Consider the following 56,506-nt stretch of genomic DNA (forward strand, 5'->3'; position numbering starts at 1 on the left):
CGGGCTGCGGGCTGCGGGCTGCGGGCTGCGGGCTGCGGGCTGCGGGCTGCGGGCTGCGGGCTGCGGGCTGCGGGCTGCGGGCTGCGGGCTGCGGGGCCAACGAGCGTGGAGGTGGTGGAGGTGGGTGGGTGGGCCGGGGGCCCGGGGGGGGAAGAAGGGAGAATCCCCCAGTCAGCCGCGAACCCCCCGCAGCGCCATCGCCACCGCCGCCTCCGTGATCTCGCCCGGGTCCTCTGCGGCACCCAGTTCGATACGGCGGACCGCGGCATCGACGACTCCCTGGAGGAGCATGGCCGCGAGCCGGGGCTGTTCGTGGCCGAGGGCGGCGAGCGCCTCGACGATCATGGCGATGAGTCCGCCGTGGGCCGCACGGATCTTCTCGCGCGCCCCCGCGTCCAGCTCGCCGGCCGAGATCGCCACGACGGCACGGTGGCGCCGGTCGCCTACCAGGGCGAGTTGCCGGCGCACATACGCCTCGATCTTGTCCTCGGGCGTGTCGACACGCTGCATCGCCGCTTCGACCTCGGCGGCCCAGACCGGGAAATCGACGGCGCACAACTCTTCGACGACAGCGGCCCGCGACCGGAAGTACTCATAGACGGAGGAGCGCGCGAGGCCCGTGCGCTCGGCGAGGGCGGGGAAGGTCAGCGCTTCCGTTCCGCCTTCGGACAGCAGGGTGCGGGCGGCGTCCAGGAGGGCGCCGCGCTGCATCGTCCGGTGCTCGGCCACGGAGGCCGCTCGAATCCTTGGCACGTCACCACTCTACGGATGGCGCGCCCACCGTGGCACTCCGCCCGGCGAGATGGCGTGGGAAGACCTCGCGCCCGAGGCCCGTGACTCACCGTCCGACGTCGGCGAGTTTCGCCCTGAGCTGGAGTACGGATTTGGTGTGGATCTGGCTAACCCGGCTTTCCGTGACGCCGAGGACATTGCCGATCTCGGCGAGCGTGAGGCCCTCGTAGTAGTAGAGCGTGACCACGGTCTTCTCACGTTCGGGGAGGGTGTTGATGGCACGCGCAAGCAGGCGCCGCAGCTCACGGTCCTCGGCGATCTCCACGGGGTTCTCGGCGGCCGTGTCCTCGAGGGTGTCCATGAGGCTCAGCCGTTCGCCCCCCTCTCCGCCGACGTGCAGAAGGTCCTCCAGCGCCACAACGTTCGCCAGGGACAGCTGGCTGAAAACGCCGTGGAGTTCCTCCAGCGCGATGCCCATCTCCTCGGCGACCTCCGCCTCGGAGGGGGTACGGCGCAGTTGCGCTTCGAGGGTGGCGTAGGCGCGTTCGACGGCGCGGGCCTTCTGCCGTACGGAGCGCGGAATCCAGTCGAGCGCGCGCAGCTCGTCGATCATCGCGCCGCGGATACGGGTGATGGCGTACGTCTCGAACTTGATGGAGCGTTCGGGCTCGAACTTCTCGATGGCGTCGATCAGTCCGAAGACCCCGGAGGAGACGAAGTCGGCCTGTTCGACGTTGGGGGGCAGGCCGACGCTGACGCGGCCCGCGACGTACTTGACCAGCGGCGAGTAGTGCAGGATCAACTGCTCCCGCAGCCGGCCGTCGCCGGACGCCTTGTAGGCGCGCCACAGCTCGTCCAGCGAGGTGGGCGGAGCGGGGCGCACGCTGCCGCGTGCGGCCGGTGGTACAGCCGCACGGTCAGACCCGGAGGTGTGCTGGGGCATTCGTCGCCTTGAGCCGTTCTGCCGAGACGCGGGTGGGTGGATGAGGCTGAAGTGCCTGTGAGCGTAGCGTGACCACAGGGTCGCAGTGCGCGAGGATGGCAGGTTCGGCGGTGCGCAGATACGTTCCGCTGCCCGCACCCCAGGGTTACCTCGTACGCCGTGGCGACATCCGGACGTGGTGGCGGGCGCGGACGGGAGGGCCGTGCGGGCGGACACGGCGACATGACGGGCGAGGCTTCGTGTGTCCCCTGCGCCTCATTGCCGCCTCCCTACGAGTCGGGCCCGCGCCGCGAAGCACAGCAAACCTGGATTCTGCGGTCATTCCCCTCACCCTTTCACCCGTTCGCCCCAGGTCAAGTACCGCCTCGCCGGGAACCTCCGGTCCTCTCGGCGCGTCGCGCCAACTCCCAGCGATCACCGCACCTTTGCACGAATCCGAGGGACAGCAGCTCGAAGAGTTTGGCGCGGGTGACATCGCCGGGCGTGCCGGCTTCCTGGGCCAGACGGCCGGTGTCCGCGCTGCCGCGCGCGGGCAGCGCCTCCAGTACGAGGGTCGCGACGGGGTCGAGAAGGTCGCGGATACGGGACTGTCCTTGCCTTTCGGGGGCGAGTTCGCCGATGCTGCCGACGAGTTCGATGACCTCGTCGGCGTCGGTGACCACCACGGCTTCACCGCGCAGGAGTTGGTGCACACCGGCGGACAGGGCGCTGGTGACCGGGCCCGGCATGCCCATCGTGAAGCGTCCGAGGGCCTGTGCGCGCCGGGCGGTGACGAGTGAGCCGCTGCGGAGCTCGGCCTCCACGACGACGGTGCCTCTGGTGAGTGCGGCGATCACTCGGTTGCGCTGGATGAAGCGGCTGCGGGTGGGGTGGTCGCCGGGAGGTAACTCCGCTACCACCAGGCCTTGTTCGGCGATCCGGCCGATCAGCTCGGTGTGGCCACGCGGGTAGGGGTGGTCGACTCCGGAGGCCATGACGGCGACGGTCGCACCGTCCCCGGCGAGCGCGCCGCGGTGGGCCGCGCCGTCGACGCCGTAGGCCGCTCCGGAGACGACGGTCCAGCCGCGGTCGGCGAGTCCGGAGCCGAGGGTGGTGGCGAGGTGGGCGCCGTATTCGGTGCAGGCGCGGGCGCCGACGACGGCGACCGAGCGCAGCGCCCAGAGTCTGAGGTTGGCCGTCCCGCGCACCCACAGGCCGATGGGGCGGGCGTCGCCGAGGTCGTCGAGCTGGCCGGGCCATTCCTGGTCCCCGGGGCAGAGGAACCTGCCGCCGAGCGCAGCGACGGCATCGAGGTCGGCGGTGGGGCGTGCACGGGCGGCGCGGAGCCGCAGGCCGGCAATCTTGGTGGGCTTCGCGCCTGCGGGCGGGGTCGCATCCTCGTGGGACAGGGTGTGCCAGAGGGCTTCCGGGCCCATCTCGCGCAGCCAGCGGCCGGCGGTTTCGTCGCCTGGTTCGAGGATGCGGGTGAGGGCCGCGCGGGCGGTGCGCTGGGGTTCGGGGGCCTCGCCCACTGCGGGCCGTGGGCCGGCGGTCGCGGGGCTGGTACCGGTCTCCCTGGGCGGGGCAGGGCCTGGTCCGGCCGTCGGGTCGGGGGCGCGGTCCCGGTGCTGCCCGGCCGGCTCCGGCCCCTCGGTGGCGAAGCCCCAGGCGTCGATCCCGTTCATGTCACCTCCGCTCGCGCGACGCACCTGCGGTCGCGGTCTCGGAGATCTTGTCGCCGCCGGTGGCCGCCTTGAGGGCGCCGCGGCGTACGCCGGTGCGGAGTTCCAGCGCCCAGTTGACGTCCTCCTTGGTAGGGCGGTCGCGGCCGGCCAGGTCGGCGGCGGTCCAGGCGACGCGGAGCACACGGTCGAGGCCGCGGGCGGTGAGGAGGCCGCATTCGAGGTCGCGTTCCGCTTGGGCCAGTGCACCGGGGTGGACCTGCCAGCGGGTGCGCAGCTCGTGCCCGGGTACCTCGCTGTTGGTGTGCCAGGGGGTGCCGGCGAAGCGGGCCACGGCGCGTTCACGGGCGGCCTGTACGCGTTCGGCCACGGCCGCGGTGGTTTCCGCGCCACGGCCGAGTGCGATCAGCTCGGCGCGGGCGACCGGTTCCACGACGATCCGCAGGTCGACCCGGTCCATGAGGGGGCCGGAGAGCCGGGCCCGGTAGCGGCGGACGGACGACGGGCGGCATTCGCAGCCACCGCCCGTGGTGCCGTGCCGTCCGCAGGGGCAGGGGTTGGCGGCGAGGGCGAGGAGGATACGGGCGGGCATACGCATCATGCCCGCGACGCGGGCGACGACGACATGACCGGACTCCAGTGGCTGGCGCAGTGCGTCCAGGACACGTGGGCTGCACTCCGCGGCCTCGTCCACGAACAGCACGCCGTGATGGGCGAGGGACACGGCGCCGGGGCGGGGCAGTCCGGTGCCGCCGCCGACGAGGGACGCCATCGTCGCGGAGTGGTGCGGGGCGCAGTAGGGCGGCCGGTGGACGAGCGGCTGGCCCGGCGGGAGGGTACCGGCTACCGAGTGGACGGCGGTGACCTCCAGGGATTCCTTGGGCGACAGGGGTGGCAGCAGCCCGGGGAGGCGTTCGGCGAGCATGGTTTTTCCGGCGCCGGGTGGGCCTTTGAAGAAGATGTGGTGGCGGCCGGCGGCGGCCACTTCCAGGGCGCGTCGGGCGCCGTGCTGGCCGGCGACGTCCGCGAGATCAGGGGTGTGGTCCCCGGGCGGCAGGCCCGCGCCTGCGCCGGTTCCGGGGACGATCAGCCCGGCGAGCGAGGCGTCGGGGCGCCCTTCCTCCCGGGGGTCTTCCTCCTCGGGCACCGGTTCGTCGGCCAGGACGGCGATGAGCTGGCGCAGGCTGCGTACCCCGAGGACGGAGACACCCGGGACGAGCGAGGCCTCGGGAACGGTCTGTTCCGGGACGACGACCTGGCGGTATCCGGCATCGGCTGCGGCGAGTACGGCGGGCAGCACTCCGCGTACGGGGCGGACGCGGCCGTCGAGGCCCAGTTCGCCGATCATCATCAGGTCGGTGAGTTCGCGGGGGTCCAGGCGCTCGGCGGCACTGAGCACGGCGCAGGCGACGGCCAGGTCGAAGCCGCTGCCCCCTTTGGGGACGGAGGCCGGGCTGAGGCCGACGGTGAGCTTCTTCTGTGGCCACTCGGCGCCGGAATTCACCACGGCGGCACGTACGCGTTCTCTGGATTCGATGAGGCTCTTGTCGGGGAGTCCGACCAGGGTGAAGGCGGCGACGCCTGGTTCCAGGTCGGCCTGGACCTCGACGACGACTCCTTCGACGCCCACCAGGGCGACGGAGCAGGTGCGGGCGAATCCCATCAGGCCACCCCTCGTGCGTGCTGGACGACGGGGGCGCCGCGGGCCGGTAGTAGGACGCCGATGACATCGATCCGTACGCCGCCGGGCGGCGGGCCGCCATGTCGCTCCAGCCAGCGTTCCGCCAGCAGCCGCAGCCGGGCGGTCTTCTCGGGGCGTACGGCAGCCATGGGGTGCTCGTACCAGCCGGCGCGACGGGTCTTGACCTCGCAGACCACCAGGGCGTCTCCGTCGGCCGCGACGATGTCGATCTCTCCGTCGCGGCAGCGCCAGTTCCGGTCCAGGATGCGCATCCCGGCCTCGATGAGGCGCCGGGCGGCCAGGTCTTCGCCATAGCGGCCGAGGGCGCGCCGCCGGTTGTCGGCCGGTTCGGGCACTGCCGGGCCGGCGCCGCTCGGGTCGCCGCCCGGTGGCCCGGCGGCAGCCCTCGCCGCCGCAGGGGGCTTACGTCCCGGAGGTGCCGGGGTTCCCGGAGGCGGCGCTCCGCCCTTGCCGCAGTCGGCAGGCGCGGTCCGCGCGGCCTGCCCCACCCCCGTATCGCGCGCCCCTGCGCCGACCGGCCCAGAGCCGGGCCCCGGGCCGATGCGGACCTCGTCCGGACCATCCGCCGAGCGCGCTCCACGCGTCACGTCCCGCCCGCTCGCCCTGCTCGCCGCGCTCGCTCCCCGCGCCGCGTTCCGGTCCCTCGCGGAGCGCGTCCTCTGCGGCGTCTCCGTGCTCGGTGCGTTCTTTCCGGCCCGCGGGCCGGCCTGCATGGCGTTCATGCGGTACCACCTCCGGCACCGACTGTGACGCCCCCGAACCGATCTTTTGGATCTTGGTGGACAACGCCCCGGTTGTGGATAACTCGCTCACCCACACGGGGCACGGCGGGCCGCAGGGCCAGGCCGCTCCGCAGCTCCCGGCCGCCTCGGTCCCGGCCGCCTCAGCTCCCGGGAAGATCCAGATCGCTCTTGTTGAGCTCCTCGATATTCACGTCCTTGAACGTGAGTACCCTCACCTGCTTGACGAAGCGGGCCGGGCGGTACATGTCCCAGACCCAGGCGTCAGCCATCGACACCTCGAAAAAGACCTCGCCCTGGACCGAGTGCACCTGCATCTCGTAATCGTTGGTGAGGTAGAAGCGACGCTCGGTCTCGATCACGTATTTGAACAGCCCGACGACGTCGCGGTACTCCCGGTAGAGCTTCAGCTCCATCTCGGTCTCGTACTTCTCGAGGTCCTCGGCGCTCATGGCAGTCCCCTTCAGCCGTGCGTCCCCCCATTGTGCGTCAGGCCTGCTCGGTCTCCAGGAGCACCGGCGCATCGGGGGGCCCATCGTCGAGCAGTGTGCGCAGCAGCTCGGCGAGTCTGGTCGGGTACACCGTCTCATGGGAGGCGGACAGTTCCTCCGAAGTCCACCACCTCAGTCCCGAGACACTGCGTCGTTCCAGGTCCGTCTGCCCGCCCATGTGCGTGGCAGTCCGTTCCGTTCTCCCCAGGTAGTACCACTCGTCCTGCTCCCAGCGCCGCCCGTCGAAGGGGAAGGCGCAGCGGCGCTTCCACAGCACGGGCCCGAGGACGGCATCGGTGATTCCGGTCTCCTCGGCGAGTTCACGGCGGGCCGCCGCCTCGTGGCTCTCCGTGCCTTCGAGGCCGCCGCCCGGGGTGAACCACCAGGTGTCGGCGGGGCGGTCCGGCTCGAAGCCGTGGAGCAAGAGGATGCGGTCGTCGGGGTCGAGCAGCACGATGCGGGAGACCTGGCGTACCAGGGGCGCCTCCGGTGCCTCGGCAGCCGGCTCCCAGCCCCCGGCCCGCTGCTCGTCGACCGCGGCCCTGCGCCCGTTGGTCTCTTCGGCGACCGTGTGGCCCTCGCCGGCCCCGGCATCGTTCGCCGTCCCGCGCCCCATGGGCTCCTCGGCGCCCCTCCCCCGCTCGTCAGCCACGCTTGCGCGCCGCACGCCGGGCGAGGGGCCCGTAGGCCGCCCCACCGAGGATGAGGACCGCGCCGGCGACCACCGCGAGGGCGATGGGCTGCACCGGGCCGGGCTGCGAGACACCGCCGGGCAGGGCGGCGAAGGCGGCCGGACGCTGCGTCACCCCGACGCTGCCGAGCGGCCAGGCGCGCGCGTCGACCCGGGCGTTGACGGCGCTGCGCGGCACCGAGCCGTGGTCGCTGTCGGTGAGGTGGACGCGGGAATCCAGGGAGTCGTTGCGGTGGTCGCCGAGCAGGAAGAGCTGGCCGGCGGGGACCTTGGCCTTGAATCCGACAGGGGAGGCGGGCCCGTTGCCCTGCAGATACGGTTCCTCGACGGGGGTGCCGTTGACGGTCAGCCGGCCCTGCTTGGTGCAGCAGGAGACCTTGTCGCCGCCGACACCGACGACGCGCTTGACCATCGGAAGGTCTCCCCAGACGTCGTCCTTGAAGACGACGATGTCGCCGCGGCGTATCTCGGAGCCGTCCACCCGCTCGGCGAGCACCCGGGCACCGGGCGCGATCGTCGGCGACATCGAATCGGTCGGCACCGTATAGGGGCGGTAGAGCACCGCCCCCCACACGAAGCCGCCCAGGAACAGCACACAGCCGACGGCCACGGCCAGACCGGACAGCACGCTGCCCGTCGTCCGCCCGCGGCCGTCGGTCCTGAGTTCGGTACTGCTGCTCATCCCAGCGCTCCCACCCCGCGGACCCGGCCCGCGTCGAAGATCCGGGACGGCACCTTACCTGGGGTTACGCTCTCCGGTCAGCCTCCGGCGACGCCACATCACGATCGGCACCGCACCGGCCAGGCCCAGAGCGGCCGGAGCCGCACCGATTGCCTTGTTGAGCCCGGGCTGGTCGAAGGTGTCCGGTACCGGCAGGGTCGACCAGCGGTTGATCGGCCAGGCGATGGTGAACGCCCGGCCGACGACCTCTTCTTCCGAGACCGTGCCGTTGCCCGGGAGGTTCTGGTGGTAGCGGGAGTCGAGGGAGTCGTCGCGGTGGTCGCCCATGACCCAGATCCGGCCCTTGGGGACGTGGATCGGGCCGAACGCGCGGTCACCGCAGGGGGTGACGCCGGGGAAGATGTACGAGTCTTCCTTGAGGGCCTTGCCGTTGACCTTCACCGGGCCGGTGCCGTGGCACTCGACGGTGTCGCCGCCGACCGCGATGACCCGCTTGATCAGGTCCTTCTCCTCCGCCGACGGCATCAGCCCGATGAAGCTGAGGACCTTCTGGACGGGGTTGGGCTCGGGGGTCGGCGTCTCGTTCAGCCAGCCGCCCGGGTCGTGGAAGACCACGACCTCGCCGCGCTGCGGCTTGGAGCCGAACCACGGCGTCAGCTTGTCGACCAGAACCCGGTCCCCGCGCTGCAGGGTGTCCTGCATCGAGTCGGACGGGATCGAGAACGCCTGCACCAGGAACGTCTTGATCAGCAGCGCCAGCAGCAGAGCGATGCCGATGAGGATCGGCAGCTCCTTCCAGAAGGCGCGCGGCTTCTTGGCCTTCTTCATGCCGCCGCTCACCTCCTCGCCTGCCGACCTGTCGAACGTATCGGACGCGCCGGATTCACCGGCCGGGGCAGAACGCTGCGCCTGTGCCCCTGACTCTGCTGGTGACGCAGACACGGAACCCGTCGCCGGTCCCGCGGTCTCACCTCGCCCTGCCGGCTCTTCGGGCTCTTCGGTTCCGGACCGCGCGCCGACCGCCAAGTCCCCCACATCTGCTCCTCACTCCACGCACTCGCCCGCCCGTCAACCGGTGCAGGCCCACCACTCCCATAACGAGCGGGAGTTCCGCAGGGGTCGGGAGTACGGACAAACTCTCGGATGACAGCTTATGCGGCACACCTGCCGAGGACGCCTTGGCGCCCGGCGCGTCGCGCACAGTGGTGAAGGTGTCCGGCTCCTCGAGGCGCCGCCAGTGGCTGAACGGCCAGGCGATCACCACGGCCCGGCCCACGACGTTGCCCTCCGAGACGGTGCCACGGTACGGCTCGTCCAGGTGGAAGCGCGAATCCGCGGAGTCGGAGCGGTGGTCGCCCATCACGAAGATCCTTCCGGTGGGGACGGCCACCGAGAACTTCAGCGTGGAGGGCGGGTTGCCCGGGTGGACATACGGTTCGGTCAGCGGCTTGCCGTTGACGGTGACCCGGCCCTGCTTGTCGCAGCACTTGACGGTGTCGCCGCCGACCGCCACGACCCGCTTGATCAGGTCCTGCTCGTCGGCCGACGGCAGCAGCCCGATGAAGGTCATGGCGTCCTTGACCGGCTGGAAGGCGCCCCCGTCGGAGGGCGGCTTGGTCTGCTCGCCCTTGAGCCAGCCTCCGGGGTCCTTGAAGACGACGACGTCGCCGCGCTCCGGTTTGGAGCCGAACCACGGCGTCAGCTTGTCGACCAGAACCCGGTCACCGATCTTGATCGTCTGCTCCATGGAGCCGGACGGGATGACGAACGCCTGGACCAGGAAGGTCTTCAGAACGAGGGCGATGGCCAGCGCCACGCCGACGAGGATCGGGATTTCCTTGAGGTAGGAGCGCTGTCTGCGGCGCTTGATGCGCTTCGCCTGGCGTCGCCGCTCGGCACGGCCCCCGGCGGCGACACGGCCGGACCGCCGGCCCCCGTGCCCGCCCGTCGGCTGCGGGCCGCCGCGCGCACCGGAGTCGCCGCGCCCACCGGAGCCGACGTACGCACCGGAGTCGACGTACGCGCCGGTGTCGTACGTCTCCGTGCCGCCCGGCTCCGGCCGGTCGGTGCCCCGTGCCCGGCCATGCTTCACCGGGCGCCCGTGGCGGGGGCGTCCGCGGTTACCCATGGCGGCCTGCCGCGGCGGGTATCCGGTCGAAGGACCCCGGGGCGTCGAAGGTGCGCCAGCGGCTCACCGGCCAGCTGATCAGGTCCGCCCGGCCGATGACCTTGTCGACCGGGACGGTGCCACCGCCCGGCTGGCCGAGGTGGTCACGGGAATCACTGGATCTGGCGCGGTGGTCGCCCATGACCCACAGCCGGCCCTGTGGCACCACGATGTCGAAATCCACCGAGGACGGCACGTCCCCGGGGTGGAGATACGTCTCGCTCACGGGCTCACCGTTCACCTTGATCCGCCCCCGTTTGTCGCAGCAGGTCACACGGTCACCGCCGGTGCCGATCACGCGCTTGACGTAGTCGGTCTCGTCGGGCCGCGCCAGTCCCAGCGCCGCGCCGGCGCCGCGCAGCAGTCCCGTGACGGGATTCTCCCCCTGTTCCCTGTGAACGAAGGAGCCGGTGCCGTCGAACACCACCACATCGCCCCGCGCCGGCTCGCTGCCGAAACGGTACGCCAGCTTGTTGACCAGCACCCGGTCCCCGATCCGCAGGGTGTTCTCCATGGAGGAGCTGGGGATCAGAAAGGGCTGTGCGACGAACGTGCTCAGCAGCAGCACAAAGGTCAGGCAGAGCGCGAGCAGGGTGACCGGCCGGTGGCGCAGAACAGCCACTGCACGGGTGCGGAAACGCGCGGAGCGCGACCCCTGCTCCGGCCCCTGGTCGGGGGTGGGAGAGGGGTCGCGCTCCGTGAGCTGTGCGTCGGTGTCCATCGGGCCCTGAGCCTATCCGGCCAGATCCGGACGCCGTACGTGAGCGTCGGTTTGCGTTGCCCCGGCGCAAAAAATCGTGCTCCGGGGCGGCCCGGCTCAGTTGTCGCGCTTCTCCTTGATCTTCGCGGCCTTGCCGCGGAGCTCACGGAGGAAGTACAGCTTGGCGCGACGGACGTCACCGCGGGTCACGACCTCGATCTTCTCAACGATCGGGGTGTGCACCGGGAAGGTGCGCTCGACGCCGACGGAGAAGCTGACCTTGCGGACCGTGAAGGTCTCGCGCACGCCGGCGCCCTGACGGCGGATGACAACGCCCTTGAACTGCTGCACACGGGAGCGGTTGCCCTCGATGACGCGGACGTGGACGTTGACGGTGTCACCCGGGCGGAAGGCCGGGATGTCGTCGCGCTTCGACGCGGCGTCGACGGAGTCGAGAAGGTGCATGACCTACTGCTTTCTTCGTTGATGCCACAGGTCATCAACGGAATGTCGGAGAGATGTTTCGGATGCCGTTCCATCGGGCGGGCGTCGTTCCCCCTGTGGCAGGGGCGCGCGCCGGACGCACACAGCAGCGGCCTATTCTTCCACGGCCTCACGCGTCCGCCCAAATCGGCCGTCGTCACCCTCCGACCAGCCCAGGGCGTCGAGTATCGCGCGGTCGTGTTTGTCGAACGCGGCGGGGTCGGCGCGCTCGATCAGATCGGGGCGGTTGCGGTCGGTGCGGCGGAAGGCCTGGTCCCGGCGCCAGCGGGCGATCTTGCCGTGGTGGCCGCTGAGCAGGACCTCGGGGATGCCGCGGCCGCGCCACTCGGGAGGCTTGGTGTAGACGGGGCCTTCCAGGAGGTCGGCCATCGCGCCGGGGGCGAACGAGTCGTCCTGGTGGGAGGCGGCGTTGCCGAGGACACCGGGCAGCAGCCGGGCCACCGCCTCGACCATGACCAGCACCGGGGCCTCGCCGCCGGCCAGGACGTAGTCGCCGATGGAGACCTCGCGGACGTCGACGCGGTCGCCGTACTCCTCGATGACGCGGCGGTCGATGCCCTCGTAGCGGGCCGGGGTGAACACCAGCCAGGGCTTGGCGGAGAGTTCGACGGCGAGCTGCTGGGTGAAGGGGGCACCGCTGGGCGTCGGGACAACGATCACCGGCTCCCCGTCACCGGACGCGAGGATCTCGTCGAGCGCCTCGCCCCATGGGTCGGGCTTCATGACCATGCCGGGCCCGCCGCCGTAGGGGGTGTCGTCGACGGTGTTGTGCTTGTCGTGGGCCCATTCGCGCAGGTCGTGGATGCGCACATCGAGCTGTCCGCGGGCGCGGGCCTTGCCGACCAGGGAGACGTTCAGCGGCTCGAGGTACTCGGGGAAGATCGTGACGACATCGAGCCGCATCAGCTGTCCTCGCGGCTGCTGGCGATCTCGGCCTGGCTGTCGTCGAGGAGGCCGGGCGGCGGGTCGATGACCGCGCGCTGCTCCTCGAGGTCGATCTCCGGGACGATCTCGGAGACGAACGGGATCATGACCTCGCTGTCGTCGGGCCGACGGACGATCAACAGGTCCTGGTAGGGCAGGTGGGAGACCTCGGAGATCCGGCCGACGACGGTGCCGTCGCGGGTGACGACATCGAGATCGATCAGCTGGTGGTCGTAGAACTCCTCGGGGTCCTCGGGGACCTCCTCGGGGTCGACTTCCGCGATCAGCAGGGTGTTGCGCAGCGCCTCGGCGGCCGTGCGGTCCGCGACGCCCTCGAAACGCAGCAGCAGCCGGCCGCTGTGCACCCGGCCGGTCGCGATGGTCAGCGGTCCGACGGAGGACGGTTCGGTGGCGAGGACGGCGCCCGGGCCGAGCCGCAGTTCGGGCTCGTCGGTGCGTACCTCTACCGTGACCTCGCCCTTGATGCCGTGGGCGCGGCCGATCCGCGCCACTACCAACTGCACGCTGTTCTCTCCCGTTGTCGCGGCCGGCCCGCCGCCGCTCTCGCGGAGGGGGCCGTGGGCCGTCGTGGTTTCTCAGACGAGGGTGACGAGGAGGAATCCGCGGCCCTCAACGAACTCAGGCCGGGGACGGCCCGAGAGCCCTCCCCGGCCCGAGCCGGTGTTCAACTTGTCAGCGGACCTGGTCCACGTCGACGAGATCGACGCGGATGCCACGGCCGCCGATGGCGCCCACGACGGTCCGCAGGGCGCGGGCGGTCCGGCCGTTACGGCCGATCACCTTGCCGAGGTCGTCGGGGTGAACCCGGACCTCGAGAACGCGCCCACGGCGCAGGGTGCGCGAGGCAACCTGCACGTCGTCGGGGTTGTCGACGATGCCCTTGACGAGGTGCTCGAGGGCTTCCTCGAGCATGCTCAGGCCTCGGTCGACTCAGAGGTGGACTCGGCCGCAGCCTCGTCCGCCTTCTTGTCAGCCTTCTTCGCCTTCTGGGTGATGGCCTCACCCTTGGGCTCGTCGCCGGAAGCCTTGGCGGCGGCCTCGAAGAGGGCACGCTTGTCGGCCTTCGGCTCGGCGACCTTCATCGGCGCCGGGGCGGGCAGGCCCTTGAACTTCTGCCAGTCGCCGGTGACCTTGAGGATGGCCATGACGGGCTCGGTCGGCTGCGCGCCGACACCCAGCCAGTACTGGACACGCTCGGAGTCGACCTCGATGCGCGAGGGGTTCTGCACCGGGTGGTACAGACCGATCTCCTCGATGGCCCGGCCGTCACGGCGGGTACGGGAGTCGGCGATGACGATGCGGTAGTGAGGCGAACGGATCTTGCCCAGACGCTTCAGCTTGATCTTGACTGCCACGGGAGTGGTGTCTCCTGGTCTTGACGTGGTGGGGCACAACGGGATGCCACGTGGGGTTGCGGTACTCGGGGTGCCCGATGGACGCGTCAGCCGGAGGAGAGAGGGGTCCTATGCGACTGTCGAGTACAGCTAGCCATTGTGCCACATGCCCTCGGGTCAGCCGACCGCGGCCACCTCAGGAATCCGGAAGGGCTTTCCGCAGCCGCCGCAGACGATCGGCGCCTGGGCGAGCACGGACGGCACCACGCGGACATTGCGCCCGCAGTCGCACACGGCCTTGACGCGGACACCGCCTCCGGAGGAGCCGTGCCGGGCGGCCGGGCCCCGGAAGCTGCGGGTGGTGTCGGTGGCGGTGGCGGCGGTGTGCGCCTTGAGTGCTCTGGTGAGGCGCTCGATGGTGGAGCGGTAGCGCCTCCTGGCCTCGGGGTTGAGCGTGACCAGGGAGAAGCCGCTGCTGGGGTGCGGCTCGTCGAGATGGTCCAGGCCCAACTCCTCGGCGATCGCCAGGAATCGGCGGTTGTGGTAGCGGCCTGCGCGGGAGGTGTCGCGGACGCCGCGGGCGGCGGCGATGCCATGGACAGCCTCATGGAGCAGCCGTTCGAAGGAGAGCTCCGCGCCACAGGCGGACGAGGACTCTCCGATCAGGGACTCGGGCGCGGCCAGATCCGGTAGCTCGGGGTGGTGCCGTTGAATATCGGCCCAGGCGAGTGCCAGCTCGGCGGCGAGGACAGGCGGTGTCGTGCTCACGTCGTGACAACGAGCCGGGGTCGCCGAGTGTTCCGATTCCGGGGCATCCCAAATAATTTGCACGTACCAGTCAGTTTCCGGTCATGAGTCGTGCCGAGGGCGGGGTGCGCAGATCTGCGCAGAAGGCGCCCAGCGGCCCGCAAGCCGGTACGTATCCCCGCGTACGCCGCATGGCGTAGCCGGTCGTATGCCGGGGCAACGATCATCGCGGCGATGGTACGGGGTGGGTCCGTGCCCCGCCGCACCGGCTCGAACCCCACCGTAGGCCCTGCGGACGGGAGCGGCCGGACCTCCCGGACGGCGGGCGCTGCCGTGGCGGAACGCCGTCGGCCGGGGCACGCTGGAACGGCGCTCCAGGGAGCGGGCCCGGCGCACACGGGGGCGCGCGGGAGACAACCCCGGCGCACCCCCTGGACGCCTGGATGAATGCGCAGTTGTCTGGATTGCGGGGGCGCACAACGCGCGAACACGGGGGCGATCGGTACGGAACAGCTTCGGGTTCTCGGCGAATAGGGGCGCTATCGATGTCACCGACGCTCGTGCGGCACCAGTTGCCGCACTCCGGATTCACGCGCTGCGACGACCCGCCCGCTCCGGCCGGGTCGCGGGCGCGCACCCGCGACTGGGCCGAGATCCAGGAGCGGATGCTGGTGCCGCTGTACGAGGCCGCGTACGACCGTCTGGGGATCGGTTCCGGCACCCGACTGCTGGGGCTCGGCTGTGGGTCCGGGCTGGCGCTGCTGCTCGCGGCGGCGCGGGGCGCGCAGGTCAGCGGGGTGGATGCGGACGAGTCCCGGCTGGAGCTGGCGCGTGAGCGGCTCACGCCGGACGGCATGCCGGAGCAGACCCGGGTGGTGAGCGGCGGTCTGGAGGCCGCGGCGCCCGGGGACGCCGCGTTCAATGTGGTCACGGCGTTCCACCCGGTGGGCTGTGTGAGCACGATCGAGGGGCTGACGGCGTCGCTCACGGCGGCGGCCGGGCTGGCCGAGCGGGGCAGCGCCGTGGTGCTGGGCGGCTGGGGCCCGGTGGAGCGGTGTGCCACGGCCGGGGTGCTGCGGGTGGCCGAGCGGCTGGCCGACCCCGGGGGCGAGTACGCCGTCGGCTCCGGCGGGTGGCGGCCCAGCGGGCGGGACGATCTGGAGGACCTGGCGGACCGGGCCGGGCTGCGGCCGGACGGTTCGGGGCGGGTGGCCTGCCCGTTCGGGTACGCGGATGCGGCGAGCGCGGTGCGGGGGCTGTTGTCGACCGGGCTGTTCGACGCGGCGCTGGCGGTGGCCGAGCAGCGGCAGGTGGAGAAGGAACTCGCGGAGGCGCTGCATCCGTATCAGCGGGCGGACGGGACGGTGTGGATGCCGAATGTGTTCCGCTATCTGATCGCGCGGACGAGGTAGCGGGAGCGGGGCGAGCGGCGCGCTCGGGAGACGGGAGCGGCGCCGGGCCGGCGGCAGGCCCGGAGGGCGGGGGCGGGGGCGGCGTTGCCCCGGAGGGCGTGGGCGGACGTCGGCCGGGCAGGAAGCCCGGGAAGGCGGCCGGGGACCGGACCCGGGAAGGGCGGCAAGCCCGGGAAAGCGGCCGGGCGTTCGGCGGTGTCCGGTGGCCGGAGGCGCTCGCGGCGCGGCGGTCCTGTTTTTTCCCCGCCGCCCACCCCCCTTCGGGGGGTGGGCGGGTGTAGAGGCTCGGTTTCGGCAAGAGCCCGACGCCGTGCGAGCGCAGACGCCCGGTCCGCGGCCCGCCCCAACCCCGTAACCGCGCGAAGCAGCCGCACGAAGTAACCAACGAAGTAACCGCGCCAAGTAACCGACGAAGTAACCGCGCGAGCCCCCGGCCCACCATGGGGCCGGGGGCTCGCGAAGCGGAGTTGGGGACCGCGGCGGGGGTCAGCCCATGAACTTCTTGAACTCCTCGGGGAGTTCGAAGTTCTGCGGGTCCTGGCCGCCCTGCGGCAGGCCCAGCGGGTTGCCGGACTGGGCGGCCTCGCGGCGGGCGGCCGCGGCCTCCTCCTCGGCCTTCCGCTTCATCGGGTTGCCGCTCTTGCGCTTGCCCTTGGCCTGCTTGACCTGCTTCTTCTTGCGCGCACCACCGCCCATGCCAGGCATCCCCGGCATGCCGGGCATCCCGGGCATGCCGCCGCCCTGGGCCATCTTCGACATCATCTTGCGGGCTTCGAAGAACCGCTCCACGAGGCCCTTGACCGCGCTGACGTCGACACCGGAACCCCGGGCGATACGGGCCCGCCGCGAGCCGTTGATGATCGTCGGCTCCTGGCGCTCGGCCGGGGTCATGGACTTGATGATGGCGGCGGTGCGGTCGACCTCGCGCTCGTCGAGGTTGTTGATCTGGTCCTTCATCTGGCCCATGCCGGGCAGCATGCCGAGCAGCTTGGAGATGGAGCCCATCTTGCGGACCTGCTCCATCTGGGCCAGGAAGTCGTCGAGGGTGAACTCCTTCGGGCCCTTCGCCAGCTTGGCCGCCATCTTCTCGGCCTCGGCCTGGCTGAAGGTCTGCTCGGCCTTCTCGATCAGGCTGAGCATGTCGCCCATGCCGAGGATGCGGGACGCCATGCGGTCCGGGTGGAACGCGTCGAAGTCGTCCAGCTTCTCGCCGTTGGAGGCGAACATGATCTGCTTGCCGGTGACGTGCGCGATGGACAGCGCGGCGCCACCGCGGGCGTCACCGTCGAGCTTGGAGAGCACCACGCCGTCGAAGCCGACGCCGTCGCGGAACGCCTCGGCGGTGTTGACCGCGTCCTGACCGATCATCGCGTCGACGACGAAGAGGACCTCGTCGGGGCTGACCGCGTCGCGGATGTCCGCGGCCTGCTGCATCAGCTCCTGGTCGATGCCCAGGCGGCCGGCGGTGTCGACGATGACGACGTCGTGCTGCTTGGTGCGCGCGTACTCGATGGAGTCCTTGGCCACCTGGACCGGGTCGCCGACGCCGTTGCCCGGCTGGGGGCCGTAGAAGGCGACCTCCGCGCGCTCCGAGACGACCTGGAGCTGGTTGACGGCGTTGGGGCGCTGGAGGTCACAGGCGACCAGCAGCGGGGCGTGGCCCTGGCCCTTGAGCCAGCGGCCGAGCTTTCCGGCGAGGGTGGTCTTACCGGCGCCCTGGAGACCGGCCAGCATGATCACGGTGGGGGCGGTCTTGGCGAACCGCAGCCGGCGGGTCTCGCCGCCGAGGATGCCGATGAGCTCCTCGTTGACGATCTTGATGACCTGCTGGGCGGGGTTCAGCGCCTGGGAGACCTCGGCGCCGGAGGCGCGCTCCTTGACCTGCTTGATGAAGGCACGGACGACGGGGAGGGCCACGTCGGCTTCGAGCAGCGCGATGCGGATCTCGCGCGCCGTGGCGTCGATGTCCGCCTCGCTCAGGCGGCCCTTGCCCCGGAGGTTTTTGAAAGTACTCGCCAGGCGGTCGGAAAGCGTATCGAACACGGCGGTCGTCGATCCTCGGGGTCGGGGGCGGGGTGCGGTCGGCTTCTAGGGTATCGGCCTCCGCAAGCAAACCGTTCCTGCCTTGTTATTCCCGCGGCTGCTGCAGGGCGCGCTCCACGGCCGCCGCCACGTCATGGGCCGCGGCATCCGTGAGGGGCGCCCCGTCCTCCCCCGTCACATAGAAAGCGTCCACCGCATTGGCACCCAGGGTGCTGATGTGGGCACTGCGGACGGCGACACCGGCCGCCTCCAGGGCACGGCCGATGCGGTGCAGCAGGCCGTGGGCATCCTGGGCCCGGACCTCGATGACGGTCGCGGTGTCGGAGCTGCCGGTGGCGACGGAGACCCGGGGCGGCGGGGCGAGCACGGCCCGGGAGCGGCGGGCGTAGGCGCGCTCGCGCTCGGCGAGGCGGGCGGGGATGTCGAGGGTGCCGTCCAGGGTGCGGAGCAGGTCGGCACGCAGCCGGTCGGCCTGGGGCAGCGAGCCGTATTCGGCGGCGACCCGCCAGCTGAGTACCAGGGCCGGGCCCTCGTCGGCGGGGTCGAGGAGGCGCAGGTCGGCGGCGCGGACGGTGAGCCGGTGCAGGGCCAGCACCCCGGCTGCTGCGGGCAGGACGCCCGGCTGGTCGGGGACGGCGATCAGGAGTTCCACCCCGACCGGCTGCTGGGCGGGCGCCGATGTCTCCGGTCCGGTGTCGGCCTCGGTGGGGGGCTCGGCGCGCGCGTGCAGGGCCAGGACCGGGCCACCGGTGCGGCGGGCTTCGAGCGCCAGCCGCTCCTGCTCCGCGGTCGGCTCGCCGGTGCCGAGCGGCTCCGTCTCGGGCTCCCCCGCGAGCCGCGCGGCGACCCGTTTGACGAGGTCGGCGACGAGTCCGCCGCGCCAGGCGCTCCAGGCGGCGGGCCCGGTGGCCAGCGCGTCGGCCTCGGTCAGGGCGTGCAGCAGCTCCAGGGTGCGGGTGCTGCCGACGGCCTCGGCGACCGCGCCGACGGTCGCCGGATCGTCCAGATCGCGCCGGGTGGCGGTCTCGATGAGCAGCAGGTGGTGCCGTACGAGGGTGGCGATCACGGTGGTGTCCCGGGCGTCGAAACCGAGCCGGGCCGCCACGTCGCGGGCGATGGTCTCGCCGGCCACCGAGTGGTCGCCGGGCCAGCCCTTGCCGATGTCGTGCAGCAGGGCGGCGATCAGCAGCAGGTCGGGGCGGTGCACCCGGCGGGTCAGGGCGGAGGCCCGTACCGCGGTCTCGACCAGGTGGCGGTCGACGGTCCAGGTGTGGACGGGGTTGCGCTGGGGGCGGCAGCGGACGCGCTCCCAGTCGGGCAGCAGCCGGGTGATGAGGCCCTCGGCTTCCAGCGCCTCCCATACGGGCACGGTGTGCGTGCCCGCGCCCAGGAGCGTCACCAGCTGTTCGCGGGCCTCGGCGGGCCAGGGCACCGGCAGCGGCCGGCCGGCGGTGGCGCAGCGGCGGATCGCGTGGGTGGCCAGCGGCAGCCCGGCCTGGGCGGCGGCGGCCGCGGCGCGCAGCGCCAGTACCGGGTCCCGCTCGGGCCGTGCGGTGCGGGCCAGCACCGCCTCGCCGTCGAGTTCGACGACGCCCTCGGCGAGCGGGGAGCGTTCGCCCTTGCCGGCGGTCCGGCCGTGCAGCAGCCCGCGCAGCATCGGCTTGACGGAGCGGGCGCGCAGCACCCGGCCGACCTCGCGCCAGGTGACATCGGCCGCGTAGGAGATGGTGCGGGCGGATTCGTAGGTCTGCCGGAGCAGGGCGTCCGCGTCGAGCATGCCGAGGGTGCCGGCGACCTGGTCCTGTTCCTGGAGGGAGAGGCGGTCGGTGGCGCGGCCGGTCGTGAGGTGGAGCGCGTCGCGGGCGTCGAGCAGACGGGTGCGGGCGGCTTCCAGGCCGCCGCGCGGGGCGTCGGCGAGCCAGGAGGCGGCGACGGCGCGGAGGGCGGTGGCGTCCCGCAGCCCGCCCCTGGCCTCCTTGAGGTCGGGTTCCAGGAGGTACTGGAGCTCGCCCTGCCGCTCGGCGCGCTCCTGGCACAGGTCGTGGAGTTCCGGGAGCCGCTTGGGGGCGCCGGCGCGCCAGTCGGCGTAGGCGGTGGTGCGCACGGCGGCGGTCAGGTCGGGGTCGCCGGCCAGGTGGCGGGCGTCGAGCAGGCCCAGCTGCACCTTCAGGTCCTCGCGGGCCGCCTTGCGGGCCTGGGCCGGGGTGCGTACGGAGTGGTCGAGGTCGAGGCCGAGATCCCAGACGGGGTACCAGAGGTGGTCGGCGAGGGCGGCGAGGGCGCCGGCGTCGGCGCGGCCGTCGTGCAGCAGGAGCAGGTCGAGGTCGCTGCGCGGGGAGAGTTCGCCGCGGCCGTAGCCGCCGACGGCGACCAGGGCGGTGCCGGTCAGGCCGGTGGCGGTGGCGTGCCGGGCCAGCAGGGCGGCGAGCCAGTCGTCGGTGAGCCGGGCGAGGGCGGCGCGGCGGTCGGGGCCGGCGGCGTTCCCGTCCTGGAGGAGCCGCAGCCGGGCCGCGGGGTAGCCCCCTTCCGGGGCGGGCGCGGGCTCGTGCCCCGGGGGCCGCGCTCCGGCGGGTCCTGCCGTTTCCTCGACGCTGTCGGTCACCTCGCGCGCTCCTTGGTCGTGGTCGTCCCCCGCCGTCGTCCGGTGCGGCTCCCGCACCTCAGTCTGTGCCGCCGCGGGGCGGGCGGCCATTCGCCGCCCGGGCGGCCCGGCTCCGGCTCCCGGCGGCGGACGGCCGCCCCGGGGCCGGAGCCCGGCCGTGGCACCTCACAGGGCGTCCGGCCCCCGCTCGCCGGTCCGTACCCGTACCGCGTCGTCGACGGGGATGCTCCAGACCTTCCCGTCGCCGATCTTGCCGGTGCGGGCCGCCTTGACGATGACGTCGGTCAGTTCCTCGGCGTCGGCGTCCTCGGCCAGCACCTCGATACGGATCTTCGGGACCAGGTCGACGGTGTACTCGGCGCCCCGGTACACCTCCGTGTGCCCGCGCTGCCTGCCGTATCCGCTGGCCTCGGTGATCGTCAGGCCGTGCACCCCGAAGGCCTGCAGGGCGTCCTTCACCTCGTCCAGCCGGTGCGGCTTGATTACTGCCGTGATGAGCTTCACGCGTCCACCTTCTTTGTCAGGGCCTCGCCGAGTCCCGGTCCCTTGCGGCCGATCGAGCCGCCGCCCGCGCCGGTGAAGTCGTATGCGGTCTCCGCGTGCGCGGCCTGGTCGATGCCGGCGACTTCCTCGTCCTCGTCGACCCGGAAGCCCATCACCAGGTCGATCGCCTTGGCAAGGACATACGAGACGACCAGGGAGTACAGCAGCACACAGACCACACCGACGGCCTGCCGCCCGAGCTGGTCGAAGCCGCCGCCGTAGAACAGCCCCTTGGCCTTGCTCTGCACCCCGCCGGTGGCGAACAGCCCGACCAGCAGCGAGCCGGCGACACCGCCGACGAGGTGAACGCCGATCACGTCGAGGGAGTCGTCGTAGCCGAACTTGTACTTCAGGTTGACCGCCATGGCGCACAGCACACCGGCGATCGCACCGACCGCGATGGCGCCCAGCGGGCTGACCGCGCCGCAGGCCGGGGTGATCGCGACGAGTCCGGCGACCGCGCCGGAGGCCGCGCCGAGCGTGGTGAACGAGCCGTGCCGGAGCTTCTCGTACACCAGCCAGCCGAGCATCGCGGCGGCGGTGGCGACCTGGGTGTTGACGAAGGCGACGGCGCCGATGCCGTCGTCGTTGCCGAGCCAGGAGCCGGCGTTGAAGCCGAACCAGCCGAACCACAGCAGACCGGCGCCGAGCATCACCAGGGGGAGGCTGTGCGGCCGCATCGGGTCCTTCTTGAAGCCGATGCGCTTGCCGACGACGAGGAGCGCGGCGAGGGCCGCGGCGCCGGCGTTGATGTGCACGGCCGTACCGCCGGCGAAGTCGATGACCTGCAGCTCGAACAGCCAGCCGCCCTCGCCCCACACCCAGTGGGCGACGGGGAAGTAGACGACGGTGACCCACAGCGCGATGAACAGCGCCCAGGCGGTGAACTTCACCCGGTCGGCGAGCGCACCGCTGATCAGCGCCGGGGTGATGACCGCGAACATCAGCTGGAAGACCGCGAACACGTAGACCGGGATGGTGGAGCTGCCCCACAGCTCCGTCAGGCCGATGCCGCTGAGCCCGGCGAAGTTCCCGTCCCAGCCGATGAAGCCGCCCTGGTCCGTACCGAAGGCGAGCCCGAAGCCGTACAGGACCCACAGGATCGTGACGATGCCCAGGCTGATGAAGCTCATCATCAGCATGTTGAGCACGCTCTTGACCCGGACCATGCCGCCGTAGAAGAAGGCGAGACCGGGTGTCATGACCATCACCAATGCGGAGCAGATCAGCATGAACCCGGTGTTGGCCGGGCTCAGTGTCGCCTTGTCTGCTGCGAGCGTCAGGATGCCTGGGGGCATCGGCGTCTCCTCGTCGTCGATGCGGCCCGTGCGGGCGTGGTTCTGGTGGGCCGACTTCGCGATGAGGTTGTCGCAGCACGGTTTCGGCCAAACCTTGCGGGTGTTTCACCGCAGTGACGAAGACGGCCCCCGTGTTACGCCCCAGTGAACTGCCAGATCAGCACCACATCACCCGTTCAACCCACAGAAACCATGAATTGAGCAACCCCCACGGCGAGCAACCACCTCCGCGAGAGCGGCGCCGGTTTAGGCGCAAAGAGGGTCGCAAAAACAGCCCGGCCGCGGCTGCCGCCCGCGTGACCTGGCATGGGGGAGCCGAGTCGGGCTGTACGGGGCGGTGGCCGCGGCCGGTGTACTGGGGGCGGAGTCCGTCAGACGGCCTCCGCGCTCTCGGGCAGCTGGCGGGTGAGCTCGTCGCCGAGCCGGACCACCTCGGCCACGCCGCCGAACTCCCGGGCGGCGTTGTCCACGGTCTTGCGCAGCCGGGTGTTGACCCGCTCGGAGCGGACCTGCCGGGCGAACGGGATCGCCTGCTGCGCCATCGCCGCGCAGGCCTCCGGCTCCTTCTGCAGCAGATGCACGGTGGCCATCCCGATCAGGTTGAGCGCGTACGAACGCTGGTGCTCGGGGTCCTTGCCGAAGAGCTCCACGGCGCGCCGCATGACGGGCTCGGCGAGCGAGGCGTAGGTGGGGCTGCGGCCGGCGACATAGGCGAGATCGCGGTAGGAGTGGGCGTTCTCGGCGTTCAGTTCGGCCTCGGAGAAGAAGCGAATCCAGTCCGGTTCGGGCTCGCCGGGCGTGACGTCGGAGAAGGTGTCCTCGGCCATCCGGACGGCCCGCTTGACCTTGCTGGGCTGGCCCATGCCGGCGTAGGAGCGGGCCTCCATCGCATACAACATGGCCTGGGTGCGCGGGGTGGCGGTCTCCCGGCTGCCGTACTGGGCGAGGTGGATCAGCTCCAGTGCGTCGTCGGGGCGGCCGAGGTGGATCATCTGCCGGCTCATGCTGGAGAGGATGTACGCGCCCAGGGAGCGGTCGCCGGCCTCCTTGGAGGCGTGCAGCGCGAGCACGAAGTACTTCTGCGCGGTGGGCTGCAGGCCGATGTCGTAGCTCATCCAGCCGGCGAGTTCGGCGAGTTCGGCGGCGACCTTGAACAGCCGCTTGGCGACCGGGGCGGGCTGCGGCTCCTGGAGGAGGTCGGTGACCTCGTGCAGCTGGCCGACCACCGCCTTGCGCCGCAGCCCCCCGCCGCACTGCGCGTCCCACTGGCGGAACATCGCGGTCGTCGACTCCAGCAGGTCCAGCTCCGGCTTGGACAGCCGCGCGGGGCGGCGGCGGTCGGGTTCCTCCGCGTCGCCCTGGCCCGCGGGCACCGGGACCAGCCAGCGCTGCATCGGTTCGATCAGGCTGGGTCCGGCGGCGAGCGCGAGGGAGGTGCCGAGGAAGCCGCGGCGCGCCAGCATCAGGTCACTGCGCGAGAACTCGCTGATGAGACCGACCGTTTGGGCGCCGGCCCAGGGCAGGTCCACACCGGAGACGGACGGGGACTGGTGCGCGGAGCGCAGGCCCAGTTCCTCGATGCCGACCACACAGCCGAAGCGTTCGGAGAACAGCTCGGACAGGATGCGCGGGATCGGCTCACGCGGCTGCTCGCCGTCGAGCCAGCGGCGCACCCGCGAGGTGTCGGTGCTGATGTGGTGGGCGCCCATCTGGCGGGCCCGGCGGTTGACCTGGCGGGCCAGTTCGCCCTTGGACCAGCCGCTGCGCATGAACCACGAACCCAACTGCGCGTTGGGTTGCTTGACGGCGTCGGTGCCGCCCGTGCCGCCGTTGCCGCCCACTGGAAGCCCCCATCCCGATAGCTGGCTTGATGCCTGGTGCCTGGTGCGAACCGCCCACAGGCCACCGTCCGTTACGACGCCTGTCCGGGGTACATCTACCCGATCACGGTTTCCGGCCACACCTTTTGGCCTGTGCTCGACCTGTGCGTTGCCACCGGCATACCCGTGCGAAGGGTGCCTCTCCGGGGTTCGCGCACCGAAAGTAATCCTACGATCACGCCCGCCGCGAGGGCGATCGGGGAAACGCCACCATTCGCCACCCCTTCGAATGAACTCCCCACCCAGCTCTCGCGATTGACTTGACACAGGCCGAAGAACGCCGGGCGGAAGGAAGCACACCAGGGCTCACGCGGCGCACCGCACCACCCGGATCACCACCGCACCACGTACCGCCGCCGGAGCGTGAACGGCACCGGACCGTCAACCCGCCGACTCGTAACCACTGGCACGCACCACCCGTTGGAGGGGGCATGGGCTTCACGATCGGCGGCATCCGAGAGATGCGCTCCAGCTCCCGGCGCCGCGCCCGCTCGACCGAGATCTCGGCGGTGGCGGAGTACTCCGGGCTGTGGGGCTGGGACGTCGCCCCCGGCGCCCGGGCGGTCCGCGCGGGCAGCGGCCGTACGGACTGTTCGTGCGGCGACGCCGGCTGCCCCTCCCCCGGTGCCCATCCGCTGGCCTTCGGTGAGGAGCTGGCGGCCGGCGCCGGCTGGGAGAAGGCCGCGGCGGCCTGGGCCGAGACGCCGGGTGCCGCGATCCTCCTGCCGGTGGGCCGGTCGTTCGACATCCTGGACGTGCCGGAGGCCGCGGGCCGCAACGCGCTGGCGCGGCTGGAGCGGATGGCGCTGCCGCTGGGGCCGGTCGCGGTGGCGCCGACCGGCCGTGCGCTGTTCTTCGTCGCCCCCGGCGCGGCCGGGCGGCTCCCCGACCTGCTCTACCGGATGGGCTGGGACGACGCCTCGCTCGACCTGCGCTCGCTGGGCCCCGGCGACCATCTCACCGCGCCGCCCTCCGACCTCGGCGGCCACGGCCCGATGCGCTGGCTGCGCCCGCCCACCCTGGACACCGCCGGGCGGCCGCCGCAGGCGCGGCTGGTGCTGGGCACCCTGGCGTACGCCTGCAACCGCTCGGCGGTCTGAGTTCCCGGCCTGTAGTGGGGCCGGGGAGAGCGCGGGGCCCTCATGGACATGGCGCGGCCCCCGGTACCCGTCGGTGCGGGTCCGGGGGCCGGAGCGGTCCGGGCGGGGCGCCCGGGGCGGTGGCGTCAGTCGATCAGGGCGTCGACGAAGGCCTCCGGCTCGAAGGGAGCCAGGTCGTCCGCTCCCTCGCCCAGGCCGACGAGCTTGACGGGGACGCCGAGTTCGCGCTGGACGGCGACGATGATGCCGCCCTTGGCGGTGCCGTCGAGCTTGGTGAGCACCACGCCGGTGATGTCCACGACCTCGGCGAACACCCGGGCCTGGACCAGGCCGTTCTGGCCGGTGGTGGCGTCCAGGACGAGCAGCACCTCGCCGACCGGGCCGTGCTTCTCGACCACCCGCTTGACCTTGCCGAGCTCGTCCATCAGGCCGGTCTTGGTGTGCAGCCGGCCCGCGGTGTCGATCAGCACGACATCGGCGGTCTCGGCGATGCCCTCCTTCACCGCGTCGAAGGCGATGGAGGCGGGGTCGCCGCCCTCGGGTCCGCGGACCGTACGGGCACCGACCCGCTCGCCCCAGGTCTGGAGCTGGTCGGCTGCGGCGGCGCGGAAGGTGTCGGCGGCGCCGAGGACCACGGACTTGCCGTCGGCGACCAGCACCCGGGCGAGCTTGCCGGTGGTGGTGGTCTTGCCGGTGCCGTTGACGCCGACGACCATCACGACGCCGGGGATCTCGTCCCCGCCGTTGCCGATGCCGTTGGCGGTGTGCACGGTGCGGTCGGCGTCGGTGCCGATGAGGGTGAGCAGTTCCTCGCGCAGCAGCGCCCGCAGACCCTCGGGGGTACGGGTGCCGAGCACCTTGACCCGCTCACGCAGCCGCTCGACCAGCTCCTGGGTGGGGGCGACGCCGACGTCGGCGGTCAGCAGGGTGTCCTCGATCTCCTCCCAGGTCTCCTCGTCGAGGTGTTCGCGGGAGAGGAGGGTCAGCAGGCCCTTGCCCAGGGTGTTCTGGGAGCGGGAGAGCCGGGCGCGCAGCCGGACCAGCCGGCCCGCGGTGGGCTCGGGGACCTCGATCTCGGGGGCGGCGGGCGCCTCGGGCTCGGCGGCCGGTGCCTCGGCCGCGGGGGCCTCGGCGGTGGGCAGCGTGACTTCTTCGATGGTGCGACGCTCTTCGTCGCGGGGGGTCTCGGCCTCCTCGCCGACCTGCGGTTCGGCGGGGGGCGCGGTAACGGAGGGCTTCGGGGCAGCCGGCGGGGACGGCGGCAGCCGCTTCTTCTTGCGGCCGCTGACGACGAGCCCGCTGATCGCGCCGAGCACGACCACGGCGATGACTACAGCAAGGATGACGATGTCCATAACCCCTCCAGTATCAGCCACGCTCCGGCCGTGGGGACTGCACGCGCCGAACCTGGAGGGGCGGTGTCCGGAAAGCGCCGCCCCGGTATCACGGGCATCCGGCCGGCCGCGCGTGCGGCCGCTCCCGCGGACGGCGGCCCCGGGCGGGCCTGGCGTCCGCGCGGCGTCTTCGCCCTGCTCGGAGCGGTGTCCCCGGCCTGGCCGGAGGGCCCGACTGGACCCTTCGACGAGGTTGGGCGACACTCGTTCTCGTCGTGGGGTCCAACGGTGCGAATCGGCAGAAGTTGGATCAAAGTACGATGGTCGACGGCCGCGCAACGCGCGTAGAGTCCTGGCAACCAATTCTGGCCAGGCATCACAGCCGCTGCCTGCACCTCCTCCCCCGTGGGGGTGCGTCCAGATCCCCGCACGGAGATACCTGCACCAATGGGCACCACGTCCGCATCCGCTCCCGCAACCGAAGGCGCCGTCGAGGTCCGCGGCATCGAGCCCGTCCCCGACAACGAACGCCAGGGCCGCGTCCGCGAACTCTTCCCGACCTGGGTCGCCGCCAACATCAGCGTGTTGTTGCTCACCATGGGCGCCTCGCTCGTGGTCAACAACGGACTGAACTTCTGGCAGGTCCTGCTGGTGGCCGCGATCGCCGCGGCCGTCGCCTTCGGGATGGTCGGGGTGCTGTCGGTCTCGGGCAAGTGGGGCGGCGCGCCCGGCGCGATGCTCTCCCGCGCCGCCTTCGGCGTCCGCGGCAACTACTTCCCCGGCGCGATCCTGTGGGTCGCCCGCTTCGGCTGGGAAACGATCAACGCGGTCACCGGTGCCTACGCGGTGCTGACCGTGCTGCACCTGCTGCTGGGCGTCGAGAGCAACAACGTCCTCGTCGTCGTCACCCTGCTCGCCTTCGTGGCCGTCACCTACGTGGTGAGCGGCCTGGGCCGCAAGGCGCTCAACGTCTGCAACAAGTACTCGACGTACCTGTTCGGCCTGTTCAGCGTCATGGTGCTGGCCTACCTGGTCGCCACGATGGACTGGGACGCCATCTTCGCCAAGAAGGCCGGCACCACCGCCATGGTGATCGCCGGTGTCGGCACCATCGCGGCCGGCGGTATCAGCTGGGTGCCCACCGGCCCCGACTTCGCGCGCTACCTCCCGCACTCCGCGTCCGGCAGGAAGATCGTCGGCACCACCGTCTCCGGCGCGGCCCTGGTGCTGCTGCCGATGGTGCTGATGGGCGGCGTGATGGCCGTCTCCAGCCCGAAGCTGGCCGGCCAGAACACCGACCCGATGTCGTTCCTCGGCAGCATCCTGCCGCCCTGGCTCGCGGTGCCGTACCTGGTCACCGCGCTGGTGGGCATGGTGCTGATCAACAGCCTGTCGATGTACTCCGCGGGCTTCACCGCCCAGACCATGGGCGTCAAGCTGCCGCGCGCCCTCGCGGTCAGCATCAACGCCGTCATCAGCCTGGTCGGCGGCCTGTTCATGATGCTGGTGGCCAAGGACTTCATCGGCCAGTTCATCACCTTCCTGACGCTGCTCGCGGTCTCCTTCTCGGCCTGGATCGGCGTCTACGGCATCGACATGGCCCGGCGGCGCAAGCTGGCGGTGCGCTATGACGCCGAGAGCCTGATGAACACCGGCCGCACCAGCCGCTACTGGTACACCGGCGGCTTCTGCTGGCAGGCCATGACCGCCTGGGGCGTGGCGCTCGTCGCGGGCCTGTGCTTCACCAAGGTCCAGTGGTTCACCGGCCCGCTGGCCACCACCTGGATCGGCGAGAACGGCCTGGGCTGGGCGGCCACCATCGCGATCGCCGCGCTGGTCTTCGCCGTACTGCCGTCGCCGAAGGAGTCCGTCCCTGCGGACGAGGCGGCCGCGGCCGAGGCCCGGCAGCCCGTCGAGGTGGGCTGATCCCCCACCCCCGGCCCGCCGGGTTCCTCCCCTAGTGATCTGACGCAACGTCAGCTAACGTCCCCTTCGCCAACCGCCTGGGCGAAGGGGACGTTGCGATGTCGTGGATATCGGTCCTGCGGATCAATCTCGTCGACCCCGCCCCCACGCCCGCCACCCTGTCCGCGCGCTACCGGGCCGCCGTCGAGATGGCGGCGTTCGCCGACGACCGGGGCTTCACCATGGTCCAGACCGAGGAGCACCACGCCACCACCAACGGCTGGATGCCCTCCCCGCTCACCTTCGCGGGCGCCGTCTTCGGCGCCACCCGCCGGATCGGCGTCACCGTCTCCGCGCTGATCACCCCGCTGCACGATCCGCTGCGGCTGGCCGAGGACCTCACCTCGCTCGACCTGCTCAGCGGCGGCCGGCTGATGACCGTCGCCGGTCTCGGCTACCGGCCCGAGGAGTACGCGGCGCACGGCAGGGACTGGGCGGCCCGCGGCCGCCTCCAGGACGAGGTGCTGGCGGCCCTGCTGTCCGCCTGGACCGGTGAACCGTTCACCTACCAGGGGCGCACCGTCCGGGTCACCCCGCGCCCGTACACCCGGCCGCACCCGCTGCTGCTGATCGGCGGCAGCTCCCGCGCCGCCGCCCGGCGCGCGGCCCGTCTGGGCCTCCCCTTCTTCCCCAGTGCCCACCTCCCCGAGCTGGAGGCCTACTACGACGCGCAGCGCGCCGCCTTCGGCACCGACGGGTGGGTGATGCAGCCGCCCGAGCGGACCGCGCTCCTCCACCTCTCCGAGGACCCGGACCGCACCTGGGCGGAGTACGGGGCCCATCTGCTGCACGAGGCCCGGATGTACGCCTCCTGGCAGTCCACCGGTGTCCGCTCCGCGGTCCGCTCGTCCGCGCAGGACGCCGGGGCCCTGCGCGAGGAGGGGATCTACCGCGTCGTCACCCCCGACGACTGCCTCCGGCTCGCCCGGGAGCCCGGCGGCCGGGGCTCGCTCATCCTCCATCCGCTGTGCGGCGGGATGCCCGTCGACGAGGGCTGGCGCTCCCTCCATCTCTTCGCCGAGCAGGTGCTGCCGCGCCTCAGGGACTGACGGGGCTCAGCCTTCCGGGTAGAAGACGAAGAGACGACAGCCCGTCACCGACTGCGGCACGTGCCAGGAACCGGCCGGGGCGTGCAGGAACGTCCCGGCAGGGTGGTCGCGGTCGCCGTCGTTGAAGACGCCCGAGACCACGAAGACCTCCTCGGGGCCCGGGGCGTGCACATCGACGCCCTCCCAGTGGCTGCCGGGGTCCATCTCCAGCACCAGGGCCTTCGCCCCGTCGGCGCCGGTCCACAACGGCCTGACCCGGATTCCGGGGAACACCTCCCTGACCGGGGCGTCCACCACCGCGGCCGAAACGTAGCCCGCGGTACCGCCCACACCTGCGGCGCCCGGCGCCGGACGTCCCTCCTCCGGCCGGCCCGTGATGGCGGGCGCGGGTGCCGTGGCGGCTTCCGTGGTGACCGTGCTCGTATCCCTGTCGCTCATGACTCCACTCTGGCCGGGCGTACGGCGTCTCCCCAGTGTCAGAAATGACGCGCTGGGGTACTTTCCTGCCATGGCCGGACCCCCGCGGCGGACACCGCCGCACGACGTTCCGCACCGCGTGGTGGCGCTGGTGCGCCCGCCCCAGTCGACCTTCGAACTCAGCTGCGCCGCCGAGGTCTTCGGCACCCGGCGCCCCGGGCTGCCCGCCCGCTACGACTTCCGGGTGTGTACGCCGCACCCCGGCCCGGTGGGGACGACGGCGGGCTACGACATGCTGGTGACCGACGGCCTGGCGGCGCTGGCGGATGCGGACACCGTCGTCGTCCCGGGCTGGACACCGGCCGAGGAGCCGCTGCCGCCCGCCGTCCGCCGGGCACTGCGGCGGGCACATGCGCGGGGCGCCCGGCTGGTCAGCATCTGTTCCGGTGCGTTCGCCCTGGCCCAGACCGGGCTGCTGGACGGCCGCCGGGCCACCACCCACTGGAGTCTGGCCGGCGCCCTGACGGCCCGTTTCCCCCGTGTCGAGGTGGACCCGGACGTGCTGTACATCGACCACGGTGACCTCGCGACCAGCGCCGGAGCGGCCGCGGGGGTGGACCTCTGTCTGCATCTCGTACGCAGCGACCACGGTGCGGCACACGCCGCCCGGATCGCCCGCCACATGGTCATGCCGCCGCACCGCGAAGGGGGCCAGACCCAGTACGCGGCTCCGCCCCCGGCGCACCGGCTCGCCCCCGCGTCGGCCATGAAGCACTCGCTGGCCCCGCTGCTGGAGTGGGTGGGCGGCCGGCTGTCCGAGCCGGTCTCCGTCGAGGACATGGCCGGACGGCTGCGGATCTCCTCGCGCACCCTGGCCCGCCGCTTCGCCGACCAGCTCGGCACCAGCCCCGGCCAGTGGCTGCTGGGCCGCCGTATCACCGCCGCCCGGACCCTGCTGGAGGAGACCGATCTGCCCGTCGAGGCGATCGCACTGCGCGTCGGCCTGTCCTCGGCGACCAACTTCCGCCGCCGCTTCCAGCAGGCCCTGCACACCACGCCCGCAGCGTACCGGCGGGCGTTCCGCATCCGCCGCACGGGAGAGCCCGCCGGCCGCCCCTGAAACCCGCCCGGCCCCGGCCCCGCCCGGCACCGGCACCGGCACCGGCCCAACCGCGGCCACGAAAAAGGGGTACTGCCCGGGGTCCCTGTTGACCCGGGGCAGTACCCAGTGCTGAGGAGACGGACTGGCGGGGGGTTAGCCCATCTCCTCCAACGCCTTGCCCTTGGTCTCCTTCACGAACTTGAGCACGAAGGGGATCGAGAGCAGGGCGAAGACCGCGTAGATGACGTACGTACCCGAGAGGTTCCAGTCGGACAGGCTCGGGAAGCTGGCCGTGATGGCCCAGTTGGCGATCCACTGCGCGGAGGCGGCGACGCCCAGCGCGGCGGCGCGGATCTTGTTCGGGAACATCTCACCGAGGAAGACCCAGACCACGACGCCCCAGGAAAGGGCGAAGAAGAGCACGAAGACGTGGGCGGCGATCAGCGCCACGGTGCCTTCGGCGTGCGGCAGGGTGCCGGCCGCGGTCTTGGCCGAGAAGGCCCAGGCCTCCAGGGCGAGCGAGACGGCCATACCGGCCGAGCCGATCAGCGCCAGCGGGCGGCGGCCGATCCTGTCCACGAAGACCATCGCGATCACGGTGCCGATGATGTTGATGATCGACGTCGTGAAGCTGTAGAAGAACGAGGCGCTCGGGTCGATGCCGACGGACTGCCACAGCGCGGAGGAGTAGTAGAACGCCACGTTGATGCCGACCAGCTGCTGGAAGACCGACAGGCCGATACCGACCCAGACGATCGGCAGGAAGCCCATCCTGCTGCCGAGCAGGTCCTTGAAGGAGGACTTGTGCTCGCGGCGCATCGCGTCCTGGATCTCGGCGACCCGGGTGTCGAGGTTCACGGACTTGCCCTCGACCTCGGACAGCACCTCCTTGGCACGGGAGATCTTGCCGGCGGAGATCAGGTAGCGCGGCGACTCGGGGATCGCGAAGGAGAGCAGACCGTAGAGGACGGCCGGGACGACCATCACGCCGAGCATCCACTGCCAGGCCTCCAGGCCGGCGAGGGTGCCGCGCTGGTTGCCGTCGGCGAGGTTGAGGATGCCCCAGTTGACGAGCTGGGAGACGGCGATGCCGATGACGATCGCGGCCTGCTGGAACGAGCCGAGCCGGCCACGGTAGGCGGACGGCGAGACCTCGGCGATGTAGGCCGGGCCGATGACCGAGGCCATACCGATGGCGAAGCCGCCGATGATCCGCCAGAAGGCGAGGTCCCAGAGGGAGAACGGCAGAGCCGAGCCGACGGCGCTGATGGTGAACAGCACCGAGGCGATCTGCATCACCCGGATACGGCCGATACGGTCCGCGATCCGGCCCGCGGTGGCGGCACCGACGGCGCAGCCGATCAGGGCGATCGCGATCACCTGGGCCAGAACGGCGGACCCGACGTCATAGCGGCTGCGGATCGCTTCGACGGCACCATTGATGACGGAACTGTCATAGCCGAAGAGAAAGCCGCCCATCGCGGCAGCCGCGGTGATGAAGATGACATGGCCGAGATGGTCGGGATGGGCCTTGCGGCCTTCCGGGACCGTCGGCTGCGCGGTGCTGGTCAACGTGAACTCCAGTGGCCCGGCTGCGCTGCCGGGCGTAGGGGGCTGGCCCTACAAGTGGTGCATAGGTTGGGGGTACCCACCACTTGAAGGTAAAAGCAACGTTGCAGAGACTATGCCTTCAAGTTTCGAAGTCAATAGGGCGTGATGAATTTGTTTCTCGGACGCCTTCGGGGCCATTCGTTCAAGTTCTGAACTGATGGGGTGTCGGACACTCCGGGCGATCATCAAGGGGGCCGAGCGCCGCCGTCACACCCCTTGCCGCACCCCTCGGCACCGGCCCGCGGCCCCCGTACGAGCCGCCCGCGCGGGCGCGCTCAGTGCAGCCGCTGGCTGATGACCTTCGAGACGCCGTCCCCTTGCATCGATACCCCGTAGAGCGCGTCCGCGACCTCCATCGTCCGCTTCTGATGCGTGATCACAATCAGCTGAGAACTCTCCTGGAGTTCCTCCATGATCCGGATCAGCCGCTGCAGATTGGTGTCGTCCAGCGCGGCCTCCACCTCGTCCATCACATAGAACGGGCTGGGCCGCGCCTTGAAGATCGACACCAGCATCGCCACCGCGGTCAGCGACCGCTCCCCGCCCGACAGCAGCGACAGCCGCTTGACCTTCTTCCCCGGCGGACGCGCCTCCACGTCCACCCCGGTCGACAGCATGTCGTGCGGATCGGTGAGCACCAGCCGTCCCTCGCCGCCCGGGAAGAGCCGGGCGAAGACGCCCTCGAACTCCCGCGCGGTGTCGTGGAACGCCTCGGTGAAGACCTGCTCCACCCGCTCGTCGACCTCCTTGACCACCTGCATCAGGTCGGCCCGGGTCTTCTTCAAGTCTTCAAGCTGTTCGCTGAGGAACTTGTGGCGCTCCTCCAGCGCCGCGAACTCCTCCAGCGCCAGCGGGTTCACCTTCCCGAGCTGCTGGTACGCCCGCTCGGCGGCCTTGAGCCGCTTCTCCTGCTCGCCCCGTACATAGGGCACCGGCTGGTTGCGCGGATGCTCCGGATCGTCCGGGAGCACCTCGCCCTCGGCGGGCGGCGACGGCGGTACGAGCTGCTCGGGGCCGTACTCGGCCATCAGCCCGGCCGGCTCCACCCCCAGCTCCTCCAGCGCCCGGGTCTCCAGCTGCTCGATCCGCAGCCGCTTCTCCGCGCCCAGCACCTCACCGCGGTGCATCGAGTCCGTCAGCTTGTCCAGCTCGGACTTCAGCTCCCGGCCCTGGTTGCGCTCGGCCACCAGCGCCTGTTCCCGCTCGGCCTTGGCCCGCTCCGCGGCGCTCCGCTCCTCCTCCGCCCGTACGGCCGACACCTCGATGTGCGCCAGCAGCTGGCGGGCACCGGCGGCGACCGCACCGGCCACCGTCGCCTCGTGCCGCAGCCGGGCGCGCCGCCGCTCGGCCCGCGCCCGCGCCTCGCGCTCGGCCCGCGCGCCCCGGTCGAGCGCGTCCGCCCGCCCGGCGAGCCCCTTCACCCGCTCCTCGTGGGTACGCGCCTGGAGCCGGGCCTCCATCTCGGTCTGCCGCGCGTTGGCCCCGTCGGCGGCCAGCCGGTCCCGTACGGAGGTGTCCGGCTCCTCCTCGCCGACGCCCGGCTCCTCCTCGGCCACCGCGAGCCGCTCGGCCAGCTCCTCGGCCTCCTCGGTGGCCCGCAGCAGCGCCTCCTCGGCCTTGGCCGCCGCCGCGTCGCAGCGCTCGGCCTCGCCCGCGGCCGCCCGCGCCTGCCCGCCGAGCCGGCCCAGGTCCCCGGCGACCTTCGACTTCTCCCGGTCCGCTGCCCGCCACCGCTCGGCCAGCTCCTCGACCAGCGCGGCCCCCGCGGTACGGCGTTCCGCCGCGGCCCGCTGCGCCTCCGCCAGCTCCGCACAGCGCGCCGCCAGTTCCTCCAGCTCGGCCGCCGCCTCGTCGACCGACGCCTGCACCTCCAGCAGGCTCGGCGCCCCGGCGGAACCCCCCTGCGCGAAATGCGCCCCGAGCAGATCGCCCGCACCGGTCACGGCCGTCAGCTCCGGCCGCGCGGCCACCAGGTCCTCGGCGTCCTCCAGGGTCCCGACCACGACCACGTCCCGCAGCAACCGGCGCACGGCGGCGGTCAGTTCCCCGGGCCCCCGGACCAGCTCCGCCGCCGGTACGGGCGACGAGCGGGGCCCGGGGACCCGGTGCCCGCCCGCCTCGGACACACCCGTCGCCCCGGCCGCCCCCTCACACACGTCCACCATGGCCCCCTCGGCCACACCGGCGGAACCGTCACCCCCACCGCTCCCGCGAACCCCACCGGCCCCCGGACCACTGGCAGTCCCGGCAGCCCCTGAGATCTCACTGCTCCCGGCAGCCCCAGCGGCCTCCGCGGCTCCCTCACCCCCCACGGCCTCCACCGCCCGTGCGGGCGCAGGCACCCTTCCCGCCCCGCCATGTCCCCCTGGTCCGCCCAGCACCATCGCCGCCCGCCCCGCGTCCTCCTTGCGCAGCAGCCGGATGGCCTCGGCCGCGGTGGCCGCATCGGTGACGGCGACGGCGTCGGCGGCCGCGCCCAGGGCCGCCGCCACCGGGATCTCGAAGCCGGGGGTGACGGTCAGCAGTTCCGCCGCCGGCCCGAGCAGGCCGGTGAGGCGGTCCGCCGCGGCCAGCAGCGCGCCGGTGCCGTCCTTGCGGCGCAGCCCGAGCGCCAGCGCGTCGTGCCGGGCGGCGGTCGCGGCCCGCTCGCGCTCGGCCGCGGTCAGCGCCTCGCGCGCGGCGGTCAGCGCGTGCTCCGTCTCCGCCAGCTCCCGGCGGGCCGCCTCGTGCCGCTCCGCGATCTCCTCGTCGTCCGCGTCCAGCCCGTCGACCTCGGCCCTGAGCTGGTCGTACTCCTTCTGGGCTGCGTCCGCCCGCTGCCGGGCGGCGTCCCTGGCCTCGGCGAGCCGGCCGATCTCCGCCTGCGCGGAGGCGGCCCGGCCGCGGGCGGCGGTGACCTGTCCGCTCAGCCGGGCCAGGCCCTCACGGCGGTCGGCGATGGCGCGGGCCACGTCCCGCAGCCGCCGCTCCTCGTCCGCCAACTGCCGCTCCAGCCCGGCACGGTGTTCGACGGTGTCCTCCAGCGCCCGGCTCGCCGCCTCCAGCGCGGCCGTCAACTCCGCCTCCTGCTCACGGATACGGGCCGCCTCCCGCTCCATGTCCTCGGGGTCGCGGCCGTGCCGCTCCTCCGGCGGGGCCGCCGTGGCGCTCTTGACCCGCGCCTCGGCCAGCGAGATCGTGCCGCGCACCCGCTCCGCGAGCTGCGACAGCTCGTACCAGGTCTGCTGAGCCCGCTGCACCCGCGGCGTCAGCGTACGGACCTCCTCCTCCAGCGCCGCCTCCCGCTGCTGGGCGGTGCGCAGCCGCTCCTCGGCGGCCTGCCTGCGTTCCTTGAGGGCCGCCTCGTCCGCGATCTCGGCCTGGAGTGCCCGGCGCAGGGTGACGAGGTCGTCGGCGAGCAGCCGCAGCCGGGCGTCGCGCAGGTCCGCCTGGATGACGGCGGCGCGCCGGGCGACCGCGGCCTGCCGCCCCAGCGGCTTGAGCTGGCGCCGCAGCTCGTCGGTCAGGTCCTGGACGCGGGCGAGATTGGCCTTCATCGCCTCCAGCTTCCGCAGCGCCTTCTCCTTGCGCTTGCGGTGCTTGAGGACGCCGGCCGCCTCCTCGATGAAGGCCCGGCGCCCCATCGGGTCGGCGTGCAGCACGGAGTCGAGCTGGCCCTGCCCGACGATGACGTGCATCTCCCGGCCGATTCCGGAATCGGAGAGCAATTCCTGGATATCCAGCAGCCGGCAGGTGTCACCGTTGATCTGGTACTCACTGCCGCCATTGCGGAACATGATCCGGGTGAGGGTGACTTCGGCGTACTCGATCGGCAGTGCGCCGTCGGAATTGTCGATGGTGAGCGAGACCTCGGCACGCCCGAGCGGCGGACGCCCGGTCGTCCCGGCGAAGATGACGTCCTCCATCTTCCCGCCGCGCAGGGACTTGGCGCCCTGCTCGCCCATGACCCAGGACAGCGCGTCCACGACGTTGGACTTGCCGGAGCCGTTGGGACCCACGACGCAGGTGATGCCCGGCTCGAAGCGCAGCGTCGTGGCGGAGGCGAAGGACTTGAAACCTCGCAGGGTCAGACTCTTGAGATGCACGCCGTGGGACTCTACCGGCCGCTCCTCGGCGGGTGACCCCAACATTCCGGGGCGCTGCCCGGCCCGTACGGCCCCCCGGTATACCGCGCCGTTCATTTTCGGTTTCACTGCCGAAAGCGCAGGGCACATCATGCGGTAAGGGAGGGCCGTCAGGGCTGAGCGGCAACGTGGTCCGCGAAAAGCCGCAGCAAGAAAAGGCGGAAACGACGAAGGGACGCCGAAGCGTCCCTTGCAGATCTTGAAGAGAGCGGTGCCTCAAGCGGCTGGCGAGCAGCTCTACCGGCCCTGAGGTCGGGGTCAGGTGAGCGCGGGCTCCGCCTGGGGTACGTCGATGTCGAGCATCGAGTCGTCGCGACGTGCGGCAGCCGACAGCATGTCGTTTTCGGCCTGCATCCGAATCAGCTCGGATTCCAGGTCTTGGACGCGCTGCTGAAGCCGTCGCATCTCGGAGAGGACTCGGGGGTCGGAGCCGCCGACGTAACCGAGAAGCGCCTTTGCCATGATGGATGGTCCTCCACAATGAGTGACCGACCGAAGCGGTGTGGGTCGTGAGGGATTCGCACCCGCGGTGCTTGTCATTCTCTGGTGTACTCAATGCCAAACAGCTAAGGTGCGCGGGGATTCCAGAGTCTCACCAAACGGTTTGACGGTCAACACGATCACACCCCGTATCCTCGGGCACCTGAGAGTGCGCGGCCATGAAGGCACTGCGCCGACTCTCCAGAAAGGTCCCGCCGGGGCGTGGAGATCATCCGTACAGCGGCAGCCTTGCACGGGTCGGCCGAGTTGGCAACCACCAGGCCTTATCTCCCGTAAGCAGCTGACAAGGACGCGTCCGCAAGATCGCCCCCGGCGCCCGTACGGGCGGTTCCGGCGGGCCGGATCAGCGGATCTCGAAGCCGTCGTAACCCCCGCGGGGCGTGTCCCATATCTCAGTGACTCCGTCGACCCGCCCGGGCGTGTCTCCGGTGCGGAGCCAGTCGAGCAACTGGTCGCAGTGATCCTTCGGGCCCTCGGCGACCACCTGGACGCGGCCGTCCCCCAGATTGACGGCGAATCCGGCGAGTTCGCCGATGCGAAGGGCGTTCGCCCGGGTGAACCAGCGGAAACCGACACCCTGGACCCGGCCGCGGACCCACGCGGTCACTCGGACAGCTTCATTCATGTGTGCACGCTAACTGTCCGATTGCGCAGAGGTCACTTCTGCCCCTCCCGCCATGGCGTACAGTCCCCCGACAGCGAGGCTCACCCTTATGGGTGAGCCATCTTGACGCCAGGAAAGCTGTGCGGCGTAGCCGCTCCAGTCGAGCCGGTGCTTTCGCCGGTGGAAGGAAGACAGCGGATGGGCCGCCATCGACGCTCTGCCCCCCTTGCCCCGCAAGCCCCCGGTACGGGGCCGGTTGACGCTCCGACGGCCGGCGCGCCGGACGCGACCCGGCACCGTGACCCCCGCGCCGCGCGCGGCCGCGGCATGACGCCCGTCCGGACCGGACTGCTCGGCGTCTCCGCGGTGGTGGCGATGGGGGCCGTGGCGGTCGCCTCCGGACTGGTTCCCGGCCACGGCCAGTTCGACGGGGGTGTGGACGGCGAGCAGGGTGAGCGGGTGCGGGCCGGCGCACTGCCGGAGGCCACCGAGCCGCTGGGCGGTGTCTCGGCGTCGCCGTCCGACCGCGCCGGCGAGGAGGCGAGCCGCGGCGGGGCCCGTGCCAAGGCCCCCGGCAGCGGGCGCCCCTCGGCCAGGGCCACCCGCCCGGTGTCCCCCGCCCCGCACCAGCCGTCCACGTCCCCCACCGGGTCGGCCGGTTCGCAGCGGTCGGCCGAGCCCGCGAAGCGGACCGCCTCCGCGGCGCCCGAGCGCACCGTGGCGGCGTCGAAGGCCCCCGACAGCCAGTCGTCCGCGGAGACGCGGGTGCTGTCGCTGGTCAATGAGGAGCGCGCCCAGGCCGGCTGCTCCCCGGTGACGGCGGACAGGGAACTGGCCGGTCTCGCTCAGGACTTCAGTGACGACATGGCCCGGCGCGGCTTCTTCGACCACACCGACCCGGACGGCGACACGCCCTGGGACCGTGCCCGTGACGCGGGCGTCGACGACCTCGGCGGCGAGAACATAGCCCGCGGCCAGGCCGACGCGGAGGCCGTCATGGACTCCTGGATGAACAGCCCCGGCCATCGCGCCAACATCCTCAACTGCGAGTACAAGACCCTCGGCGTCGGTGCCCACTTCGGGTCCGGCGGCCCGTGGTGGACGCAGGACTTCGGCTTCTGAGAGAGGCAGCCGGGTAGCCACGCACCGCGCCCGTGCCGCCCCGTGATCTTTCACGGGGCGGCACGGGCGCGGTGCGTGGCAGGTCCGGAGGAACGCGCCGGTCAGGCGGCGAGGGCGGCGCGGCCGGCGACGACGATGCGGGCCTGTTCGGCGATCCGGCGTCCGAGGTGCTCGGCGGTGGCGATATCGGCTTTGTGGACGCCCTCGGCGCCCTGGTCGTTGGGGGACTGGGCGGCGGCGCCGAGGAAGAAGCCCAGGCGGTTCAGGTCGTTCTCGGACGCGGTGGAGGAGTTCCAGCCGGGGAGCAGGTTGAGGCTGACCCAGTTCATGCCGTGCTGGGCGGCGAGCACCGTGAAGAACTGCAGGGTGTGCAGCTTGTCGCCGCTCTTGGAGGCGGAGTTGGTGAAGCCCGCGGCGAGCTTGTCCTGCCAGGCGCGGGTCGCCCAGCGCTTGGCGCTCGCCTCGGCGAAGGTGTGGAAGGCGCCGGAGGCCGTACCCATGTAGGTCGGCGAGCCGAAGACGATGGCGTCGGAGGCGTCCAGCTGCTCCCACTGGGCGTCGGTGATCTCGTCGACCTTGACCAGGTGAACGGTGGCACCGGCCTCGACGGCGGCGGCGCGGACGGCCTCGGCCAGGACGGCGGTGTGGCCGAAGCCGGAGTGGTAGGCGAGCGAGACGACGGGGGCGGGCAGGGCAGGCGTGGTCACGGCGGTTTCTCCTCGGGTCATGGCGTCCCGGGGCGGTCGGCCCCCGGGAACAGTGGGATGCGATGGAGAGAAGAGAAGCACTAACTTTTCGAAAGCGCAACCCATTGGTTAGCGCTGTGCCGGGGTAGGGTGTGCTCATGGCGACCGAAACCACCGGCGAGACGGACGGGGAGCCCACCCCCGGCTGTACGGACGACCTGGCCTACGACGTCTTCGCGCGCGACTGCCCGTCCCGCGACGCGCTCCGGCACATCACCGACCGGTGGGGCAGCCTGACGCTCGGCGCCCTGCTCGACGGCACCTTCCGCTTCAACGAACTGCGGCGCAGGGTGGCGGGCGTGAGCGAGAAGATGCTGGCCCAGACCCTGCACGCGCTGGAGCGGGACGGGCTCGTGCACCGCGAGGCACAGCAGACCAACCCGCCCCGGGTGGACTACGCGCTGACGCCGCTGGGCGACCAGGTCGCCCGCCGGCTGCGGACACTGATCGACCTGGTGGAGGACCGGATGCCGCAGGTCATGCAGGCGCGCGAAGAGTACGACGCCCAGCACCCCGCCGGCTGACCCGACGGCCGGGCCGCGGCCCGGTGTTCAGGCGCGCGGCGGCCGCTGGCAGCGGGGGCAGAAGTAGCTGGAGCGGTTCATCCAGGGGCGGCGGCGGATCGGGGTCCCGCAGCGGCGGCAGGGTTCGTCCTCGCGCCCGTAGGCGTCCAGGGAGCGCTCGAAGTAGCCGGACTCCCCGTTGACGTTGACATAGAGGCTGTCGAAGCTGGTGCCGCCGACGGCGAGCGCGGCGTTCATCACGTCGCGTACGTGGCCGAGCAGCTCGGCGGTGCGCGGCCGGGTGAGGGTGGCGGTCGGCCGCTCGTAGTGGAGCTTGCTGCGCCACAGCGCCTCGTCCGCGTAGATGTTGCCGACGCCGCTGATCAGCGTCTGGTCGAGCAGCGCCCGCTTCACGGTGGTCCGGCGGCGGCGCAGCGCGGTGTGGAAGGCGGCGTCGTCGAAGGCGGGATCGAGCGGGTCCCGGGCGATGTGGGCGATGACGTCGGGCAGTTGGTCCGCGTCACCGGGCACGGTGTCGTGCAGCGAGAGTCCGCCGAAGGTGCGCTGGTCGACGAAGCGGAGTTCGGTGGCCAGGTCATCGGCGAAGCGGAGACGAATCCGCAGGTGCTTCTCGTCGGGGGCGTCCTGCGGCTGGACCAGCAGCTGGCCGCTCATCCCCAGGTGGGCGAGGATCGCCAGCCCGTGGGTGACGGACGGCGTGACGACCGGGGTGATGCCCTCCGCGGCGGTCTGGGAGGCCGGACCGCCGCCGGTCACCGGCAGCCAGAGGTACTTGCCGCGCCGCCGCGCCGTACCGAGGCGCAGCCCCTTGAGCCGGGCCGCGAAGTCCGCCGCCCCGGCCGTGTGCCGCCGGATCGCCCGCGGATGCCGCACCTCGACGGCGTCGATGGTGCGGCCGCTGACCCAGCGCTCCAGTCCGCGGCGTACGACCTCGACCTCGGGCAGCTCGGGCACGGAGGGCTCCTTGGAACGGCGGTGAAAGTAGGGGGAAAGGACACTGACCCCGTACGGGGCGACACGGGGCCGCCCCGGACGGGGTCAGAATCGGTGCTTCAGTGTGCCGACGACGAATCGTCGCCGGCGGCCGGAGCCGAGTCCTCGGCTTCCGGCGACTCCTCGTCACCGGAAGCCGCCGCCTTGGCCGCCTCGTCCGCCGCGGCGCGAATCGCACGCCACGCGGACTCGGCCGCCTGCTGCTCGGCTTCCTTCTTGCTGCGGCCGGTGCCGGTGCCGTACGAGACACCACCGACGCGGGCGGCAGCAGTAAAGGTCTTCTCGTGGTCGGGGCCGGTCTCGGTGACCAGATACTCCGGGACGCCGAGACCTTCGGTCGCGGTGAGCTCCTGGAGGCTGGTCTTCCAGTCCAGGCCGGCGCCCAGGCTGGAGGACTTCTCGATGAGCGGGTCGAAGAGCCGGTGCACCAGCTCGCCCGCCGCGTCGAGACCCTGATCGAGATAGACCGCGCCGATCACCGCTTCAAGGGTGTCGGCGAGGATGGAGGCCTTGTCCCGGCCGCCCGTACCCTCTTCGCCTCGTCCGAGGCGGATGAAGGCACCGAGGTCGAGGCCGCGGCCCACCTCGGCAAGTGCACGCGAGTTGACCACCGCGGCCCGCAGCTTGGCCAGCTGGCCTTCCGGGAGATCGGGGTGGATGCGGTACAGCGTGTCCGTGACCACCAGGCCGAGCACCGAGTCCCCGAGGAACTCGAGCCGCTCGTTGGTGGGCAGACCGCCGTTCTCGTATGCGTACGAGCGGTGCGTCAGCGCACGCACCAGAAGGGCGGACTCGAGCTGGTACCCGAGCCGCCCTTCCAGAAGCGTGTGGGACGAGGCTGTGTCCGCCGGAGTCGGTTCATCCCCGCGCTTGCGGGAAGTCGATTTGGCGTCTGACATGGAGCCTGTCACCAGCCGCTCAGACCTCGAGGACCTGGCGCTTGTTGTAGGTGCCGCAGCTCGGGCACGCGATGTGCTGCTGCTTCGGCTCATGGCAGCGCTCGCACGCCACCAGGGTGGGGACCGCAGCCTTCCACTGCGACCGGCGGTGGCGCGTGTTGCTGCGCGACATCTTCCGCTTCGGAACAGCCACGGCTACTTCTCCTGCTTCTCGTCGACGCCCGCTTCGGCGCCGCCCATGTTGTCCTTCTCGCCGTCCTTGACGGTCCCGGCGAGTCCCTGCAGTGCCGCCCAACGGATGTCGACGGCGTCGTGGTGGTGGTCCGGGTCGTCCGCCAGCCGCACTCCGCAATCGGAGCACAGGCCCGGGCAGTCGTCCTGGCACACCGGCTGCATCGGCAGTGCAAGCACCACCGCGTCCCGCAGCACGGGTTCGAGGTCGAACAGGTCGTCCTCGAGGAAGAGGGTGTCCTCCTCGTCCTCGGCGTCGTCGCCGGCGTCCTCACGGACCCTGGCGTCGGCGTCGGGGTAGGCGAACATCTCCTGGAAGTCCGCGTCGAGCTCTCGCTCCAGCGGCTCCAGACACCTTACGCACTCCCCCTTGACGGTTGCACGGCCGGTGCCTGTGACAAGCACCCCGTCCATGACCGACTCGAGGCGGAGGTCGAGCTCGATCGGTGCGCCCTCGGGCACACCGATGACCTCGTTGCCGAGGTCCCGGGGGGCCTCGGCGGAGCGGGAGACCCTCTTGAGCGCACCGGGACGCCGGCCCAGCTCCCGTGTGTCGAACACGAGAGGGGAACGGTGGTCGAGGCGGGCGTTGATGGCTTCCTGCTTTCTACGGGGTTTACGTGCCGCCCGTACTTCCGTGGTGGAGGATTCGGGCAGCAGAGATCGCGGACATACGCGCGACCGAAGAGCCAGGATACTGGACGGGCCCCGATAGGCCCAATCCGCTGCCGTCCCTCCCCGGTCCCGCGGGCAATGACGCCTACTGGCGCCGCTCCTCGTACTGCCGGAGCTGGTCCAGGTCGATCATGCTGGTGTCGAAGAGGCTGGTCTCGTCCAGCGCGCCGGACTGCGCGGCCTGGGCGTGCGGGGCGTGCTGGGGCTGCTGCGGCACCTGCTGCTGGAGATACCCCTGCGGGTCGTAACCCTGCCGCTGGGCCTGCTGCTGCCAGTCGTAGCCGTACATGTTCTGCTGCTGGGCGTCCTGGGCGTACATCGCCTCCTGCGGCTGCTGATAGCCGTAGACGTCCTGCTGCGGGTAGGCCGCGGGGTCGGTGTAGTAGCCCTGCTGCTGGAGCTGGGGCTGGAGGGGCTGCTGATGCCCCTGGGGCTGCTGGGGCTGCGCCTGGGGCATCGGGGGCACCTGGGGCGGCTGCGGGGCCTGGTCGGCGCCGATGCCCGCCAGGCCGGCGAGGTAGTCGGCGTCCGCCTGCGGATGCCCGGACTGCGGGTCGCCCTGCGCCGCGAGGTGCACGCCCAGCTCATCGATGGCCTGCGCGCCCTGGAGCTTGTCGCGGCCCCGGCCGACCGCCTCCAGCGTCTTGGTCAGCACGGCCTGGAACGCCCCGAACTTGGCGTCCACATAGGCGTCGGCGCGCTGCCGGAGGGTCTCCGGGTCGCCGCTGCGCTCCGGGGCCTCGGCGTCCTCGTAACCCTGCTCGTCGAGCCCCGGACCCCGGCCGAGGAGCTTCTCGCGGCCCCGGTCGACCGACCCGATGGTCTTGGTCAGCACCACCTCGAAGTTGGCGAGCTTGCTGTCCACGTAGTCGTCGGCCTCGGCGCGGATCTCCTCCGCCTCCCGGCGGGCCTCCGCCAGGATGCGGTCCGCCTCCTCCTGGGACTGCCGGGCGACCTCGGTGTCGGAGATCAGCGAACCGCGCTGGGCGTGCGCGGTCTCGATGATCCGCTCCGCCTCCGCCCGTGCGTCCTCGACCACCTGCTCGCGTCCGCCGAGCAGCTCCTGCGCCTGCGCGAGGGAGCCGGGCAGCGCCGCGCGCACCTCTTCCAGCATGGCGAGCAGCTCGGCGCGGTTGACCACGCACGAGGCCGACATGGGCATGGACCGGGCACCGCCGACGGTCGCGACGATGTCGTCGAGCTTCTTCTGCACGTCCACCTTGGACTCGCCACTCTCTGAAGGGTTGTGAACGACGGGACGGGACGACTGTACGTCCACCGGCCGACCGCCCGACACCACCTGACGCCCCGTCAGTCCGGCATCGTGCGCGGTACGCCGGGTGCGGTGCTCAGTCCTTCTTCCGCAGGCGCTCGGTGAGGGCTTCGAGGACGAACGGCGGGACCAGGTGGGAGACATCGCCGCCCCAGGCGGCGACCTCCTTCACGAGGCTGGAGGAGAGGAAGCTGTAGGTCGGGTTGGTGGGGACGAAGAGCGTCTCCACACCGGACAGGCCGTTGTTCATCTGGGCCATCTGCAGCTCGTAGTCGAAGTCGCTGACCGCCCGCAGTCCCTTGACGATGGCGGGGATGTCGCGCTGCTTGCAGAAGTCGACGAGCAGGCCGTGGAAGGACTCGACCTCCACGTTGCCGTACTCGGCGGTGGCCCGGCGGATCAGGTCGATCCGTTCCTCGACCGTGAACAGCCCCTTCTTGGACTGGTTGATCATCACGGCGACATGGACGACGTCGTACAGCTTGGAGGCACGGGCGATGATGTCCAGGTGCCCGTTGGTGACGGGGTCGAACGACCCCGGACAGACGGCGCGGCGCAACTCGGTTTCCTCGCTCTCCGATCCGGTCATGACACGCTTGCTGACGTCGGTGCGACGGACGTCGAAGCGGCGCGACCGTACCAAAGCGTCCCCTCGCCGTAGCGACGAGCCTTGATCGCTTCGAATCCGTCCGGCCATGGGAACGTGCCGCCTCTGGTGCTGCGCTCCACGGTGACGAGTGCCTGCTCCGCAAGCCACCCCTGACCACGGAGTGTGAGCAGGATCTCGCAGAGATCGGCGTCGGTGACCACGTAGGGCGGGTCCAGGAAGACGAGGTCGTACGGCTCACCCGGGGGCGGCGCGGCAGCGGTCTGCTCGGCCTTGCCGGCCCGGACCTCGACGCCGGGGAGGCCGACCGTGCGGACGTTGTCGCGGATGGTGCGCACCGCGCGGGCGTCGGCCTCGACCAGCAGGACGTGCGCGGCGCCGCGCGAGAGGGCCTCCAGGCCGACCGCGCCGGAACCGCCGTACAGGTCGAGCACGCGCGCACCGTTCATCGGCCCGTCGAGCGACTCCCAGGTGGAGAACATGCCCTCGCGCGCACGGTCGGAGGTGGGGCGGGTGCCGTTTCCCGGTGGTACGGCCAGGCGGCGGCCGCCGGCCGTACCGGCGATCACGCGGGTCATGGGCCCGTCCTTACGTTGCGCGTGGTCGGTGTGCTGAGAGGAGCCGGGCAGGCTCCGCACCTCCACGATATTCCGTCAGCCGACGGGCGAGGTCCGGCCGGAGCCTTTGGGGAGCGCCGGAGCGCGGTGATCGATCTCACCTGCCGCCGGGGCCGGGCCCGTCCGCCGGCCGCGCCCCCGTGTCGCGGCGGCGGCGCTCATCCCTTGTCCAGATACTGCTCCCGTGCGTCGTCCAGCAGGGCGGACAGGGCGATCCGCAGCTCCGGGTATCCGGACAGCTCGGGGTCGGCGGTGACCAGCTCGGTGGCCTCGTCGCGGGCCGCCGCGATCACCTCCTCGTCGTCGATGACCGCGAGCATCCGCAGCGAGGAGCGGACGCCGGACTGGGCCTGGCCCAGGACATCGCCCTCGCGCCGCTGTTCCAGGTCGATACGGGAGAGTTCGAAGCCGTCGAGGGTGCCGGCCACGGCGGCGAGCCGGGCGCGGGCCGGGCTGGCCTCCGGCATCTCGCTGACCAGCAGGCACAGGCCGGGCGCCGCGCCACGGCCGACCCGGCCGCGCAGCTGGTGCAGCTGGGAGACGCCGAAGCGGTCGGCGTCCATGATCACCATGGCGGTGGCGTTCGGGACGTTCACGCCGACCTCGATGACGGTCGTCGCGACCAGCACGTCCAGCTCGCCGGCGGCGAACCGGCGCATCACGTCGTCCTTGTCGTCCGGCGCCATCCGGCCGTGCAGCACCGCCACCCGCAGGCCGTCCAGCGGGCCGGTGGTGAGCTGCCCGGCGATGTCGAGCACCGCGAGCGGCGGGCGCTTCTCCGCCGCGTCCTCCGGTGAACTCTCCTTGGCCGCCGCGCCCTTGGAGCCGGCCGCGCCCTTCTTCGCCCCCTTGGGGGCGTCCTCCTCGTCGCCGATCCGGGGGCACACCACATAGCCCTGGTGGCCGGCCGCCACCTCCTCGCGGACCCGCTCCCAGGCGCGGGCCAGGAAATGCGGCTTGTCCTTGGCGGGCACCACATGGCTGGCGATCGGCGAGCGTCCGGCGGGGAGCTGGTCCAGGACGGAGGTCTCCAGGTCGCCGAAGACGGTCATGGCGACCGTGCGCGGGATGGGGGTCGCCGTCATTACCAGCAGGTGCGGCGGCTGTTTGCCCTTGCCGCGCAGGGCGTCGCGCTGCTCGACGCCGAAGCGGTGCTGTTCGTCGACGACGACCAGCCCCAGGTCGTGGAACTGCACCTTGTCCTCGATCAGGGCATGGGTGCCGATGACGATGCCAGCCTCGCCGGTGACCAGGTCGAGCAGCGCCTGGCGGCGGGCCGCGGCGCCCATGGAGCCGGTCAGCAGCACCACTTTGGTGCCGCGCTCCGCGCCGCCGAGCATCCCGCCCTCGGCCAGCTCCCCCATCATCTCGGTGATCGAACGGTGGTGCTGCTGGGCCAGGACCTCGGTCGGCGCCAGCATCGCGGCCTGGCCGCCGCTGTCGACGACGCCGAGCATGGCGCGCAGCGCGACCATGGTGTTGTGGGTGACGGTGAAGTGGTCGGTCACGTAGGCGTGGGAGGGGTGCCGGACGCTGATGCACTGGACGGGTGCGCGGCCCACGTACTCGATGGCGTGGACGGCGCGCCGGAAGCCGGGGCGGACCTCGGCGCCGGGCGGCCGGTGCGCCGCCGCCCCCTCGGGGGCCGCCGCCGGATCACGGAACGGCGGATACGCCTCCGGCAAGGCCACAGTGACGTCGTACGCCTCGCCGGGCACGGGATCGAGCCGGGCGACACCGCCCAGGGAACGCACCAGCCAGGCGAGGTCCGCGGCGAGCGGACCGGGCGCCGCGCGGTAGACCGCGGCGGCTCCCGCGGGCAGCCCGCCGGCGTCCATCAGGCCCTGCACCACGGCCAGCCGGTCCTTGAGGGGGGCGTCCCGGTACGCGTCCGGCACCCGGGCCGCCGGGCGGTCGCCGCCTCCCTCGCCCAGCGTCCGTCCCACCTCGTAGGGGTCGAGCTGCCGGGCCGCGCCGCCGTCCAGGTCCACCGGTGTCGCGGGCGCGATGGACCACTTGGGGCGGCCGTCGGCCGTCAGCAGGTCGCCGCGCAGTTCCCGCGTCGTCCGTACCTGCTCGGCGGACCCGTCGGTCCCGTCGGCCCCGACGATCCACAGGTGCTCGTCGTCGCACTCGACGGTGCTCCCGTCGGACAGCACCAGGCGCCACACCTCCCGCTCGCCCTGCGGGAAGACGCCGTCCACGACGGCGAGTTCACCGCTCGGCACCACCACTTCGGTGCCGACGGTCATCTCCCCCATGGGACGGAAGCCGCGCGGCGTCAGCACCAGGGCGTCCAGCGGCTGCGCCTTGCCGGAGCCCACCTCGCCCTGGAGGAGGCGGTGCATGGGGTGCTCGGTCGCCAGGTCGTCGAAGATCTCCCGGCTGACCTTCTGCTGGCCTTCGGTGAGGGTGAACGGCAGCTTGGCGTCGAAGGCGTCGAGGATGCCGCCCTGGACCAGGGTCCGCGCCACGGCGGGGAGTTGGGTCTCGGCGCGGCGGCGGCGGGCGAGCGCGACCTGCAGGACGAAGGCCTCGTCCCACTTCAGCCGGGCCCGCGCGTCGGCGATGTCGGCCTTGGTCGCCGGCCGGTGGATCTTCAGCAGCGCCTCGGTGAGCGGGACCAGCGCCCGGCCCTCCCGCAGTGATTCCGGCAGCGGGTCGACGGCGTCCTGCGCGCTGGGCAGCACCGCGTCCACCGCCTTGGCGATCTTCCAGGACGCCATCTGCTGGCAGGCCGGGTAGATCGGCATGAGCTGGTTGGCGAAGGCGCTGACCGCGTCCTCCCCGTCCTCGGCCGTGCGGTCGAGCAGCTCGTATTCCGGGTGGGCGAGCTGGAGTTTGCGGTTGAAGACCGAGACCTTGCCGGCGAACATCGCGCGGCGCCCGGGGAGCAACTCCTTGTGGGGCTTGTGCAGGCCCTTGCCGAAGAAGACCAGCCGGAGCCGGCCGCTGCCGTCGGTGAGCGTCACTTCGAGGCGCTGCCCCCGACCGCCGTTGAACTTCAGCACCCGGGCGTCCGCGACCTGCGCGACGACCGTGACGTGTTCGTCCAGCGGGAGGTCCGCGAGACGGGTCAGCTCACCGCGCTCGGCATAGCGGCGCGGGTAGTGGTGCAACAGGTCACCGACCGTATGCAGGTCGAGATGCTCGGCCAGCACCTTCGCGGTGGTGCCACCGAGGATTTTCTTCAGGGGTTCGTCGAGCGCTGCCACGCCTCCATTGCACACCACGCCTGTGACAATCGCGGCTCACCCGGCGTCCCGGCGGGCTCACTCCACGCCGATGAGCAGCGGCGCCGCGTGCTGGCCGCCCTCGTACACGACCGTGTCGACGGCGAGATGGCGCTCGCGGACATGGCGCTCCAGCCGCTCGGCGAGCGCCTCCGGCGCGTCCGCGCCGAGAACCAGGGTGACCATCTCCCCACCCGCCGACAGCATCCGGTCGAGCACGGTCGTCGCGGTGTGCAGGAGGTCGGAGCCGATCACCGCGACATCGCCGTCGATCAGGCCGAGGACGTCCCCGGCCTGGCAGATCCCGGCCATCGTCCACGACTGCCGCTCGGCGACGGCCAGCTCGGCGTAGCGGGTGGCGCCCGCGGCCGCGGTCATGGCGACCACGTCCTCGTCGAAGCTGCGGCCCGGTTCGTGCACCGCCAGCGCCGCGAGGCCCTGGACGGCGGAGCGGGTGGGGATGAGCGCGACCCGTACGCCCTCGGTGCGGGCCTGTTCGGCGGCGGCCGCCGCGGTGTGCCGCAGCTCGGCGTCGTTCGGCAGCAGCATCACCTCCCGGGCGTGGGCCTGGCGGATCGCCTGCACCAGTTCGCCGCTGGCGGGCGGCTCTCCGGGGCGTACGGCGACCGGCGTCGCGCCGGCCTCCGCGCACAGTCCGGCGAGCCCGGCGCCCGGCACCACCGCGACCACGGCCCGCGCCGTCATGGCCGGTTCCTCGGAGCGGGTGACGGCACCGAAGTGCGTGATGCGGACCCGGTAGGGGCGGCCCGCCTCGATACCGGCCTCCACCGCGGCGCCCGCGTCGTCGACATGGACATGGACGTTCCACAGCCCGTCCCCCCCGACCACCACCAGGGAGTCGCCGAGCCCGTCGAGCCGGGTCCGCAGCCGTGCCACCGCCGCGTCCCCGGCCTCCAGCAGATAGATCACCTCGAAGGCGGGCCCGTCCGGGTCCCCGCAGCCGTCCGCCGCCGGCCCGCCGACGGCCTCGCAGCCGGCCGCCTCGGGGAGCGGGGCGTCGGCCCGTACGGCGACCGGTGTCGCCGAGACCTCCCCGGACAGGGCGTCGGCGAGCGCCCCCAGCAGGGCGACCAGGCCGCAGCCGCCGGCGTCCACCACACCGGCCCGGCCGAGGACCGCGAGCTGGCCCGGGGTGGCCTGGAGCGCGGTACGGGCGCCCTCGTGGGCGGCACGGGCGACCTCGGCGGCGCCCAGACCCCCTGCGGCCCCGGCGGCAGCCTGCTCCGCGGCGTCGGCGGCGGCGGTCGCGACCGTCAGGACGGTGCCCTCGACGGGGTGGGCGACAGCCTCGTACGTGGAGGCGGCGGCCCGGCGCAGCGCCCGCCGCAGCGCCCCGGCCGAGCCGTCCCCGGCCGCCAGCACCTCCGTCATCCCGCGCAGCAGCTGCGCCACGATCGTGCCGGAGTTGCCGCGCGCCCCGATGAGGGCCCCGTGGGCCATGGCGCCGATCGCGTCGGCGAGGCAGGGCGCGGTGCCGGCCGAGCTGTGCCCGTCGAAGGCGGCCTCGACCGCGCGGGCGGCCGATTCGAGCGTCAGGTAGAGGTTGGTGCCGGTGTCGCCGTCGGCCACCGGATAGACGTTGATGGCGTCGATCCGCTCGCGTTCCCGTCCGAGCGCCTCCAGAGCCAGCCCGCACCAGGAGCGGACCGCGGCGGCGTCGAGCGGGTGGGGCACGTCGTCCTCCTGGGTCGCGGGATGCACCGCACAGTAGCCGCGTTCCGACGGGGCGGCCGGGGCGGGGGCCGGGGGCTGCGTGGTAGTTTCGTTCTACGGGAGCGGTCGTTGTATGCTGCTCCGGTTGCCCGATGAGAATCGGGCCATTCCTCTCCTGACGGTGCCGGTCGGGCAATGCACTCGGCTCGTCGGGATTTCACCGTAAGTGCATCTGAAGTCTTTGGAGTGACCCGTGGCTGCCAACTGCGACGTCTGCGGCAAGGGGCCGGGCTTCGGCAAGAGTGTCTCGCACTCGCATCGCCGCACCAACCGTCGTTGGAACCCCAACATCCAGACGGTGCGTGCAGTGATCGGGCGCACGCCGAAGAAGCTGAACGCCTGCACCTCGTGCATCAAGGCCGGCAAGGTCTCGCGCTGACGTCTTAGCCGTAGCGCAGCCAGCCGGTTGCTTATGGAGCCGGTCCACCCTCAAGGTGGGCCGGCTTCCGCCTTTTCCGGGGCGGTTGACGGAGCCGTTCCCGGGGCCGGGCGCTGACCCCGGCGGCGCCCGGCCGGGGCGCCGCCGTGCGCACGGTCAGTCCGTGCCGCGGGTGCGCCAGCCATGATCCACGGGGCCGATGCCCGCGCCCAGCCGGAAGCCCGCCGCGAGGGCGCCGGTGACGTACTCCTTCGCCGCCGTGGCGGCCTGCGGGACGGTGTCCCCCTTGGCGAGCTGCGCGGCCAGCGCGCTGGCGAGGGTGCAGCCGGTGCCGTGGGTGTGCCGGTTGTCGTGGCGGGGCGCGCGCAGCCAGTGCTCCTCGGTGCCGTCGGTGAGCAGGTCGACGGCGCTGTCGCCGGGCGCGGCACCGGCCGTCAGATGGCCGCCCTTGATGAGCGCCCAGCGCGGCCCGAACTCCAGGATCGCGGCGGCCGCCCGCCGCATGCCGGCCTCGTCCTCGACGCGTACGCCGGTCAGCTGGGTGACCTCGTCCAGGTTGGGGGTGGCGACGGTGGCCGTCGGCAGCAGGGCGCCGCGGACCGAGTCCAGCGCGTCGGCGGCGAGCAGCGGATCGCCGTGCTTGGAGACCCCTACGGGATCGACGACGACCGGGACCCGCAGTCCGGCGAGCAGTTCGGCGACGGTTTCGACGAGTGCGGCCGAGGAGAGCATCCCGGTCTTCACGGCCTGGACGCCGATGTCGTCGACGACGCTGCGGAACTGGGCCCGTACGGCCTCGACGGGCAGCTCCCACGCGCCCTGTACGCCCAGGGAGTTCTGGGCGGTGACGGCGGTGATCACGCTCATGCCGTGGGTGCCGAGCGCCAGCATCGTCTTCAGGTCGGCCTGGATGCCCGCGCCGCCGCCGGAGTCGGACCCGGCGACGGTCAGGACGCGTGGAGGTGTGTGCATACCGCCGAATCTACTCGGCGGCCCCCCACGGCCCTGCGGGTGCCCGTAGGGGACGGCCCATGTCCCGTACGGGACTACTCGGTGTCCCCGTTGTCGCCGAAGTGGTCCCAGCCGGCCTTCACCCAGGGGGCGCCGTCCACCGTCACCTGGGGCAGCGCGGAGGGGTGGAGCACCTCGCCGATGACCTTCCACCGGGCGGGCAGCTTCACATCGGGCGGGAAGGTGGCCACGATCGCGTGGTCCTCACCGCCGTTGAGCACCCACTGCATCGGGTCCACACCGACGGCGGTGCCGATGTCGGACATCTGCGTGGGGATGTCGATGCCGGCGGACCGCAGGTCGATCCGGACCTTGCTGGCCTCGGCGATGTGCCCGAGGTCGGCGACCAGCCCGTCGCTGACGTCCGTCATGGCGGTGGCGCCGAGTCCGGCCGCCGCCGGGCCCGCGTGGTACGGCGGCTCGGGCCGGCGGTGGGCCTCCACGAAGGCGCGCGGCGAGCGGAAACCGCGGGAGAGGACGGCGTGCCCGGCGGCGGACCAGCCGAGCCAGCCGGTCACCGCGACCACGTCGCCGGGCTGGGCACCGGCCCGGGTGACCGGCTCCTGGTTGCGGAGATCGCCGAGCGCGGTGATGGCGACGGTGATGGTGTCGCCGCGGACGACGTCCCCGCCGACCACCGCGGCGCCCGCCACCTGGCACTCGTCGCGCAGCCCGTCCATCAGCTCGGTCGGCCAGGTCGCGGGGAGTTCCGCGGGGACGACCAGGCCCAGCAGGATCGCGGTGGGCACCGCGCCCATCGCCGCGATGTCGGCGAGGTTCTGCGCGGCGGCCTTGCGGCCGACGTCGTAGGCGGTGGACCAGTCGCGCCGGAAGTGCCGGCCCTCCAGGAGGATGTCGGTGCTGGCGACCACCCTCCGGTCCGGCGCGGTGACCACCGCGGCGTCGTCACCCGGCCCGATCCGTACGGCCGGAGTGGTGGTGAGCCGGGAGGTGAGCTCCCTGATCAGCCCGAACTCCCCCAGCTCGCCCACGGTGCCCTTCATGCTGTTGCCCTTCCCATGTGTACGGACGGTCCGTACGTGGCTGACGACTGTGCCGCACTCGCCGAGTTCACCGCGCGGGTCTCCCCGCTCCGCACGGTGACGCGGTACCGTGGCGTCCCTTCTTCCCACATGATCCTCGTAGCCGCCCTGGAGGTTCCGTGGTACAGGCCTACATCCTGATCCAGACCGAGGTCGGCAAGGCCTCGGCGGTCGCTGAGGTGATCTCCGAGATCCACGGCGTGCTCCAGGCCGAGGACGTGACCGGGCCCTATGACGTCATCGTGCGCGCACAGGCCGACACCGTCGATGAGCTGGGCCGCATGGTGGTCGCGCGGGTCCAGCAAGTGGAAGGCATCACCCGCACCCTCACCTGCCCGGTCGTCCATCTCTAGCTCCCCGTATCCTCGGCCGGGTGATCACTCCGCGCCGTCGGCACCTGGCCCTGCCCGCGCTCACCGTGCTGTTCGCCGCGGTGAGCTGCTCTCCTTCCGCAGACGTGGCCGTCCCCTCTCCCGAGGGGGCGGCGGCGCGGTACTGCAAGGCGCTCCACGAGGAGTTGCCGCACACCGTGGACGGACTGGAGCGGGCCGCCACCGAGCCGGTCTCCGACTTCACCGCCCGGTGGGGCGATCCTGCCGTGAAACTGCGCTGCGGGGTACCGAAGCCCGACGTCCTGACGCACGGGAGTGAACATTACAACCCCTCCGCGGACGCGGCGGAAGTCAACGGGGTCGACTGGCTCTTCGAGAAGCAGGACGACGGCTACCGCTTCACGACCGTGCTGCGCAAGGCCTATGTCGAAGTGACCGTGCCCGGGAAGTACGCCCCCGAGGTCGATGCGCTCACCGACCTCGCGGGCGCCGTGAAGAAGACCGTTCCCGTAGGGGTCTGACGCCGGCCCGGCACAGCGGGGCCGGGCCGGCCCCGGGGACCGGCGGGGTCAGCGCAGCCCCGTGGAGCGGTGCAGTGCGGCCTGCAGGAGCCGGTCGATCAGCTCCGGGTAGCTCACTCCGCTCTCCTGCCACATCCGCGGGTACATCGAGATGGGCGTGAAGCCGGGCAGCGTGTTGATCTCGTTGATCACGAACTCGCCGTTGTCCTGCAGGAAGAAGTCCGCGCGCACCAGGCCCTCGCAGGACGCCGCCTCGAAGGCCGCGACGGCCAGCTCCTGGACCTCGGCGGTCTGCTCGCCGGTCAGCGGCGCGGGCACGATCCCGTCGGCCGAGTCGATGTACTTGGCCTCGAAGTCGTAGAAGTCGTGCGCGGTGACCGGCGGGATCTCGGCGGGCACGCTGGCCCGCGGGCCGTCCTCGAACTCCAGCACCCCGCACTCGATCTCGCGGCCGCGCAGCAGCGACTCCACAAGGATCTTGGGGTCGTGCCGGCGGGCCTCCTCGATCGCCTCGTCCAGGCCGCCGAGGTCGTCGACCTTGGTGATGCCCATGGACGAGCCGGCCCGCGCGGGCTTCACGAAGAGCGGCCAGCCGTGCTCGGCGGCGAAGTCGACGATCTTCCGGCGGGCGGCCGCCGGATCGTTTTCCCACTCCCGCGGACGGATGACCTCGTACGGGCCGACCGGCAGCCCGAAGGAGGTGAACACCCGCTTCATGTAGTCCTTGTCCTGGCCCACGGCGGAGGCGAGCACGCCCGAGCCGACATAGGGCACCCCGGAGAGTTCCAGCAGACCCTGCAGGGTGCCGTCCTCCCCGTAGGGGCCGTGCAGAACGGGGAAGACGACGTCGACCTCGCCGAGCGCCTTGGGCACCGAGCCCGGCTCGCTGTAGACGACCTCGCGGTTGGTCGGGTCGACGGGGAGCACCACGGCGCCCTCGGCGGACTCGGCGAGCGCGGCCACGGTGGGCAGCTGCCGGTCCGCGATGGCCATCCGCTCCGGGTCGTCGGCGGTCAGCGCCCAGCGGCCGTCCGTGGTGATGCCGATGGGCAGCACGTCGTACTTCTCGCGGTCGATGGCACGCAGCACGGCGCCGGCCGTGAGCACGGAGATCGCGTGCTCGGAGCTGCGGCCGCCGAACACGACGGCGACGCGGGGCTTGTGGGAGGAGGTCTCGCTGCTCATATCGGGTTGAGGGTACCTGCTGGTAGGCGCGGAGTCAGCGCTGCGGCGGCCGATAGTGGCGTGGCGCCTCAGTGCCGCTCGGACTTGGCGCTGCGCGACATCAGGTCCTTGAGGGCGACCATCGGCGGCTTGCCCTCGTGGACGATCTCCACGACCGTCTCGGTGAGCGGCATGTCGACACCGTGCCTGCGGGCCAGATCCAGCACGGATTCGCAGGACTTGACGCCCTCGGCGGTCTGCTTGGTGACCGCGATGGTCTCCTGGAGCGACATCCCCCGGCCGAGGTTGGTGCCGAAGGTGTTGTTGCGCGACAGCGGCGAGGAGCAGGTGGCGACGAGATCGCCCATGCCGGCCAGGCCGGCGAAGGTGTGCGCGTCGGCGCCCATGGCGAGGCCGAGCCGGGTGGTCTCGGCGAGCCCGCGGGTGATCAGGGACGCCTTGGCGTTGTCGCCCAGGCCCATGCCGGTGGCGATGCCGACGGCGAGCGCGATGACGTTCTTGACCGCGCCGCCCAGTTCACAGCCCACCACGTCGGTGTTGGTGTACGGGCGGAAGTACGAGGTGTGGCAGGCGGCCTGGAAGCGCCGGGCGACGGCCTCGTCGGCGCAGGCCACGACGGCGGTGGCGGGCTGCCGCGCTGCGACCTCCTTGGCGAGGTTGGGGCCGGTCAGCACCGCGACGCGCTCCGCGGGCACCTTGGCGACCTCCTCGATGACCTCGCTCATGCGCTTGGCCGTGCCCAGTTCGACGCCCTTCATCAGGGAGACCAGGACGGTGTCGGCGGGCAGCAGGGGCGCCCATGCGGCGAGGTTGCCGCGCAGCGTCTGGGCGGGGACGGCCAGCACCGCGAACTCCGCGCCGCGCGCCGCTTCCGCCGGGTCGGTGGTGGCCCGCACGGACGCGGGAAGCTCGACCCCCGGCAGGTAGTCGGGGTTCGTACGGCCGTTGTTGACGGCGTCGACCAGGGACTCGCGGCGCCCCCACAGGGTCACCTCGCATCCCGCGTCGGCGAGCACCATCGCGAAGGCGGTACCCCAGGACCCCGTGCCGTAGACGGCGCAGCGCGTCACTTGCTTTCATCCTCCTGTGCCTGCTGGGTGCTTCGTGCCTGCTGCGGGCCGACGGCCGGGTCGGCGGGGGCGGTGGCCGCCGCGGCGGTCCGGCCAGCCCTGGCGGCTTCCCGGGCGGCGCGGCGCTCCCGGGCGACCGCCTTGCGCCAGTCGTACGGTTCGGCCGGCGCGGGCTCACCGCGGACGGCGGCCAGCTGCTCGGTGATCGCGGACATGATGACCTCGGTGGCGGCCCGCAGCACCTCGGCGGTCGGCTCCCGGTCGTAGAACGCGCTCAGGTCGACCGGCGGTCCCGCCTTCACCCGCAGCGTCTTGCGCGGGAAGAGGCGGAGCTTCTTCTCCTTGGCGTACGGCGGCATCGCATCGTTGGCGCCCCACTGCGCGACGGGGATGACCGGCGCCTTCGTCAGCAACGCGACCCGCGCGGCCCCCGTCTTGCCCTGCATGGGCCACAGCTCGGGGTCGCGGGTGAGGGTGCCCTCGGGGTAGAAGGCGACGCATTCGCCCTTCTCGATGGCGGTGACGGCGGCGCGGAACGCGTTGGCGGCGTCGGTGGTTTCCCGGTAGACGGGGATCTGTCCGGTGCCGCGCATCATCAGGCCGACAAAGCCGCTCCGGAAGAGTCCGGCCTTGGCGAGGAATCGGGGGACCCGCCGGGTGTTGTACTGATAGTGCGCATAGGAGAGC

The 56,506-nt window shown here is 72.1% G+C and carries 53 protein-coding genes (1 of these 53 only partly in view); 10 read left to right on the forward strand and 43 right to left on the reverse strand.

Features of this window, described 5'->3' with window-relative positions; genetic code table 11:
* Positions 1 to 171: 171 nt before the first annotated feature.
* The 17 genes from ACGFN2_RS27850 to ACGFN2_RS27930 form a co-directional block, all read right to left on the reverse strand.
* Entirely contained in the window at positions 172 to 711 is a 540-nt protein-coding gene (locus tag ACGFN2_RS27850; RefSeq protein WP_262038307.1) for a TetR/AcrR family transcriptional regulator, read from the reverse strand.
* 127 nt (positions 712 to 838) lie between these two features.
* The gene (gene whiG, locus ACGFN2_RS27855; protein ID WP_362604207.1) at positions 839 to 1,675 is read right to left on the reverse strand and encodes an RNA polymerase sigma factor WhiG; all 837 of its coding nucleotides are present in this window, start codon (positions 1,673 to 1,675) and stop codon (positions 839 to 841) included.
* 353 nt (positions 1,676 to 2,028) lie between these two features.
* Positions 2,029 to 3,339 carry a DNA-processing protein DprA gene (gene dprA, locus ACGFN2_RS27860; protein ID WP_393365170.1) on the reverse strand — a complete coding sequence of 437 codons (1,311 nt, stop codon included), beginning with the start codon at positions 3,337 to 3,339 and terminating at the stop codon, positions 2,029 to 2,031.
* A 1-nt stretch (position 3,340) separates the two neighbouring features.
* Positions 3,341 to 4,999 (reverse strand): YifB family Mg chelatase-like AAA ATPase, encoded by a 1,659-nt coding sequence (locus tag ACGFN2_RS27865; protein ID WP_393365172.1) that lies wholly within the window; start codon positions 4,997 to 4,999, stop codon positions 3,341 to 3,343.
* Complete coding sequence (locus tag ACGFN2_RS27870) at positions 4,999 to 5,373, reverse strand: YraN family protein (protein WP_393365174.1); 375 nt, start codon at positions 5,371 to 5,373, stop codon at positions 4,999 to 5,001. Before ACGFN2_RS27870 ends, ACGFN2_RS27865 begins: the two co-directional genes overlap by 1 nt.
* Positions 5,374 to 5,921: 548 nt before the next feature.
* Positions 5,922 to 6,230 carry a DUF2469 domain-containing protein gene (locus ACGFN2_RS27875; protein ID WP_003980220.1) on the reverse strand — a complete coding sequence of 103 codons (309 nt, stop codon included), beginning with the start codon at positions 6,228 to 6,230 and terminating at the stop codon, positions 5,922 to 5,924.
* A 37-nt stretch (positions 6,231 to 6,267) separates the two neighbouring features.
* Entirely contained in the window at positions 6,268 to 6,885 is a 618-nt protein-coding gene (locus tag ACGFN2_RS27880; protein WP_393365176.1) for an NUDIX hydrolase, read from the reverse strand.
* 28 nt (positions 6,886 to 6,913) lie between these two features.
* Positions 6,914 to 7,642, reverse strand: coding sequence for a signal peptidase I (lepB, locus tag ACGFN2_RS27885; RefSeq protein WP_393365178.1), 729 nt, complete (start codon positions 7,640 to 7,642; stop codon positions 6,914 to 6,916).
* A gap of 54 nt (positions 7,643 to 7,696) precedes the next feature.
* Complete coding sequence (gene lepB / locus ACGFN2_RS27890; protein WP_393365235.1) at positions 7,697 to 8,668, reverse strand: signal peptidase I; 972 nt, start codon at positions 8,666 to 8,668, stop codon at positions 7,697 to 7,699.
* Positions 8,610 to 9,770, reverse strand: a complete 1,161-nt coding sequence (gene lepB, locus ACGFN2_RS27895) for a signal peptidase I (protein ID WP_393365180.1) — start codon at positions 9,768 to 9,770, stop codon at positions 8,610 to 8,612. Before lepB (ACGFN2_RS27895) ends, lepB (ACGFN2_RS27890) begins: the two co-directional genes overlap by 59 nt.
* Positions 9,763 to 10,530: a signal peptidase I gene (lepB, locus tag ACGFN2_RS27900; protein ID WP_362604220.1), complete on the reverse strand. Its 768-nt coding sequence runs from the start codon at positions 10,528 to 10,530 to the stop codon at positions 9,763 to 9,765. Before lepB (ACGFN2_RS27900) ends, lepB (ACGFN2_RS27895) begins: the two co-directional genes overlap by 8 nt.
* A 96-nt stretch (positions 10,531 to 10,626) precedes the next feature.
* The gene (gene rplS / locus ACGFN2_RS27905; RefSeq protein ID WP_362604222.1) at positions 10,627 to 10,974 is read right to left on the reverse strand and encodes a 50S ribosomal protein L19; all 348 of its coding nucleotides are present in this window, start codon (positions 10,972 to 10,974) and stop codon (positions 10,627 to 10,629) included.
* A gap of 132 nt (positions 10,975 to 11,106) precedes the next feature.
* Complete coding sequence (gene trmD / locus ACGFN2_RS27910) at positions 11,107 to 11,916, reverse strand: tRNA (guanosine(37)-N1)-methyltransferase TrmD (RefSeq protein ID WP_362604224.1); 810 nt, start codon at positions 11,914 to 11,916, stop codon at positions 11,107 to 11,109.
* Positions 11,916 to 12,461, reverse strand: a complete 546-nt coding sequence (rimM, locus tag ACGFN2_RS27915; RefSeq protein WP_393365183.1) for a ribosome maturation factor RimM — start codon at positions 12,459 to 12,461, stop codon at positions 11,916 to 11,918. Before rimM ends, trmD begins: the two co-directional genes overlap by 1 nt.
* Positions 12,462 to 12,630: 169 nt before the next feature.
* On the reverse strand, positions 12,631 to 12,870 hold the full coding sequence (locus ACGFN2_RS27920) for an RNA-binding protein (protein WP_003980229.1): 240 nt from the start codon (positions 12,868 to 12,870) through the stop codon (positions 12,631 to 12,633).
* A gap of 2 nt (positions 12,871 to 12,872) precedes the next feature.
* Positions 12,873 to 13,313 (reverse strand): 30S ribosomal protein S16, encoded by a 441-nt coding sequence (rpsP, locus tag ACGFN2_RS27925; protein WP_362604228.1) that lies wholly within the window; start codon positions 13,311 to 13,313, stop codon positions 12,873 to 12,875.
* Between the two features lie 156 nt (positions 13,314 to 13,469).
* Positions 13,470 to 14,060 carry a hypothetical protein gene (locus ACGFN2_RS27930; RefSeq protein ID WP_362604230.1) on the reverse strand — a complete coding sequence of 197 codons (591 nt, stop codon included), beginning with the start codon at positions 14,058 to 14,060 and terminating at the stop codon, positions 13,470 to 13,472.
* Positions 14,061 to 14,584: 524 nt separating this feature from the next.
* Between ACGFN2_RS27930 and ACGFN2_RS27935 the strand changes: the two genes are divergently transcribed.
* Positions 14,585 to 15,451 carry a methyltransferase domain-containing protein gene (locus ACGFN2_RS27935; RefSeq protein ID WP_362604231.1) on the forward strand — a complete coding sequence of 289 codons (867 nt, stop codon included), beginning with the start codon at positions 14,585 to 14,587 and terminating at the stop codon, positions 15,449 to 15,451.
* Between the two features lie 486 nt (positions 15,452 to 15,937).
* Here the strand turns inward: ACGFN2_RS27935 and ffh are convergent, their stop codons facing one another.
* From ffh to ACGFN2_RS27960, 5 genes are all read right to left on the reverse strand, one after another.
* On the reverse strand, positions 15,938 to 17,494 hold the full coding sequence (gene ffh / locus ACGFN2_RS27940) for a signal recognition particle protein (protein ID WP_362604232.1): 1,557 nt from the start codon (positions 17,492 to 17,494) through the stop codon (positions 15,938 to 15,940).
* An 85-nt stretch (positions 17,495 to 17,579) separates the two neighbouring features.
* Positions 17,580 to 20,096, reverse strand: coding sequence for a [protein-PII] uridylyltransferase (locus tag ACGFN2_RS27945; RefSeq protein WP_393365187.1), 2,517 nt, complete (start codon positions 20,094 to 20,096; stop codon positions 17,580 to 17,582).
* A 165-nt stretch (positions 20,097 to 20,261) separates the two neighbouring features.
* A complete protein-coding gene (locus tag ACGFN2_RS27950; RefSeq protein ID WP_362604236.1) occupies positions 20,262 to 20,600 on the reverse strand; it encodes a P-II family nitrogen regulator in 339 nt (112 codons plus the stop codon).
* Positions 20,597 to 21,937 (reverse strand): ammonium transporter, encoded by a 1,341-nt coding sequence (locus ACGFN2_RS27955; protein ID WP_362604238.1) that lies wholly within the window; start codon positions 21,935 to 21,937, stop codon positions 20,597 to 20,599. The genes ACGFN2_RS27950 and ACGFN2_RS27955 overlap by 4 nt, the downstream gene beginning before the upstream one ends.
* 371 nt (positions 21,938 to 22,308) lie before the next feature.
* The gene (locus ACGFN2_RS27960; RefSeq protein WP_393365190.1) at positions 22,309 to 23,778 is read right to left on the reverse strand and encodes a hypothetical protein; all 1,470 of its coding nucleotides are present in this window, start codon (positions 23,776 to 23,778) and stop codon (positions 22,309 to 22,311) included.
* 470 nt (positions 23,779 to 24,248) lie between these two features.
* On the opposite strand from ACGFN2_RS27960, the gene ACGFN2_RS27965 reads away from it, so the two are divergent.
* Complete coding sequence (locus ACGFN2_RS27965; protein ID WP_362604240.1) at positions 24,249 to 24,917, forward strand: bifunctional DNA primase/polymerase; 669 nt, start codon at positions 24,249 to 24,251, stop codon at positions 24,915 to 24,917.
* A 125-nt stretch (positions 24,918 to 25,042) separates the two neighbouring features.
* Here the strand turns inward: ACGFN2_RS27965 and ftsY are convergent, their stop codons facing one another.
* Entirely contained in the window at positions 25,043 to 26,272 is a 1,230-nt protein-coding gene (gene ftsY / locus ACGFN2_RS27970) for a signal recognition particle-docking protein FtsY (RefSeq protein WP_393365192.1), read from the reverse strand.
* A gap of 426 nt (positions 26,273 to 26,698) precedes the next feature.
* Between ftsY and ACGFN2_RS27975 the strand changes: the two genes are divergently transcribed.
* Positions 26,699 to 28,177: a purine-cytosine permease family protein gene (locus ACGFN2_RS27975; RefSeq protein WP_393365194.1), complete on the forward strand. Its 1,479-nt coding sequence runs from the start codon at positions 26,699 to 26,701 to the stop codon at positions 28,175 to 28,177.
* A gap of 98 nt (positions 28,178 to 28,275) precedes the next feature.
* Positions 28,276 to 29,265 carry an LLM class flavin-dependent oxidoreductase gene (locus ACGFN2_RS27980; RefSeq protein ID WP_393365196.1) on the forward strand — a complete coding sequence of 330 codons (990 nt, stop codon included), beginning with the start codon at positions 28,276 to 28,278 and terminating at the stop codon, positions 29,263 to 29,265.
* Between the two features lie 6 nt (positions 29,266 to 29,271).
* Here the strand turns inward: ACGFN2_RS27980 and ACGFN2_RS27985 are convergent, their stop codons facing one another.
* The gene (locus ACGFN2_RS27985) at positions 29,272 to 29,595 is read right to left on the reverse strand and encodes a cupin domain-containing protein (protein WP_393365237.1); all 324 of its coding nucleotides are present in this window, start codon (positions 29,593 to 29,595) and stop codon (positions 29,272 to 29,274) included.
* Between the two features lie 178 nt (positions 29,596 to 29,773).
* On the opposite strand from ACGFN2_RS27985, the gene ACGFN2_RS27990 reads away from it, so the two are divergent.
* Positions 29,774 to 30,802, forward strand: a complete 1,029-nt coding sequence (locus ACGFN2_RS27990) for a GlxA family transcriptional regulator (RefSeq protein ID WP_393365198.1) — start codon at positions 29,774 to 29,776, stop codon at positions 30,800 to 30,802.
* A 135-nt stretch (positions 30,803 to 30,937) separates the two neighbouring features.
* Here the strand turns inward: ACGFN2_RS27990 and ACGFN2_RS27995 are convergent, their stop codons facing one another.
* The 4 genes from ACGFN2_RS27995 to ACGFN2_RS28010 form a co-directional block, all read right to left on the reverse strand.
* Positions 30,938 to 32,356, reverse strand: a complete 1,419-nt coding sequence (locus tag ACGFN2_RS27995; RefSeq protein WP_362604247.1) for a sugar porter family MFS transporter — start codon at positions 32,354 to 32,356, stop codon at positions 30,938 to 30,940.
* A gap of 314 nt (positions 32,357 to 32,670) precedes the next feature.
* Complete coding sequence (locus ACGFN2_RS28000; RefSeq protein WP_393365201.1) at positions 32,671 to 36,480, reverse strand: chromosome segregation SMC family protein; 3,810 nt, start codon at positions 36,478 to 36,480, stop codon at positions 32,671 to 32,673.
* Positions 36,481 to 36,777: 297 nt separating this feature from the next.
* Positions 36,778 to 36,981, reverse strand: coding sequence for a hypothetical protein (locus tag ACGFN2_RS28005; protein ID WP_006602857.1), 204 nt, complete (start codon positions 36,979 to 36,981; stop codon positions 36,778 to 36,780).
* A gap of 382 nt (positions 36,982 to 37,363) precedes the next feature.
* Positions 37,364 to 37,645 carry an acylphosphatase gene (locus ACGFN2_RS28010; protein WP_362604250.1) on the reverse strand — a complete coding sequence of 94 codons (282 nt, stop codon included), beginning with the start codon at positions 37,643 to 37,645 and terminating at the stop codon, positions 37,364 to 37,366.
* A gap of 177 nt (positions 37,646 to 37,822) precedes the next feature.
* Here ACGFN2_RS28010 and ACGFN2_RS28015 point away from each other — a divergent pair, with 177 nt between their 5' ends.
* Positions 37,823 to 38,746 carry a CAP domain-containing protein gene (locus tag ACGFN2_RS28015; protein WP_393365203.1) on the forward strand — a complete coding sequence of 308 codons (924 nt, stop codon included), beginning with the start codon at positions 37,823 to 37,825 and terminating at the stop codon, positions 38,744 to 38,746.
* A 101-nt stretch (positions 38,747 to 38,847) separates the two neighbouring features.
* Here ACGFN2_RS28015 and ACGFN2_RS28020 read toward each other — a convergent pair whose 3' ends face one another.
* On the reverse strand, positions 38,848 to 39,438 hold the full coding sequence (locus tag ACGFN2_RS28020; protein ID WP_393365239.1) for a flavodoxin family protein: 591 nt from the start codon (positions 39,436 to 39,438) through the stop codon (positions 38,848 to 38,850).
* A 152-nt stretch (positions 39,439 to 39,590) separates the two neighbouring features.
* On the opposite strand from ACGFN2_RS28020, the gene ACGFN2_RS28025 reads away from it, so the two are divergent.
* On the forward strand, positions 39,591 to 40,016 hold the full coding sequence (locus ACGFN2_RS28025; protein ID WP_362604254.1) for a helix-turn-helix domain-containing protein: 426 nt from the start codon (positions 39,591 to 39,593) through the stop codon (positions 40,014 to 40,016).
* A 27-nt stretch (positions 40,017 to 40,043) separates the two neighbouring features.
* On the opposite strand, the gene mutM is transcribed toward ACGFN2_RS28025, so the two are convergent.
* The 9 genes from mutM to ACGFN2_RS28070 all read right to left on the reverse strand — a co-directional run bounded on the left by mutM (position 40,044) and on the right by ACGFN2_RS28070 (position 50,239).
* Positions 40,044 to 40,970 carry a bifunctional DNA-formamidopyrimidine glycosylase/DNA-(apurinic or apyrimidinic site) lyase gene (gene mutM / locus ACGFN2_RS28030; RefSeq protein WP_362604256.1) on the reverse strand — a complete coding sequence of 309 codons (927 nt, stop codon included), beginning with the start codon at positions 40,968 to 40,970 and terminating at the stop codon, positions 40,044 to 40,046.
* A gap of 98 nt (positions 40,971 to 41,068) precedes the next feature.
* On the reverse strand, positions 41,069 to 41,908 hold the full coding sequence (gene rnc / locus ACGFN2_RS28035) for a ribonuclease III (protein WP_362604258.1): 840 nt from the start codon (positions 41,906 to 41,908) through the stop codon (positions 41,069 to 41,071).
* A gap of 19 nt (positions 41,909 to 41,927) precedes the next feature.
* Positions 41,928 to 42,101: a 50S ribosomal protein L32 gene (gene rpmF / locus ACGFN2_RS28040; RefSeq protein WP_003951102.1), complete on the reverse strand. Its 174-nt coding sequence runs from the start codon at positions 42,099 to 42,101 to the stop codon at positions 41,928 to 41,930.
* A 2-nt stretch (positions 42,102 to 42,103) separates the two neighbouring features.
* Positions 42,104 to 42,700 carry a YceD family protein gene (locus ACGFN2_RS28045; protein WP_362604261.1) on the reverse strand — a complete coding sequence of 199 codons (597 nt, stop codon included), beginning with the start codon at positions 42,698 to 42,700 and terminating at the stop codon, positions 42,104 to 42,106.
* 199 nt (positions 42,701 to 42,899) lie between these two features.
* Positions 42,900 to 44,033, reverse strand: a complete 1,134-nt coding sequence (locus ACGFN2_RS28050; RefSeq protein WP_393365207.1) for a cell division initiation protein — start codon at positions 44,031 to 44,033, stop codon at positions 42,900 to 42,902.
* Between the two features lie 130 nt (positions 44,034 to 44,163).
* A complete protein-coding gene (gene coaD, locus ACGFN2_RS28055; protein WP_362604323.1) occupies positions 44,164 to 44,646 on the reverse strand; it encodes a pantetheine-phosphate adenylyltransferase in 483 nt (160 codons plus the stop codon).
* Positions 44,647 to 44,672: 26 nt separating this feature from the next.
* The gene (gene rsmD, locus ACGFN2_RS28060) at positions 44,673 to 45,272 is read right to left on the reverse strand and encodes a 16S rRNA (guanine(966)-N(2))-methyltransferase RsmD (RefSeq protein WP_393365209.1); all 600 of its coding nucleotides are present in this window, start codon (positions 45,270 to 45,272) and stop codon (positions 44,673 to 44,675) included.
* A 197-nt stretch (positions 45,273 to 45,469) separates the two neighbouring features.
* A complete protein-coding gene (locus ACGFN2_RS28065; protein ID WP_393365211.1) occupies positions 45,470 to 48,526 on the reverse strand; it encodes a helicase-related protein in 3,057 nt (1,018 codons plus the stop codon).
* Between the two features lie 57 nt (positions 48,527 to 48,583).
* A complete protein-coding gene (locus tag ACGFN2_RS28070; protein WP_393365213.1) occupies positions 48,584 to 50,239 on the reverse strand; it encodes a DAK2 domain-containing protein in 1,656 nt (551 codons plus the stop codon).
* 232 nt (positions 50,240 to 50,471) lie between these two features.
* On the opposite strand from ACGFN2_RS28070, the gene rpmB reads away from it, so the two are divergent.
* Positions 50,472 to 50,657 (forward strand): 50S ribosomal protein L28, encoded by a 186-nt coding sequence (rpmB, locus tag ACGFN2_RS28075; RefSeq protein WP_006602870.1) that lies wholly within the window; start codon positions 50,472 to 50,474, stop codon positions 50,655 to 50,657.
* A gap of 156 nt (positions 50,658 to 50,813) precedes the next feature.
* Here rpmB and thiD read toward each other — a convergent pair whose 3' ends face one another.
* Both thiD and ACGFN2_RS28085 read right to left on the reverse strand, forming a co-directional pair.
* Entirely contained in the window at positions 50,814 to 51,629 is an 816-nt protein-coding gene (gene thiD, locus ACGFN2_RS28080) for a bifunctional hydroxymethylpyrimidine kinase/phosphomethylpyrimidine kinase (RefSeq protein WP_362604271.1), read from the reverse strand.
* 74 nt (positions 51,630 to 51,703) lie between these two features.
* Positions 51,704 to 52,672 carry a thiamine-phosphate kinase gene (locus tag ACGFN2_RS28085; protein ID WP_362604273.1) on the reverse strand — a complete coding sequence of 323 codons (969 nt, stop codon included), beginning with the start codon at positions 52,670 to 52,672 and terminating at the stop codon, positions 51,704 to 51,706.
* A gap of 158 nt (positions 52,673 to 52,830) precedes the next feature.
* On the opposite strand from ACGFN2_RS28085, the gene ACGFN2_RS28090 reads away from it, so the two are divergent.
* Together ACGFN2_RS28090 and ACGFN2_RS28095 are read left to right on the forward strand one after the other, a co-directional pair.
* Positions 52,831 to 53,064 (forward strand): Lrp/AsnC ligand binding domain-containing protein, encoded by a 234-nt coding sequence (locus tag ACGFN2_RS28090; protein WP_393365216.1) that lies wholly within the window; start codon positions 52,831 to 52,833, stop codon positions 53,062 to 53,064.
* Positions 53,065 to 53,084: 20 nt separating this feature from the next.
* On the forward strand, positions 53,085 to 53,564 hold the full coding sequence (locus ACGFN2_RS28095) for a DUF3515 domain-containing protein (protein WP_362604277.1): 480 nt from the start codon (positions 53,085 to 53,087) through the stop codon (positions 53,562 to 53,564).
* Between the two features lie 48 nt (positions 53,565 to 53,612).
* Here the strand turns inward: ACGFN2_RS28095 and ACGFN2_RS28100 are convergent, their stop codons facing one another.
* The 3 genes from ACGFN2_RS28100 to ACGFN2_RS28110 all read right to left on the reverse strand — a co-directional run.
* Complete coding sequence (locus tag ACGFN2_RS28100) at positions 53,613 to 54,749, reverse strand: D-alanine--D-alanine ligase family protein (protein ID WP_362604278.1); 1,137 nt, start codon at positions 54,747 to 54,749, stop codon at positions 53,613 to 53,615.
* 68 nt (positions 54,750 to 54,817) lie between these two features.
* Positions 54,818 to 55,819 carry an NAD(P)H-dependent glycerol-3-phosphate dehydrogenase gene (locus ACGFN2_RS28105; RefSeq protein WP_362604280.1) on the reverse strand — a complete coding sequence of 334 codons (1,002 nt, stop codon included), beginning with the start codon at positions 55,817 to 55,819 and terminating at the stop codon, positions 54,818 to 54,820.
* Positions 55,816 to 56,506 carry the 3' portion of a lysophospholipid acyltransferase family protein gene (locus tag ACGFN2_RS28110; protein WP_362604282.1) on the reverse strand. 158 nt of this gene lie beyond the right edge of the window, so 691 of the gene's 849 nt are visible here — the last part of the coding sequence; the start codon falls outside the window, past its right edge; it ends in the stop codon at positions 55,816 to 55,818. The genes ACGFN2_RS28105 and ACGFN2_RS28110 overlap by 4 nt, the downstream gene beginning before the upstream one ends.

The sequence above is a fragment of the Streptomyces sp. NPDC048612 genome (genome assembly GCF_043199295.1).
Lineage (GTDB): Bacteria > Actinomycetota > Actinomycetes > Streptomycetales > Streptomycetaceae > Streptomyces.

Bases quoted from the DNA above. Each gene is read 5' to 3' on its own strand.
- whiG (WP_362604207.1), bottom strand. From the start codon at position 1,675: ATGCCCCAGCACACCTCCGGGTCTGACCGTGCGGCTGTACCACCGGCC.
- dprA (WP_393365170.1), bottom strand. From the start codon at position 3,339: ATGAACGGGATCGACGCCTGGGGCTTCGCCACCGAGGGGCCGGAGCCG.
- ACGFN2_RS28015 (WP_393365203.1), top strand. From the start codon at position 37,823: ATGGGCCGCCATCGACGCTCTGCCCCCCTTGCCCCGCAAGCCCCCGGT.
- ACGFN2_RS27980 (WP_393365196.1), top strand. From the start codon at position 28,276: ATGTCGTGGATATCGGTCCTGCGGATCAATCTCGTCGACCCCGCCCCC.
- thiD (WP_362604271.1), bottom strand. From the start codon at position 51,629: ATGCACACACCTCCACGCGTCCTGACCGTCGCCGGGTCCGACTCCGGC.
- trmD (WP_362604224.1), bottom strand. From the start codon at position 11,916: ATGCGGCTCGATGTCGTCACGATCTTCCCCGAGTACCTCGAGCCGCTG.
- ACGFN2_RS27920 (WP_003980229.1), bottom strand. From the start codon at position 12,870: ATGCTCGAGGAAGCCCTCGAGCACCTCGTCAAGGGCATCGTCGACAAC.
- ACGFN2_RS27965 (WP_362604240.1), top strand. From the start codon at position 24,249: ATGGGCTTCACGATCGGCGGCATCCGAGAGATGCGCTCCAGCTCCCGG.
- ACGFN2_RS28100 (WP_362604278.1), bottom strand. From the start codon at position 54,749: ATGAGCAGCGAGACCTCCTCCCACAAGCCCCGCGTCGCCGTCGTGTTC.
- ACGFN2_RS27975 (WP_393365194.1), top strand. From the start codon at position 26,699: ATGGGCACCACGTCCGCATCCGCTCCCGCAACCGAAGGCGCCGTCGAG.
- ACGFN2_RS28025 (WP_362604254.1), top strand. From the start codon at position 39,591: ATGGCGACCGAAACCACCGGCGAGACGGACGGGGAGCCCACCCCCGGC.
- ACGFN2_RS27875 (WP_003980220.1), bottom strand. From the start codon at position 6,230: ATGAGCGCCGAGGACCTCGAGAAGTACGAGACCGAGATGGAGCTGAAG.
- lepB (WP_362604220.1), bottom strand. From the start codon at position 10,530: ATGGACACCGACGCACAGCTCACGGAGCGCGACCCCTCTCCCACCCCC.
- ACGFN2_RS27865 (WP_393365172.1), bottom strand. From the start codon at position 4,999: ATGGGATTCGCCCGCACCTGCTCCGTCGCCCTGGTGGGCGTCGAAGGA.
- lepB (WP_393365180.1), bottom strand. From the start codon at position 9,770: ATGGGTAACCGCGGACGCCCCCGCCACGGGCGCCCGGTGAAGCATGGC.
- rnc (WP_362604258.1), bottom strand. From the start codon at position 41,908: ATGTCAGACGCCAAATCGACTTCCCGCAAGCGCGGGGATGAACCGACT.
- ACGFN2_RS28085 (WP_362604273.1), bottom strand. From the start codon at position 52,672: ATGAAGGGCACCGTGGGCGAGCTGGGGGAGTTCGGGCTGATCAGGGAG.
- ACGFN2_RS27990 (WP_393365198.1), top strand. From the start codon at position 29,774: ATGGCCGGACCCCCGCGGCGGACACCGCCGCACGACGTTCCGCACCGC.
- ACGFN2_RS27850 (WP_262038307.1), bottom strand. From the start codon at position 711: ATGCAGCGCGGCGCCCTCCTGGACGCCGCCCGCACCCTGCTGTCCGAA.
- ACGFN2_RS28005 (WP_006602857.1), bottom strand. From the start codon at position 36,981: ATGGCAAAGGCGCTTCTCGGTTACGTCGGCGGCTCCGACCCCCGAGTC.
- ACGFN2_RS27955 (WP_362604238.1), bottom strand. From the start codon at position 21,937: ATGCCCCCAGGCATCCTGACGCTCGCAGCAGACAAGGCGACACTGAGC.
- rplS (WP_362604222.1), bottom strand. From the start codon at position 10,974: ATGCACCTTCTCGACTCCGTCGACGCCGCGTCGAAGCGCGACGACATC.
- rsmD (WP_393365209.1), bottom strand. From the start codon at position 45,272: ATGACCCGCGTGATCGCCGGTACGGCCGGCGGCCGCCGCCTGGCCGTA.
- ftsY (WP_393365192.1), bottom strand. From the start codon at position 26,272: ATGGACATCGTCATCCTTGCTGTAGTCATCGCCGTGGTCGTGCTCGGC.
- lepB (WP_393365178.1), bottom strand. From the start codon at position 7,642: ATGAGCAGCAGTACCGAACTCAGGACCGACGGCCGCGGGCGGACGACG.
- ACGFN2_RS27935 (WP_362604231.1), top strand. From the start codon at position 14,585: ATGTCACCGACGCTCGTGCGGCACCAGTTGCCGCACTCCGGATTCACG.
- ACGFN2_RS28010 (WP_362604250.1), bottom strand. From the start codon at position 37,645: ATGAATGAAGCTGTCCGAGTGACCGCGTGGGTCCGCGGCCGGGTCCAG.
- ACGFN2_RS27880 (WP_393365176.1), bottom strand. From the start codon at position 6,885: ATGGGGCGCGGGACGGCGAACGATGCCGGGGCCGGCGAGGGCCACACG.